This is a genomic window from Pseudomonas sp. S3E12, from assembly GCF_001702295.1.
Lineage (GTDB): Bacteria > Pseudomonadota > Gammaproteobacteria > Pseudomonadales > Pseudomonadaceae > Aquipseudomonas > Aquipseudomonas marginalis.
Map to the genome: position 1 here is coordinate 281,103 of NZ_MBDT01000005.1, position 57,671 is coordinate 338,773.

At 61.4% G+C, this 57,671-nt stretch carries 42 protein-coding genes and 1 other RNA gene (2 of these 43 cut by a window edge); 27 read left to right on the plus strand and 16 right to left on the minus strand.

The window, feature by feature from the left end; genetic code table 11:
- A protein-coding gene (locus BB029_RS06130; protein ID WP_065938555.1) for a penicillin-binding protein activator crosses the window boundary here: on the minus strand, positions 1-1,404 show its 5' portion. Its footprint begins 408 nt before the window's first position; 1,404 of the gene's 1,812 nt are visible here — the first part of the coding sequence; the start codon lies at positions 1,402-1,404; the stop codon falls past the left edge of the window.
- Between the two features lie 209 nt (positions 1,405-1,613).
- Here BB029_RS06130 and rsmI point away from each other — a divergent pair, with 209 nt between their 5' ends.
- The 18 genes from rsmI to lpxC all read left to right on the plus strand — a co-directional run bounded on the left by rsmI (position 1,614) and on the right by lpxC (position 21,113).
- Positions 1,614-2,486, plus strand: coding sequence for a 16S rRNA (cytidine(1402)-2'-O)-methyltransferase (gene rsmI / locus BB029_RS06135; RefSeq protein WP_065938556.1), 873 nt, complete (start codon positions 1,614-1,616; stop codon positions 2,484-2,486).
- 96 nt (positions 2,487-2,582) lie between these two features.
- Positions 2,583-2,936, plus strand: an RNA gene (rnpB, locus tag BB029_RS06140) — RNase P RNA component class A.
- 354 nt (positions 2,937-3,290) lie between these two features.
- Positions 3,291-3,746 carry a division/cell wall cluster transcriptional repressor MraZ gene (gene mraZ / locus BB029_RS06145; RefSeq protein ID WP_003171868.1) on the plus strand — a complete coding sequence of 152 codons (456 nt, stop codon included), beginning with the start codon at positions 3,291-3,293 and terminating at the stop codon, positions 3,744-3,746.
- Entirely contained in the window at positions 3,743-4,690 is a 948-nt protein-coding gene (gene rsmH, locus BB029_RS06150) for a 16S rRNA (cytosine(1402)-N(4))-methyltransferase RsmH (protein WP_010213048.1), read from the plus strand. Before mraZ ends, rsmH begins: the two co-directional genes overlap by 4 nt.
- Positions 4,687-4,980 (plus strand): cell division protein FtsL, encoded by a 294-nt coding sequence (ftsL, locus tag BB029_RS06155; RefSeq protein ID WP_003216203.1) that lies wholly within the window; start codon positions 4,687-4,689, stop codon positions 4,978-4,980. Before rsmH ends, ftsL begins: the two co-directional genes overlap by 4 nt.
- A complete protein-coding gene (locus BB029_RS06160) occupies positions 4,980-6,722 on the plus strand; it encodes a penicillin-binding protein 2 (RefSeq protein WP_162844256.1) in 1,743 nt (580 codons plus the stop codon). Before ftsL ends, BB029_RS06160 begins: the two co-directional genes overlap by 1 nt.
- The gene (locus tag BB029_RS06165) at positions 6,722-8,185 is read left to right on the plus strand and encodes a UDP-N-acetylmuramoyl-L-alanyl-D-glutamate--2,6-diaminopimelate ligase (protein WP_065938557.1); all 1,464 of its coding nucleotides are present in this window, start codon (positions 6,722-6,724) and stop codon (positions 8,183-8,185) included. Before BB029_RS06160 ends, BB029_RS06165 begins: the two co-directional genes overlap by 1 nt.
- Positions 8,178-9,548: a UDP-N-acetylmuramoyl-tripeptide--D-alanyl-D-alanine ligase gene (gene murF, locus BB029_RS06170; RefSeq protein ID WP_065938558.1), complete on the plus strand. Its 1,371-nt coding sequence runs from the start codon at positions 8,178-8,180 to the stop codon at positions 9,546-9,548. The genes BB029_RS06165 and murF overlap by 8 nt, the downstream gene beginning before the upstream one ends.
- Positions 9,548-10,630: a phospho-N-acetylmuramoyl-pentapeptide-transferase gene (mraY, locus tag BB029_RS06175; protein ID WP_003171875.1), complete on the plus strand. Its 1,083-nt coding sequence runs from the start codon at positions 9,548-9,550 to the stop codon at positions 10,628-10,630. Before murF ends, mraY begins: the two co-directional genes overlap by 1 nt.
- 6 nt (positions 10,631-10,636) lie before the next feature.
- A complete protein-coding gene (gene murD / locus BB029_RS06180) occupies positions 10,637-11,983 on the plus strand; it encodes a UDP-N-acetylmuramoyl-L-alanine--D-glutamate ligase (RefSeq protein ID WP_065938559.1) in 1,347 nt (448 codons plus the stop codon).
- On the plus strand, positions 11,980-13,203 hold the full coding sequence (gene ftsW / locus BB029_RS06185) for a putative lipid II flippase FtsW (RefSeq protein ID WP_065924256.1): 1,224 nt from the start codon (positions 11,980-11,982) through the stop codon (positions 13,201-13,203). The genes murD and ftsW overlap by 4 nt, the downstream gene beginning before the upstream one ends.
- Positions 13,193-14,263 carry an undecaprenyldiphospho-muramoylpentapeptide beta-N-acetylglucosaminyltransferase gene (murG, locus tag BB029_RS06190; protein WP_065938560.1) on the plus strand — a complete coding sequence of 357 codons (1,071 nt, stop codon included), beginning with the start codon at positions 13,193-13,195 and terminating at the stop codon, positions 14,261-14,263. The genes ftsW and murG overlap by 11 nt, the downstream gene beginning before the upstream one ends.
- Positions 14,256-15,704, plus strand: a complete 1,449-nt coding sequence (gene murC / locus BB029_RS06195; protein WP_027604760.1) for a UDP-N-acetylmuramate--L-alanine ligase — start codon at positions 14,256-14,258, stop codon at positions 15,702-15,704. Before murG ends, murC begins: the two co-directional genes overlap by 8 nt.
- Positions 15,701-16,657, plus strand: coding sequence for a D-alanine--D-alanine ligase (locus tag BB029_RS06200; protein WP_065938561.1), 957 nt, complete (start codon positions 15,701-15,703; stop codon positions 16,655-16,657). Before murC ends, BB029_RS06200 begins: the two co-directional genes overlap by 4 nt.
- A gap of 4 nt (positions 16,658-16,661) precedes the next feature.
- The gene (locus tag BB029_RS06205) at positions 16,662-17,531 is read left to right on the plus strand and encodes a cell division protein FtsQ/DivIB (protein WP_065938562.1); all 870 of its coding nucleotides are present in this window, start codon (positions 16,662-16,664) and stop codon (positions 17,529-17,531) included.
- A gap of 15 nt (positions 17,532-17,546) precedes the next feature.
- Positions 17,547-18,809 carry a cell division protein FtsA gene (gene ftsA / locus BB029_RS06210; protein ID WP_027604757.1) on the plus strand — a complete coding sequence of 421 codons (1,263 nt, stop codon included), beginning with the start codon at positions 17,547-17,549 and terminating at the stop codon, positions 18,807-18,809.
- A 74-nt stretch (positions 18,810-18,883) separates the two neighbouring features.
- Positions 18,884-20,089: a cell division protein FtsZ gene (ftsZ, locus tag BB029_RS06215; protein WP_017526184.1), complete on the plus strand. Its 1,206-nt coding sequence runs from the start codon at positions 18,884-18,886 to the stop codon at positions 20,087-20,089.
- 112 nt (positions 20,090-20,201) lie between these two features.
- Positions 20,202-21,113: a UDP-3-O-acyl-N-acetylglucosamine deacetylase gene (gene lpxC, locus BB029_RS06220; protein WP_003171886.1), complete on the plus strand. Its 912-nt coding sequence runs from the start codon at positions 20,202-20,204 to the stop codon at positions 21,111-21,113.
- Between the two features lie 106 nt (positions 21,114-21,219).
- On the opposite strand, the gene BB029_RS06225 is transcribed toward lpxC, so the two are convergent.
- The 6 genes from BB029_RS06225 to BB029_RS06250 form a co-directional block, all read right to left on the minus strand.
- Complete coding sequence (locus BB029_RS06225) at positions 21,220-22,713, minus strand: sensor domain-containing diguanylate cyclase (protein WP_065938563.1); 1,494 nt, start codon at positions 22,711-22,713, stop codon at positions 21,220-21,222.
- An 86-nt stretch (positions 22,714-22,799) separates the two neighbouring features.
- On the minus strand, positions 22,800-24,128 hold the full coding sequence (locus BB029_RS06230; RefSeq protein ID WP_065938564.1) for an OprD family porin: 1,329 nt from the start codon (positions 24,126-24,128) through the stop codon (positions 22,800-22,802).
- A gap of 288 nt (positions 24,129-24,416) precedes the next feature.
- Positions 24,417-25,781 carry a heavy metal sensor histidine kinase gene (locus BB029_RS06235; RefSeq protein ID WP_065938565.1) on the minus strand — a complete coding sequence of 455 codons (1,365 nt, stop codon included), beginning with the start codon at positions 25,779-25,781 and terminating at the stop codon, positions 24,417-24,419.
- Positions 25,771-26,448, minus strand: coding sequence for a heavy metal response regulator transcription factor (locus BB029_RS06240; protein WP_027604753.1), 678 nt, complete (start codon positions 26,446-26,448; stop codon positions 25,771-25,773). Before BB029_RS06240 ends, BB029_RS06235 begins: the two co-directional genes overlap by 11 nt.
- Positions 26,449-26,479: 31 nt before the next feature.
- Positions 26,480-29,575, minus strand: a complete 3,096-nt coding sequence (locus tag BB029_RS06245) for a multidrug efflux RND transporter permease subunit (RefSeq protein ID WP_065938566.1) — start codon at positions 29,573-29,575, stop codon at positions 26,480-26,482.
- The gene (locus BB029_RS06250) at positions 29,572-30,738 is read right to left on the minus strand and encodes an efflux RND transporter periplasmic adaptor subunit (protein WP_065938567.1); all 1,167 of its coding nucleotides are present in this window, start codon (positions 30,736-30,738) and stop codon (positions 29,572-29,574) included. The genes BB029_RS06245 and BB029_RS06250 overlap by 4 nt, the downstream gene beginning before the upstream one ends.
- A 213-nt stretch (positions 30,739-30,951) precedes the next feature.
- On the opposite strand from BB029_RS06250, the gene BB029_RS06255 reads away from it, so the two are divergent.
- Positions 30,952-31,185: a hypothetical protein gene (locus BB029_RS06255; protein WP_027604750.1), complete on the plus strand. Its 234-nt coding sequence runs from the start codon at positions 30,952-30,954 to the stop codon at positions 31,183-31,185.
- A 166-nt stretch (positions 31,186-31,351) separates the two neighbouring features.
- Positions 31,352-32,134: a transporter substrate-binding domain-containing protein gene (locus BB029_RS06260; RefSeq protein ID WP_065938568.1), complete on the plus strand. Its 783-nt coding sequence runs from the start codon at positions 31,352-31,354 to the stop codon at positions 32,132-32,134.
- A 17-nt stretch (positions 32,135-32,151) separates the two neighbouring features.
- Here BB029_RS06260 and BB029_RS06265 read toward each other — a convergent pair whose 3' ends face one another.
- The 6 genes from BB029_RS06265 to BB029_RS06290 form a co-directional block, all read right to left on the minus strand.
- On the minus strand, positions 32,152-32,895 hold the full coding sequence (locus BB029_RS06265) for a YkgJ family cysteine cluster protein (RefSeq protein ID WP_065938569.1): 744 nt from the start codon (positions 32,893-32,895) through the stop codon (positions 32,152-32,154).
- A 108-nt stretch (positions 32,896-33,003) separates the two neighbouring features.
- On the minus strand, positions 33,004-33,486 hold the full coding sequence (locus BB029_RS06270) for an N-acetyltransferase (protein ID WP_065938570.1): 483 nt from the start codon (positions 33,484-33,486) through the stop codon (positions 33,004-33,006).
- A gap of 3 nt (positions 33,487-33,489) precedes the next feature.
- On the minus strand, positions 33,490-34,392 hold the full coding sequence (locus tag BB029_RS06275) for a chemotaxis protein CheV (RefSeq protein WP_027604746.1): 903 nt from the start codon (positions 34,390-34,392) through the stop codon (positions 33,490-33,492).
- Between the two features lie 99 nt (positions 34,393-34,491).
- A complete protein-coding gene (locus BB029_RS06280; protein ID WP_065938571.1) occupies positions 34,492-35,466 on the minus strand; it encodes a D-glycerate dehydrogenase in 975 nt (324 codons plus the stop codon).
- A 213-nt stretch (positions 35,467-35,679) separates the two neighbouring features.
- Positions 35,680-36,648, minus strand: a complete 969-nt coding sequence (locus BB029_RS06285; protein ID WP_027604744.1) for a LysR family transcriptional regulator — start codon at positions 36,646-36,648, stop codon at positions 35,680-35,682.
- Between the two features lie 96 nt (positions 36,649-36,744).
- Entirely contained in the window at positions 36,745-39,081 is a 2,337-nt protein-coding gene (locus BB029_RS06290; RefSeq protein ID WP_141696509.1) for a hypothetical protein, read from the minus strand.
- 85 nt (positions 39,082-39,166) lie between these two features.
- Between BB029_RS06290 and BB029_RS06295 the strand changes: the two genes are divergently transcribed.
- Genes BB029_RS06295 through BB029_RS06310 form a run of 4 tightly spaced genes read left to right on the plus strand, consistent with a single transcriptional unit; the run spans position 39,167 to position 43,967 of the window.
- Complete coding sequence (locus tag BB029_RS06295) at positions 39,167-40,702, plus strand: efflux transporter outer membrane subunit (protein ID WP_065938573.1); 1,536 nt, start codon at positions 39,167-39,169, stop codon at positions 40,700-40,702.
- 26 nt (positions 40,703-40,728) lie between these two features.
- Entirely contained in the window at positions 40,729-42,906 is a 2,178-nt protein-coding gene (locus tag BB029_RS06300) for an FUSC family protein (protein WP_065938574.1), read from the plus strand.
- Complete coding sequence (locus BB029_RS06305; protein WP_053254492.1) at positions 42,896-43,096, plus strand: DUF1656 domain-containing protein; 201 nt, start codon at positions 42,896-42,898, stop codon at positions 43,094-43,096. The genes BB029_RS06300 and BB029_RS06305 overlap by 11 nt, the downstream gene beginning before the upstream one ends.
- 10 nt (positions 43,097-43,106) lie before the next feature.
- On the plus strand, positions 43,107-43,967 hold the full coding sequence (locus BB029_RS06310; protein WP_065938575.1) for an HlyD family secretion protein: 861 nt from the start codon (positions 43,107-43,109) through the stop codon (positions 43,965-43,967).
- A gap of 40 nt (positions 43,968-44,007) precedes the next feature.
- Here BB029_RS06310 and BB029_RS06315 read toward each other — a convergent pair whose 3' ends face one another.
- Genes BB029_RS06315 through BB029_RS06325 form a run of 3 tightly spaced genes read right to left on the minus strand, consistent with a single transcriptional unit; the run spans position 44,008 to position 45,701 of the window.
- Positions 44,008-44,409, minus strand: coding sequence for a DUF4440 domain-containing protein (locus BB029_RS06315; protein WP_065938576.1), 402 nt, complete (start codon positions 44,407-44,409; stop codon positions 44,008-44,010).
- Complete coding sequence (locus BB029_RS06320; protein ID WP_065938577.1) at positions 44,410-45,222, minus strand: SDR family oxidoreductase; 813 nt, start codon at positions 45,220-45,222, stop codon at positions 44,410-44,412.
- A 14-nt stretch (positions 45,223-45,236) separates the two neighbouring features.
- Positions 45,237-45,701 carry a multidrug transporter gene (locus BB029_RS06325; protein WP_065938578.1) on the minus strand — a complete coding sequence of 155 codons (465 nt, stop codon included), beginning with the start codon at positions 45,699-45,701 and terminating at the stop codon, positions 45,237-45,239.
- A 181-nt stretch (positions 45,702-45,882) separates the two neighbouring features.
- Between BB029_RS06325 and BB029_RS06330 the strand changes: the two genes are divergently transcribed.
- The 3 genes in view from BB029_RS06330 to BB029_RS06340 are tightly spaced (at most 26 nt apart) and all read left to right on the plus strand, a layout consistent with a single transcriptional unit that may run on beyond the window.
- Complete coding sequence (locus tag BB029_RS06330) at positions 45,883-49,824, plus strand: Tc toxin subunit A (protein ID WP_065938579.1); 3,942 nt, start codon at positions 45,883-45,885, stop codon at positions 49,822-49,824.
- Between the two features lie 26 nt (positions 49,825-49,850).
- Positions 49,851-54,659: a neuraminidase-like domain-containing protein gene (locus BB029_RS06335; protein ID WP_065938580.1), complete on the plus strand. Its 4,809-nt coding sequence runs from the start codon at positions 49,851-49,853 to the stop codon at positions 54,657-54,659.
- Positions 54,656-57,671 carry the 5' portion of a SpvB/TcaC N-terminal domain-containing protein gene (locus BB029_RS06340; protein WP_065938581.1) on the plus strand. 1,481 nt of this gene lie beyond the right edge of the window, so 3,016 of the gene's 4,497 nt are visible here — the first part of the coding sequence; the start codon lies at positions 54,656-54,658; the stop codon falls past the right edge of the window. Before BB029_RS06335 ends, BB029_RS06340 begins: the two co-directional genes overlap by 4 nt.

Genomic DNA, 57,671 nt, shown 5'->3' on the forward strand with positions numbered 1-57,671 from the left:
CAGTTGCGGGGTAACGGCCAGGAAGATGAACTCGATGTCCTGGCGACGTGACGGCTGTGCCGCTACGTCTGTGCCGACTGTGCTTTGCAGGCTCTTGGCGCGGCCTTCGCTTTTACGCAGTTGGAACAGGTCGGCAATTTGCTGGGCGAGGGCGACCGGCTGGTCGACATACTCGACACCGACAACCGTGCCACCGTTGGCTTCCCAATCCTGGCGGAAGGCCTTGTAGACACGCTCGCCCCACTCGCCACGGGGCACCATGGCAGCGGCGCGGTGCAGGCCATCGGCACGGGCGCGGCGCGACACTTCGCGGGCTTCGTCTTCAGCGGCCAGGCCGAACTGGAACAATTGCGCCGGGCCCTGATCGGTTTCGCTGTAGTTCAACGCCAGCGTGGTGATGGGGAGCTGAGGACGCGTGCTGAGCTGCTTGACCAATGGCTTCTCCAGCGGGCCAACCACCAGTTGCACGCCTGCAGCCTGGGCCTTGGCATAGAAGTCGTCGATGGAGGCCAGACGCGAGCTGTCATAGAACTCGATGACCGGTGGTTTCTGCCCGGCTTGTTCAGCCTGGTAGTGCGCCGCCATGAAACCTTCGCGCAGGGCCTTGCCGACGGAGGCCAGCGGGCCATCCTGGGGCAGCAGCAGGGCAATCTTGTTCAGGGGCTGGCTGGCCAGCTCCTTGAGCTTGGTCAGCGGGGTTGGCAGCTGCACGGCGGCCGGGTGGCCCGGGTTTTGTGCGCGCCAGGTGTCGATAGCGGCCTGCTGTTGCTCAAGCGTACCGGCGCCCTTGACGGCTTGGGCCAGGGTGATCCAGCCGTCCAGGGTCGGGTTGCCGCTGGCTTGCAGTTGTTCTGCAGGCAGTGCGGCAATCAAGGTCCAGATGGCTTCGTGATTGCTTTTGGCGGCATCGCCGCTGAGCAATGGCGCCATGGCAACGCGTTCGCGGGCAGCGGCCAGGGTCTGGCCATCGGCTTCATAAGCGCGGGCGTGCACGGTGCCAGTGCGGATCTGCTGTTCGGTCGGCAGCTCCTTCAGGCTTTGCAGGCTCGGATGGTTCAAGGCGGTCAGCGCGGCCTTGGGCTGGTTGCGCGTCATGGCCAATTCGGCAGCCAGGGTGCTGGCAAAGACTTGCGCGGCTGGCTTGAGGACATCCAGGGACACTTGCGCAAGAATCTGCGACGAGCGGCCAGGGTTGTTCTGGCGGTAGGCCATGTCTGCCGCACTCAGGCGCAGCAACGCGGCCTTTTCTGGCGTCTTGGCGGTGGTGGCCTGTTCGAGCAGTTGCTCGATACTGGCGTCCGGGGTCCGTGGAAGGTCGCCAAGGCTGGACGAGGGCGAGCTGGCGCAAGCGGCCAGTAAGGCAGCGAGGCAGAGGGCGGAGAGCAGCCGCAGGCAAGCGATCATGTAAGTGTTCCTGATACCGATCAAATTAGCGTGGAATTGTACCCAAGCACTGGCCCAGGCGCGATGTTACTGGCGTGAAACCGTCGATTTAGGTCGTGCAAATGTTGCGATCAGCCAGGGACGGCTGAAAAGCCATCGGCCGTGATGGCATATTTCCGAGGCGCCTACGCGCTACAATATGGCTTTTGCCAACCATCGAGGTGTGCGTTTTGACTGCTCCAGGTCCTTTGAATTCCACTGCAGGCTCGCTTTTTGTCGTGGCGACGCCCATTGGCAACCTGGACGACATCAGTGCCCGGGCGCTGAAAGTGTTGCGCGAGGTTAAATTGATTGCGGCGGAAGACACTCGACACTCCCAGCGTTTAATGCAGCATTTTGGTATCAGTACGCCATTGGCGGCTTGTCACGAGCATAACGAGCGCGAAGAAGGCAGCCGCTTTATCGTGCGTTTGTTGGCGGGTGACGATGTGGCCCTGATCTCGGATGCAGGTACGCCGCTGATCTCCGATCCTGGTTACCATCTGGTTCGCCAGGCACGTGCCGCAGGTATTAATGTAGTGCCTGTTCCAGGCGCGTGCGCGCTGATCGCTGCATTGTCGGCGGCAGGCCTGCCGTCGGACCGTTTTATTTTCGAAGGTTTCCTGCCGGCCAAGGCCGTGGGGCGTCGTGCGCGTCTACAGGCATTGAAAGAGGAACCGCGCACGCTGATCTTCTACGAAGCGCCTCATCGTATTCTTGAATGCCTGCAGGATATGGAACTGGTGTTCGGCGGCGAGCGCCTGGCACTGCTGGCCCGTGAGCTGACCAAAACCTTCGAAACCCTCAAGGGCCTGCCGCTGGAAGCGCTGCGCGCGTTCGTCGAGGGCGACAGTAATCAGCAGCGCGGCGAGTGTGTGGTGTTGGTGGCGGGCTGGACCGCGCCGGAACATGAAGAGGCCGTCGGCAGCGAGGCCATGCGTATCCTCGATCTGCTGCTCAAGGAGATGCCCCTCAAGCGCGCTGCGGCGTTGGCGGCGGAAATCACCGGGGTACGCAAGAATGTGTTGTATCAAGTTGCGCTGGATAAACAGAAAGCCGAATAGTTCCGGGGGGAAACCGGTATTCCGTCCGAACGTGATGGCAATGCTGCACTTTTAATACTTGTCCTGAGGCCGTCGTGCCGTTAACCTGCGCGGCGGAGAGTCGATTGGACAGTCGCTGCCCTCTATGAAAATTAGGGGGGGGAGGAAAGTCCGGGCTCCATAGGGCGAAGTGCCAGGTAATGCCTGGGAGGCGTGAGCCTACGGAAAGTGCCACAGAAAATAACCGCCTAAGCACTTCGGTGCCGGTAAGGGTGAAAAGGTGCGGTAAGAGCGCACCGCACGACTGGCAACAGTTCGTGGCTAGGTAAACCCCACTTGGAGCAAGACCAAATAGGGTCCCAAGGCGTGGCCCGCGCTGGGACCGGGTAGGTTGCTAAAGATGTCCAGTGATGGCCATCGTAGACGAATGACTGTTCAAGACAGAACCCGGCTTACAGATCGACTCTCCACCTTTTTCCTTCTGTCCGAATCTCGGGCAGAAAACCGGTAGTAACGCAAGAATCCCTCCCTGCCAAATCATTGGCAGATGCATCTTCGTAATACCAAAAAAATCTTACTCTTAATAAATCACTTTAACTTTGATCTGTAGCTCTTTGAGCTATTTGTGCTTGTCGAGCCAAAAACACTGCCGAACTCTGGTTTCTCCTCCTTTTACGCTCCTAAATCTCCGATCTGTAAGGCTTTTCCTTGAATCCGCGCCTTGACGGTGTGGTGGGCGCATTCCTATAGTGTGCGCAAGTGGCGGAAAGTGGCACAAAGTGGGTTTTTTGAACGTAAAACGCTAAAATTTGGAGAAACGCATCTGTGTTTCGCGGAGCTAACGCTATCAGTCTCGATGCAAAAGGCCGTCTCGCCATGCCGAGCCGGTATCGTGACGAGCTGATTTCGCGAAGTTCCGGACAGTTGATCATCACAATCGATGCCGTTGACCCTTGTTTATGTGTTTACCCCCTCGATGAGTGGGAGTTGATTGAGACCAAGTTGCGTGCCTTGCCTTCATTGCGTGAAGAAAACCGCCGTCTGCAGCGTTTGCTGATTGGTAATGCCGTCGACCTCGAGCTCGATGGCAGTGGCCGTTTTCTGGTGCCCCCGCGTTTGCGCGAGTACGCCAAGCTGGATAAGCGCGCAATGCTGGTCGGCCAACTGAACAAGTTCCAATTGTGGGACGAAGATGCCTGGGATGCTGTTTCTGCAGCTGACCTGGCTGCTATTCAACAACCGGGCGCCATGCCTGATGAACTGCGTGATTTGATCCTGTGACTATTGATAGCGGCTTTAACCACATCACCGTACTGCTTGACGAAGCCGTTGAGGCTCTCGCCGTACGCGCGGATGGCTGCTATCTGGACGGTACCTTTGGCAGGGGCGGGCATAGCCGGTTGATCCTCAGCCAGCTCGGGCCCGACGGCAAACTCCTCGGGTTCGACAAAGACCCCCAAGCGATTGCCACCGGGCAAGCGCTAGCGGCCGAAGACGGCCGCTTTGTCGTTGTGCAGCGCAGCTTTGCCGAACTCGGTGCCGAAGTCGCCGAGCGCGGCATGGCGGGCAAGGTGGCCGGGGTTTTGCTCGACCTGGGCGTGTCTTCGCCGCAGCTCGATGACCCGGAGCGCGGCTTCAGCTTCATGAACGACGGTCCCCTCGACATGCGCATGGACCCTACCCGTGGCGTCAGTGCCGCGCAGTTCATTGCCACTGCGCCGGTGGAAGAAATCGCCCGTGTTTTCAAGGAATACGGTGAAGAGCGCTTCGCCGGCCGCATGGCCCGTGCCGTGGTGGAGCGTCGCGAAATCCAGCCGTTCGAGCGCACCGCCGACCTGGCCGAAGTGCTGAAAGTCGCCAACCCCGCGTGGGAAAAGGGCAAGAACCCGGCGACCCGCGCGTTCCAGGGCCTGCGTATCCACGTCAACAACGAATTGGGCGACCTGGAGGCTGGCCTCGAGGCTGCCCTCGAGGCGCTGGAAGTGGGTGGTCGCCTGGTGGTGATCAGCTTCCATTCTCTGGAAGACCGCATCGTCAAGCTGTTCATGCGCCGCCTGGTCAAGGGCGAGTCCGACAACCTGCCGCGCAACCTGCCGGTACGTTTCGAAGCCTTTGTGCCGAAAATCAAAATCCATGGCAAAGCGCAGTTCGCTTCCGAAGCCGAACTCAAGGCCAACCCACGTTCCCGTAGCGCCGTCATGCGCGTCGCGGAGAAGCTGCGGTGAGCAAGCTTTTCGCCAAGCCCCTCCCGGGCGGCAGCTTCTTTATGTTGCTGCTGTTTGTCGGCGTGCTGGTGTCCGCAATTGCGGTGTCCTACAGCGCCCATTACAACCGCCAACTGCTCAATACCCTCTATGGGGAATTGAGCGTGCGTGACAAGGCGCAGGCGGAGTGGGGCCGTTTGATCCTCGAGCAAAGCACCTGGACGGCCCATAGCCGTATCGAAGTGCTGGCCACCGAACAGCTGAAAATGCACATCCCGGGTGCGGCCGAAGTGCGCATGGTGGCGCCATGATGAAACTCGAAGGCGCACTCTACCCATGGCGCTTCCGCCTGATGCTCGGCTTGCTGGCATTGATGGTGGGGGCGATTGCCTGGCGGATCATCGACCTGCAAGTGGTCGACCGTGACTTCCTGATCGGCCAGGGCGATGCCCGTAGCCTGCGTCACATCCAGATCCCTGCGCACCGTGGCCTGATCACCGACCGTAACGGCGAGCCGTTGGCGGTGAGTACGCCGGTGACCACCCTGTGGGCCAACGCCAAGGAATTGCAGGTTGCCAAGGACAAGTGGCCGCAGCTGGCTGCCGCCCTGGGCCAGGATCCGAAAGCCTTGGCTGAGCGCCTCGAGGCCCAGGCAAATAAAGAATTTATCTACCTCGTTCGCGGCCTTACCCCCGAACAAGGCCAGCAGGTGCTCGACCTTAAAGTCCCCGGTGTCTACGGCATCGAGGAGTTCCGTCGTTTCTACCCGGCCGGTGAAACCACTGCCCATATGGTCGGCTTTACCGACATTGACGATCATGGTCGTGAAGGTGTGGAACTCGCCTACGATGAATGGTTGGCCGGGGTACCGGGAAAACGACAGGTCATCAAGGATCGGCGCGGCAGGTTGATCAAGGATGTCCAAGTCACTAAAAACGCCAAGGCCGGAAAGCCCTTGGCGTTGTCGATTGACCTGCGCCTGCAATACCTGGCCAACCGTGAGCTGCGTAACGCGATCATCGAGAACGGCGCCAAGGCCGGCAGCCTGGTGATCATGGACGTGAAGACCGGCGAGATCCTCGCCATGGTCAACCAGCCGACCTACAACCCGAACAACCGTCGCAACCTGCAACCGGCGATGATGCGTAACCGCGCGATGATCGACGTGTTCGAGCCGGGCTCGACCATGAAGGCCATCTCCATGAGTGCCGCCCTGGAAACCGGACGCTGGAAGCCCAGCGACAAGGTCGAGGTGTATCCGGGTACCTTGCAGCTGGGTAAATACACCATTCGCGACGTGTCCCGTACTGAAGGTCCGGTGCTGGATTTGACAGGTATCCTGATCAACTCCAGTAACGTGGGCATGAGTAAGGTCGCCTTCGATATCGGTGGTGAAACCATCTACCACCTGGCGCAGAAGATTGGCCTGGGGCAACCCACCGGCCTGGACTTCCCGGGTGAGCGCGTCGGCAACCTGCCCAACTACCGCGACTGGAAAAAAGCCGAGACCGCCACGCTTTCCTACGGCTACGGCCTGTCGGTGACCGCCATCCAGCTGGCCCATGCCTTCTCGGTGCTGGCCAATAACGGGCGCATGGTGCCGCTGAGCCTGATTCACGTCGATGAAGCGCCGAAAGCCACCCAGGTGATCCCGGAAAACGTCGCCAAGACCATGCAGGGCATGCTGCAACAAGTGATCGAAGCACCGCGCGGCGTATTCCGTGCCCAGGTGCCGGCGTATCACGTGGCGGGCAAGTCCGGTACCGCGCGTAAGACGTCGGTGGGCACCAAGGGCTATGCCGAAAACTCCTACCGCTCGCTGTTCGCCGGCTTCGGCCCGATGAGCGATCCACGCTACGCCATCGTCGTTGTGATCGATGAGCCGAGCAAAGCCGGTTACTTCGGTGGCCTGGTATCGGCGCCGGTGTTCAGCAAAGTGATGTCCGGCACCCTGCGCCTGATGAACATCACCCCGGATAACCTGCCGCCGACCCAACAAGCGAATGCCGGACCACCGGCCGCTGCAGTAAAAGCCAATGGAGGGCGCGGCTGATGTCTCTTAGCCTGAACAAGATTTTTGCCCACGCCGGCCGCGATCTGCTGATTCGCGAGTTGACCCTGGACAGCCGTAACGTGCGCGCTGGCGACCTGTTCCTGGCAGTGCCGGGCGGCAAGTTCGATGGCCGTGCGCACATCGCCGACGCGTTGCAGCGCGGCGCGGCTGCCGTGGCCTATGAAGTCGAAGGCGCCACGGTGCTGCCGATCACCGACGTGCCGCTGATCCCGGTCAAGGGGCTGGCCAAGCAACTGTCCGATATTGCCGGGCGTTTTTACGGCGACCCGAGCCGCCACCTCAATCTGGTGGGCGTGACGGGCACCAACGGCAAGACCAGCGTGACCCAATTGGTCGCCCAGGCCCTTGACCTGCTGGGCCAGCACTGCGGCATCGTCGGCACCCTGGGTACCGGTTTTTATGGCGCGCTGCAAAGCGGCCTGCACACCACGCCGAACCCCATCGCCGTGCAAGCGACCCTGGCCGACCTGAAAAAGGCCGGTGCCAAGGCGATTGCCATGGAAGTGTCGTCCCACGGTCTGGACCAGGGCCGCGTCACCGCCCTGGCCTTTGATGTGGCAGTGATGACCAACCTGTCCCGCGATCACCTGGATTATCACGGCACCATGGAGGCGTACGCCGCCGCCAAGGCCAAGCTGTTTGCCTGGAATGACCTCAAGTGCCGGGTGATCAACTTGGACGACGCTTTTGGTCGCCAACTGGCGGCCCAAGACAGCGAAGCGCGCCTGATCACCTACAGCCTGGAAGACGCCGGCGCGTACCTGTATTGCCGCGAAGCCCAATTCAATGACGAAGGCGTGCGCGCCACACTGGTCACGCCTCAGGGCGAGCACCACTTGCGCAGCAGCCTGCTCGGGCGTTTCAACCTGAGCAATGTGCTTGCCGCCATCGGCGCGCTGCTCGGCCTGGATTACGCACTGGACGAGATTCTCAAGGTGCTGCCGAAGCTGGAAGGCCCGGCCGGTCGCATGCAACGCCTGGGTGGCGGTACGCAGCCGCTGGTGGTGGTTGACTACGCCCATACCCCGGATGCGCTGGAAAAAGTCCTCGAAGCCCTGCGCCCTCACGCCAAGGGCAAGTTGCTCTGCCTGTTCGGCTGTGGCGGTGATCGTGATCGCGGCAAGCGGCCGTTGATGGCCGAGATCGTCGAACGCCTGGCCGATGGTGTGCTCGTCACCGACGACAATCCGCGCAGCGAAGACCCAAGCCGGATTTTCGATGATATTCGCACCGGCTTCAAAGACGCATCAAAGGCCACCTTCGTCGCCGGTCGCGGCGCGGCAATCGCCCAGTTGATCGCCAGCGCCAGTGCTGACGACGTGGTTGTGCTGGCCGGTAAGGGGCACGAGGATTACCAGGAAATCAACGGCGAGCGTCATGCCTTCTCCGATCTGGTCGAGGCCGATCATGCCTTGACCGCCTGGGAGGTTGCCCATGCTTAAGGCGATGACGTTCAGCGAACTGACCCAGGCCCTGTCGGCCCGCGTACTGTCGAGCGATTGCAGCTTCAGCGGCGTGAGCATCGACAGCCGCGCGATCCAACCGGGGCAACTGTTTGTCGCCCTGGCCGGTCCGCGTTTCGACGGTCACGACTACCTGAACGAAGTCGCCGCCAAAGGCGCCGCAGGTGCCTTGGTGCAGCGCGAAGTGGCTGATTCAACCTTGCCGCAACTGCTGGTCGCCGATACCCGCCTGGCCCTCGGTCAATTGGGTGCGCTGAACCGCGCCGCGTTCGACAAGCCCGTTGCCGCCATCACCGGCTCCAGCGGCAAGACCACGGTCAAGGAACTGCTTGCCGGTATCCTGCGTACGCGCGGCCCCGTGCTGGCCACCCGTGGCAACCTGAACAATGATTTCGGCGCTCCGCTGACCCTGCTCGAACTCGCCCCGGAACACACGGCGGCGGTAATCGAACTGGGTGCCTCGCGCATCGGCGAAATCGCCTACACCGTGGCGCTGACCAAGCCCCACGTCGCCATTATCAATAACGCCGGTACGGCCCACGTCGGCGAGTTCGGTGGCCCGGAAAAAATCGTCGAGGCCAAGGGTGAAATCCTCGAGGGCCTTGATGCATCGGGCACTGCAGTCTTGAACCTGGACGACAAGGCCTTCGAGACCTGGCGTGTACGCGCCGCCGGTCGCAAGGTCCTGACGTTTGCCGTGCGTAACGCCGCGGCTGATTTCCATGCCTCCGACATCACCGTCGATGCCCGTGGCTGCCCGTCCTTCACGTTGCACACACCGCAAGGTAGCGAGCACGTGCAACTGAATTTGCTCGGCAACCATAACGTCGCCAATGCCCTGGCGGCTGCGGCTGCGGCTGGCGCCTTGGGCGTGTCGCTGTTCGGTATCGCCACGGGCCTGGGCGCAGTGCAGCCGGTCAAGGGCCGCACTGTTGCGCAACTGGCGAGCAACGGCATGCGTGTGATCGATGACACCTATAACGCCAATCCATCGTCCGTCAACGCCGCTGTCGACCTGCTCAAAGGTTTCGATGGGCGCAAGGTGCTGGTGTTGGGCGATATCGGCGAGTTGGGCGACTGGGCTGAACAAGGTCATCGCGAAGTCGGCGCGTATGCCGCAGGCAAAGTCGACGCCCTCTACGCCGTCGGCCCGAACATGGCCCATGCCGTGGCTGCCTTCGGCCCCGGTGCGCGCCATTTCGCCACCCAGGCCGAGTTGATCCAGGCGCTGGGCGTGGCAGAACAAGACAAACACACAACCATTTTGATCAAGGGATCGCGCAGCGCGGTGATGGAAAACGTCGTCGCGGCCTTGTGTGGCTCAAGTACGGAGAAACATTAATGCTGCTGCTGCTGGCTGAGTATCTGCAACAGTTCCACAAAGGCTTCGCGGTCTTTCAGTACCTGACCCTGCGCGGGATCCTGGGTGTGCTGACCGCGCTGTCTTTGTCGCTGTTTTTAGGGCCGTGGATGATCCGCACCCTGCAGAACCTGCAAATTGGTCAATCGGTTCGTAATGACGGCCCGCAGTCGCACCTGTCCAAGTCCGGCACCCCGACCATGGGCGGTGCGCTGATCCTGTCGTCCATCGGTATCAGCACCTTGCTGTGGGCCGACCTGCACAACCGCTACGTTTGGGTGGTGCTGCTGGTGACCCTCCTGTTCGGCGCCATCGGCTGGGTCGATGACTACCGCAAAGTGATCGAGAAAAACTCCAAGGGGCTGCCAAGCCGCTGGAAGTATTTCTGGCAGTCGGTGTTCGGCCTTGCCGCCGCGATCTTCCTCTACACCACGGCGCCAAGCGCAGTGGAAACCACCTTGATCATCCCGATGCTCAAGGACGCCAGCATCCCTTTGGGCATCGGCTTCGTGGTGCTGACCTACTTCGTGATCGTCGGCTCCAGCAACGCGGTGAACCTGACCGACGGCCTCGACGGCCTGGCGATCATGCCGACGGTGATGGTAGGCGGCGCCCTGGGTATCTTCTGCTACCTGTCGGGTAACGTGAAATTCGCTGAATACCTGCTGATCCCCTACGTACCGGGCGCGGGTGAGCTGATCGTGTTCTGCGGTGCCTTGATCGGTGCCGGCCTGGGGTTCCTGTGGTTCAACACCTACCCCGCACAAGTCTTCATGGGCGATGTCGGCGCACTGGCGCTGGGCGCGGCCCTGGGTACCATCGCGGTGATCGTTCGCCAGGAAATCGTGTTGTTCATCATGGGCGGTGTGTTCGTGATGGAAACCCTGTCGGTGGTCATCCAGGTGGCGTCCTTCAAGTTGACCGGGCGCCGCGTGTTCCGCATGGCGCCGATTCACCACCACTTTGAACTCAAGGGCTGGCCTGAGCCGCGTGTGATTGTCCGTTTCTGGATCATCACCGTGATTCTGGTCCTGGTCGGCCTTGCCACCCTGAAACTGAGGTAGAAACGAGTGTCCCTGATCGCTTCAGACCACTTCCGCATCGTTGTCGGCCTCGGCAAGAGCGGCATGTCCCTGGTTCGCTTCCTGGCGAACCGGGGCACGTCGTTTGCCGTGGCCGATACGCGGGAAAATCCACCGGAGCTGGTCACGCTGCGCCGTGACTACCCGCACGTGGAAGTGCGTTGTGGCGAGCTGGATGTCGAGTTTCTGTGCCGCGCCGATGAGCTCTACGTGAGCCCCGGCCTGGCCCTGGCGACACCGGCCCTGCAAGCCGCAGCGGCCCGTGGCGTGAAGCTGTCCGGCGATATCGACCTGTTTGCACGCAATGCGAAGGCGCCGATCGTGGCCATCAGCGGTTCCAACGCGAAAAGCACCGTGACCACCCTGGTCGGCGAGATGGCCATGGCGGCCGGCAAGCGCGTGGCTGTGGGCGGCAACCTCGGTACGCCGGCGCTGGACCTGCTCAGCGACGATATCGAGCTGTACGTGATGGAACTGTCGAGCTTCCAGCTGGAAACCACCCACGACCTGGGTGCTGAAGTGGCCACCGTGTTGAACGTCAGCGAAGACCACATGGACCGCTACAGCGGCCTGCCGACGTACCACCTGGCCAAGCATCGGATCTTCCGCGGTGCCAGGCAATTTGTGGTCAATCGCCAGGATGCGCTGAGCCGTCCGCTGATGGGCGAGGGCATGCCGTGCTGGACCTTCGGCCTGGGCAAACCCGACTTCAAGGCCTTCGGCATTCGTGAAGAGAATGGCGAGAAATACCTGGCCTTCGAATTCCAGAACCTGATGCCGGTGCGCGAGCTGAAAATCCGTGGCGCCCATAACCAGTCCAACGCGTTGGCCGCGTTGGCGTTGGGACACGCCGTGGGTTTGCCGTTCGACGCCATGCTGTCGAGCCTGCGCACCTTCGGCGGCCTTGAACATCGCTGCCAGTGGGTCCGTGACCTTAATGGTGTCAGTTACTACAACGACTCCAAGGCCACCAACGTGGGGGCCGCATTGGCCGCCATCGAAGGCCTGGGTGCCGATATCGAAGGCAAGCTGGTGCTGATCGCCGGTGGCGACGGCAAGGGTGCCGATTTCAAGGACCTCAAGGCACCGGTGGCTGCCCATTGCCGCGCCGTGGTGTTGATGGGCCGCGACGCCGATTTGATCGCCGCCGCGCTGGGCGATGCCGTGCCACAGGTGCGCGCCACCTCTCTGGACGACGCCATTGCCCAATGCCAAGCCCTGGCCCAGCCAGGCGATGCGGTGCTGCTGTCGCCGGCGTGCGCCAGTTTCGACATGTTCAAGAACTACGAAGAGCGCGGCCAGTTGTTCGCCCGCGCCGTGGAGGGCTTGGCATGAGCATTGATTTCAGAAACATCATCAAGCCGTACCCGTCGCCGATCATTACCGGACGCGGCATCGACCTTGATTTTCCGATGCTCGCCGGTTGCCTCGCGCTGCTGGGCCTGGGCCTGGTGATGATCACCTCGGCTTCTTCCGAAGTGGCCGCCGTGCAGTCGGGCAATACCCTGTACATGATGATCCGTCACCTGGTGTACCTGATCATCGGCCTGGGCGCGTGCATCGTTACCATGATGATCCCCATCGCCACCTGGCAGCGCCTGGGCTGGCTGATGCTGATCGGCGCGTTCGGCTTGCTGATCATGGTGATCCTGCCCGGCATCGGCCGCGAGGTGAACGGCTCGATGCGCTGGATCGGCTTCGGTGCGTTCAACGTGCAGCCGTCGGAAATCGCCAAGGTGTTCGTGGTGATCTACCTGGCCGGCTACCTGGTGCGTCGCCAGAAGGAAGTGCGCGAAAGCTGGATGGGCTTCTTCAAGCCATTCATCGTGCTGTTGCCCATGGCCGGCCTGTTGCTGATGGAACCTGACTTCGGCGCCACCGTGGTGATGATGGGCGCGGCGGCGGCGATGCTGTTCCTCGGCGGCGTGGGCTTGTTCCGCTTCAGCTTGATGGTGGTGCTGGCGGTGGCGGCGGTGACCATCCTGGTACAGGCACAACCGTACCGGATGGCGCGTCTGATCACCTTTACCGACCCCTGGTCCGACCAGTTCGGTTCCGGCTACCAATTGACCCAGGCCTTGATCGCCTTCGGTCGCGGCGAATGGCTGGGCGTGGGGCTGGGCAACAGCGTGCAGAAGCAGTTCTACCTGCCGGAAGCGCACACCGACTTCGTGTTCTCCGTACTCGCCGAAGAACTCGGCGTGGTCGGCTCGCTGTGCACCGTCGCCCTGTTCGTGTTCGTGTGTGTACGCGGCATGTACATCGGCCTGTGGGCCGAGAAGGCCAAACAGTATTTCGCCGCCTATGTGGCCTACGGCTTGTCGTTCCTGTGGATCGGCCAGTTCCTGATCAACATCGGGGTGAACGTCGGCCTGCTGCCGACCAAGGGCCTGACTTTGCCGTTCCTCAGCTATGGCGGCAGTTCGTTGGTGATCTGCTGCGCCTGTCTTGGCTTGTTGCTGCGCATCGAGTGGGAGAGTCGAACCCACCTGGGCAGCGAAGAGATGGAGTTCAGCGAAAGCGACTTCGCCGAGGAGCCGACCCATGGGCGCTAACGTGCTGATCATGGCCGGCGGCACCGGGGGCCATGTGTTCCCGGCCCTGGCGTGCGCGCGGGAATTCCAGAACCGTGGCTACACCGTGCACTGGCTGGGTACACCGCGCGGCATCGAAAACGAGTTGGTGCCGAATGCCGGCTTGCCGTTGCATCTGATCAACGTCACGGGCCTGCGCGGCAAGGGCAAGTTGTCCCTGCTCAAGGCTCCGTTCGTGTTGCTCAAGGCGGTGTGGCAGGCGCGCAAGGTCATCCGTGAATTGCAGCCGGTGTGTGTGCTCGGCTTCGGTGGTTATGTGACCGGCCCCGGTGGCGTCGCCGCCAGACTTGCCGGCGTGCCGGTGATCGTGCACGAGCAGAACGCCGTGGCCGGTACCGCCAACCGTTTGCTGGTGCCGTTGGCTGCGCGGGTGTGCGAGGCGTTTCCCAACACCTTCAGTGTGTCGGATAAGCGCCGTACCACCGGCAACCCGGTGCGCACCGAGCTGTTTATGGACATTGCCCGCGAAGCACTGGCGGGGCGCAAGGCGCACCTGCTGATCCTGGGCGGAAGCCTGGGTGCCGAGCCGCTGAATAAATTGCTGCCGGAAGCCGTGGCGCAACTTCCTGTGGAATTGCGCCCGGAGATCTTCCACCAGGCCGGCAAGAACCACGATGAAGTCACCGCCGCGCGTTATCGCGACGCCGGTGTGGCGGCCAATGTGCAGCCCTTCATCAAAGACATGGCCCATGCCTATGGCTGGGCCGACCTGGTGGTCTGTCGCGCGGGTGCGCTGACCGTCAGTGAACTGGCTGCTGCCGGTCTGCCGTCCTTGCTGGTGCCCTTGCCCCACGCCATCGACGATCACCAGACCCGCAACGCCGAATATTTGGCCGGGGAGGGCGCTGCCTTCCTGCTGCCGCAAAGAACGACTGGCGCCGCCGATTTGGCCGCACGCCTGACCGAGGTTTTGATGCAACCGGAACGACTCAACAACATGGCGAGCACCGCAAGCCGCCTGGCCAAACCTGACGCAACCCGCACCGTGGTCGATATCTGCCTGGAGGTGGCCCATGGTTGAGAATCAGAAAGCCATGCCACAACCGGAAATGCGCCGCATCCGTCGCATCCACTTCGTCGGTATCGGCGGCGTAGGCATGTGCGGCATCGCCGAAGTGTTGCTGAACCTGGGCTACCAGGTGTCCGGCTCGGACCTGAAAGAGTCGCCGGTCACCGAGCGCCTGAAGTCCTTTGGTGCGCAGATCTTTATCGGTCACCGCGCCGAGAACGCCGCCGAGGCCGACGTGCTGGTGGTGTCCAGCGCCGTGAACACCTCCAACCCGGAAGTGGCCACTGCCCTTGAGCGCCGCATTCCCGTGGTACCTCGCGCCGAGATGCTCGCCGAGTTGATGCGCTATCGCCACGGCATCGCCGTCGCCGGTACCCATGGCAAGACCACCACCACCAGCCTGATCGCCTCGGTGTTCGCCGCCGGTGGCCTGGACCCGACCTTCGTCATCGGTGGCCGCCTGAATGCAGCCGGTACCAATGCCCAGCTCGGTACCAGCCGCTACCTGATCGCCGAAGCCGATGAAAGCGACGCCAGTTTCCTGCACCTGCAACCGCTGGTCGCTGTGGTCACCAACATCGACGAAGATCACATGGCCACCTACGACGGTGACTTCAACAAGTTGAAGAAAACCTTCGTCGAGTTCCTGCACAACCTGCCGTTCTACGGTCTGGCCGTGCTCTGCCTGGACGACCCGGTGGTGCGTGAAATCCTGCCCCAGGTCAAGCGTCCGACCGTGACCTACGGCTTCAGCGAAGACGCCGACGTGCGCGCCATCAATGTGCGCCAGGAAGGCATGCAGACCTACTTCACCGTGCTGCGTCCCGACCGCGAGCCGCTGGATGTGTCGGTGAACATGCCGGGCAACCACAACGTATTGAATTCCCTGGCGACCATCTGCATCGCCTCCGACGAGGGTGTCAGCGATGAAGCCATCGTCGAGGGCCTGTCGCGCTTTGCCGGTGTCGGCCGGCGCTTCCAGGTCTACGGCCAACTGCCGGTGGAAGGCGGTGACGTGATGCTGGTGGACGACTATGGTCACCACCCGACCGAAGTCGCCGCGGTGATCAAGGCCGTGCGCGGTGGCTGGCCGGAGCGTCGCCTGGTGATGGTCTACCAGCCGCACCGCTACAGCCGCACCCGCGATTTGTACGACGATTTCGTCAATGTATTGGCCGATGCCAACGTGCTGCTGCTGATGGAAGTCTACCCGGCCGGTGAAGAACCGATCCCCGGCGCCGACAGCCGCAAGCTGTGCAACAGCATCCGCCAACGCGGCCAGTTGGACCCGATCTACATCGAGCGCGGTGTGGACCTGGCGCCGATCGTCAAGCCGCTGCTGCGCGCCGGCGACATCCTGCTGTGCCAGGGTGCCGGTGATATCGGCGGCCTTGCGCCTAAGTTGCTGGCGAGCCCGCTGTTTGCGGCCGCCAAGAAGGGGGCGTCGAAATGACTGCTGACTACGGCTCCCTGTTTTCGACAATCGCGCCAGCCGACTTCGGCCGCGTGGCCGTGCTGTTCGGCGGCAAGAGCGCCGAGCGCGAAGTGTCGCTCAAGTCCGGCAACGCCGTGCTCGAAGCGCTGCAAAGTGCCGGCGTGAATGCGTTCGGGATCGACGTGGGCGATGACTTCCTCGCCCGCCTGCAGGCCGAGAAGATCGACCGTGCCTTCATCATCCTGCACGGCCGTGGCGGTGAAGACGGCAGCATGCAGGGCCTGTTGGAGTGTGCCGGTATTCCTTACACCGGCAGCGGCATCCTCGCTTCGGCACTGGCCATGGACAAGTTGCGCACCAAGCAGGTGTGGCACAGCCTGGGTATTCCGACCCCGCGTCACAGTGTTCTGTGCAGCGAAGACGATTGTATTTCTGCAGCCAAGGAACTGGGCCTGCCTTTGATCGTCAAACCTGCCCATGAAGGCTCCAGTATCGGCATGGCTAAAGTGAACTCGGCCGCCGAATTGATCGACGCATGGAAAGCGGCAAGTACCTACGATTCGCAAGTGTTGGTGGAACAGTGGATCCAGGGTCCCGAGTACACCATCGCCACCCTGCGTGGCCAGGTATTGCCGCCCATCGCATTGGGCACGCCCCACACCTTTTACGACTACGACGCCAAGTACCTGGCCTCCGATACCCAGTACCGGATCCCGTGTGGCCTTGATGCAACCAAAGAACAGGAATTGATGGACCTCACGGCGAAAGCCTGTGAGGCGTTGGGTATTGCCGGTTGGGCACGGGCAGACGTGATGCAGGATGACCAAGGGAATTTCTGGTTCCTGGAAGTCAACACCGCACCGGGCATGACCGACCACAGCCTGGTACCGATGGCCGCTCGCGCAGCCGGCCTGGATTTCCAGCAGTTGGTGCTGGCGATTCTGGCCGCCAGCATCGAGCCAAGAGGCTAAGGACATGAAAGGCGCATCGCTTCGTCATCAGCCCCCACAAGCACCGAGCCGTAAGCCGGTGCCACGGGGTGCCAGTCGAATGGTGGCTAAAGAGCCGATGTCGGCGCGCCTGCCGAAAGCCAACTTTGGTTTCCTCAAGGCGCTGTTCTGGCCGGTGATGCTGGTGGTGCTGGGCTTCGGCACTTACGAGGGCGCGCAGCGTCTATTGCCGTATGCCGACCGGCCGATCACCAAGATCAGCGTGCAGGGCGATCTGAGCTACATCAGCCAGCAAGCAGTGCAGCAGCGTATCGGCCCGTTCCTGGCGGCGAGCTTCTTCACCATTGACCTGGCCGGTATGCGTCGGGAGCTGGAGCAGATGCCGTGGATCGCCCACGCCGAAGTCCGCCGCGTCTGGCCGGACCAGGTGACGATCCGCCTGGAAGAACAGCTGCCCGTGGCCCGTTGGGGCGATGAGGCGCTGTTGAACAACCAGGGTCAGGCGTTCACCCCGCGTGAGCTGGCCAACTACGAGCACCTGCCGCAGTTGTTCGGGCCGCAGCGGGCGCAGCAGCAAGTGATGCAGCAGTACCAGGCCCTGAGCCAGATGCTGCGGCCACTGGGCTTCTCCATTGCACGCCTGGAACTGCGTGAACGGGGCAGCTGGTTTTTGACGACCGGGGCAGGCAGTTCCGGCCCGGGCATCCAGTTGTTGCTGGGACGCGACCGCTTGGTGGAAAAGATGCGCCGTTTCATCGCCATCTATGACAAGACCTTGAAAGAACAGATTACGAACATTGCGAGCGTCGACCTGCGTTACGCCAACGGCCTTGCCGTCGGCTGGCGTGAACCGGCTGCGCCCACGGCAGCGCAACCCGCTGTCGCGAAGAATTAAGAAGAGGCAGGACCCATGGCAAACGTGCAAAGCGGCAAAATGATCGTCGGTCTCGATATCGGCACCTCCAAGGTGGTGGCGCTGGTGGGCGAGGTCGGGGAAGACGGCACGATCGAAATCGTCGGTATTGGCACGCATCCGTCCCGTGGCCTGAAGAAGGGCGTGGTGGTCAACATCGAGTCCACCGTGCAATCGATCCAGCGCGCCATCGAAGAAGCGCAGCTGATGGCCGGTTGCCGGATTCACTCGGCGTTCGTCGGCGTGGCGGGCAACCATATCCGCAGCCTGAACTCCCACGGCATCGTGGCGATTCGCGACCGCGAAGTCAGCGCCGCCGACCTTGAGCGCGTCCTCGACGCTGCCCAGGCCGTGGCGATCCCGGCTGACCAGCGCGTGCTGCACACCCTGCCGCAGGACTACGTGATCGATAACCAGGAAGGCGTCCGCGAGCCCCTGGGCATGTCGGGCGTGCGCCTGGAAGCCAAGGTTCACGTGGTGACCTGTGCCGTCAACGCCGCACAGAACATTGAAAAATGCGTGCGCCGCTGCGGCCTGGAAATCGACGACATCATTCTCGAGCAGCTTGCTTCCGCGTATTCGGTACTGACCGACGACGAAAAAGAGCTTGGCGTATGCCTGGTGGACATCGGCGGCGGCACCACCGACATCGCGATCTTCACCGAGGGTGCGATCCGTCACACCGCCGTGATTCCGATTGCCGGCGACCAGGTGACCAACGACATCGCCATGGCGCTGCGTACACCGACCCAGTACGCCGAAGAAATCAAGATCCGCTATGCCTGCGCCCTGGCCAAGCTGGCCGGTGCCGGTGAAACCATCAAGGTGCCAAGCGTGGGCGACCGTCCACCGCGCGAACTGTCGCGCCAGGCCCTGGCCGAGGTGGTCGAGCCGCGCTACGACGAGCTGTTCACCCTGATCCAGGCTGAACTGCGCCGCAGCGGCTACGAAGATTTGATCCCGGCCGGCATCGTGCTGACCGGTGGCACCTCGAAGATGGAAGGCGCGGTCGAACTGGCCGAGGAAATCTTCCACATGCCGGTCCGCCTGGGTGTTCCCCATGGTGTCAAAGGCCTGGGCGACGTGGTGCGCAACCCGATTTATTCCACCGGTGTGGGCTTGCTGTTGTACGGGCTGCAAAAGCAGACCGACGGCATTTCCCTGTCGGGCCCGAGCAACCGTGACAGCTACCGCAGCGACGACGAGGCCAAGGCGCCGTTGTTCGAGCGGCTGCAGGCGTGGGTCAAAGGCAATTTCTAAAGATTTACCGCAACACCGCAGCACCGAAACAAGTAGTAGGCGAAAAAACTAGAGAAAACGAAAGGAGAGGGAACATGTTCGAACTCGTAGACAACATCCCCGCCAGCCCGGTCATCAAAGTGATCGGTGTCGGCGGTGGCGGCGGCAACGCTGTCAACCATATGGTCAAGAGCAACATTGAAGGCGTTGAATTCATCTGCGCCAACACTGACGCCCAGGCGCTGAAAAGCATCGGCGCGCGGACCATCCTGCAATTGGGCACAGCCGTGACCAAGGGCCTCGGCGCCGGCGCCAATCCGGAAGTCGGCCGTCAAGCCGCCCTGGAAGATCGCGAGCGTATTGCCGAAGTGCTGCAGGGCACCAACATGGTGTTCATCACCACGGGCATGGGCGGCGGTACCGGTACCGGTGCAGCGCCGATCATTGCCGAAGTGGCCAAGGAAATGGGGATTCTGACGGTTGCGGTCGTGACCCGTCCGTTCCCGTTCGAAGGCCGCAAGCGCATGCAGATCGCCGACGAAGGTATCCGTCTGCTGTCTGAAAGCGTCGACTCGTTGATCACTATTCCCAACGAGAAGCTGCTGACCATCCTGGGCAAGGACGCGAGCCTGCTGTCCGCGTTCGCCAAGGCTGACGATGTACTGGCCGGTGCCGTTCGCGGTATCTCCGACATCATCAAGCGCCCTGGCATGATCAACGTCGACTTTGCCGACGTCCGTACTGTCATGAGCGAAATGGGCATGGCGATGATGGGCACTGGCTGCGCCAGCGGTCCGAACCGTGCACGCGAAGCCACCGAAGCGGCCATTCGCAACCCGTTGCTGGAAGACGTGAACCTGCAAGGCGCACGCGGCATCCTGGTGAATATCACCGCCGGTCCTGACCTGTCCCTGGGTGAGTACTCCGACGTGGGTAGCATCATCGAAGCCTTCGCTTCCGAGCACGCCATGGTCAAGGTCGGTACCGTTATCGACCCGGACATGCGCGACGAGCTGCACGTGACCGTGGTTGCCACCGGCCTGGGCGCGAAAATCGAGAAGCCTGTGAAGGTCATCGACAATACCCTGCATAACAGCCAGGCCAGCCACGCGAGCCAAGCGGCTGCCGCTCCTGCGCCTTCGCGCCAGGAACTGCCGTCGGTGAACTACCGTGACCTGGATCGTCCGACCGTGATGCGCAACCAGGCTCAGGCCGGTGCTGCGGCGTCCCGTAGCCCGAATCCGCAAGATGACCTGGACTACCTGGACATCCCGGCATTCCTGCGTCGTCAGGCCGATTAATGGAATGTATCAGGGCTATGAAGGTGATTGGTGTTCAGCAAAGGTCTGGTCTGCTATTATCGCCAGCCTTTGTTGATACCAGTTCGCAATTTGCGCTGAAGCGGTCCAAGCCATGATTAAACAACGCACCCTGAAGAATATTATTCGTGCCACAGGTGTAGGTCTGCACTCCGGGGAGAAGGTATACCTGACCCTCAAGCCTGCACCTGTCGACACCGGCATCGTGTTTGTGCGTGCCGACCTGGACCCTGTGGTGCAGATTCCTGCTCGCGCGGAAAATGTTGGCGAAACCACGATGTCGACCACGTTGGTCAACGGTGACGTCAAAGTGGACACGGTGGAGCACTTGCTCTCGGCCATGGCCGGTTTGGGCATCGATAACGCCTACGTCGAGCTCTCCGCGTCCGAAGTCCCGATCATGGATGGCAGCGCTGGACCCTTCGTATTCTTGATTCAATCTGCCGGCCTGGAAGAACAGGACGCAGCCAAGAAGTTCATACGCATTCTGCGGGAAGTGACAGTAGAAGACGGCGACAAGCGCGCCACCTTCGTCCCGTTCGAAGGCTTTAAAGTGAGCTTTGAGATCGATTTCGATCACCCGGTATTCCGTGACCGCACCCAGAGTGCAAGCGTGGATTTTTCCAGCACTTCGTTCGTAAAAGAAGTCAGCCGCGCCCGTACCTTTGGTTTCATGAGTGACATCGAGTACCTGCGCAAGCACAACCTCGCACTCGGCGGCAGCGTTGAAAACGCCATTGTGGTCGACGCGGATGGTGTACTGAACGAAGACGGCCTTCGCTATGAAGACGAATTCGTGAAGCACAAGATCCTCGATGCAATCGGTGACCTCTACCTGCTGGGCAATAGCCTGATAGGCGAGTTCAAAGGCTTCAAGTCGGGCCACGCCCTTAACAACCAGCTGCTGCGCAAGTTGATTGAGCAGACAGACGCTTGGGAAGTCGTGACCTTCGAAGATGCCAGCACCGCACCGATCTCTTACATGCGTCCCGTTGCGGCGGTGTAAGTAACAACTCTCTTTCTTTAGTTTTTAAAGGCTGCCTTCGGGTGGCCTTTTTTTATGTGCCTGTTATGCGCCTCCCTCGTTCCCATGCGCAGCGTGGGGGCGATCATCACCCCTCACTGGCATCCACAATCCGATTGCGCCCCGTGTGCTTGGCCTCATACAACGCCCGGTCCGCACTGAGCAGCAAAGCCTCCAGGGACATCCTGCTGCGCTTGTCCCGGGTGCTCATGCCGATGCTCGCCGTGATCGGCTGCTCATCCCCCGCCACCCGTGGTAAATGTTCGATGCTGCTGCGGATATGCTCGGCGATGACCCACGCGCCCTTGGCGTCCGTATTGGGCAGTACAACCGCGAACTCCTCGCCGCCGTAACGAGCCGCGAGGTCGGCAGGGCGGCGGATATTGCTGTTGATCACCTGGGCCACCGTGCGCAGTGCTGCATCGCCACCATGATGGCCGTGGCGGTCGTTGAAGGCCTTGAAGTGGTCCACGTCGATCATCAGCACAGTCAGTGGTTCGAGCGAACGTTGCGCCCGGTCCCATTCAAGGCGCAGGCGTTCGTCGAGGATGCGGCGGTTGGCCAGGCCGGTCAGGGCGTCGGTGGCTGCCAGTTCTGACAGGACGCGCTCTGCGCGATAACGGCGGCGCAGTTCCCGGCGCAGCATCCAGGTCAGCCATAACAAGCCGATACACAGGATGCCTGTGGCGCCACTGGTCAGCAGTGCGGCGCGCTTCCAGGGGGCGAACACATCTTCACTGGACAGGGCCACCACCACAATCAGCGGCAGGTCCCCGACATTGGTGAAGGTGTACAGGCGCTCCTTGCCGCTGATGGCGGAGATGGCCTGGAAGGTGCCACTGCCTTCACGCAGTATTCTCTTGAAATTCGGTCGCCCGCTCAGGTCCTTGTCGATCATGTCGCTTTCGAGCAGCGGCTGTTGGGCCAATAAAAAGCCTTTGTTATTAAGCAGGTTGACGCTGCTGCCGTTGCCGATGGTCACGGTGTTGAACAACTGGTCGAAATACGCCAGGCGCATGGTCGCGACCGCAACGCCAGCAAACTCACCATTGGGCCCCGACACTCGCCGACTGAATGCCATGCGCCAGACCTGGTCGCAGTTGCAATGAATCTTGAACGGCCGGCTGATAAACAAGCCGGCCTGGGCGTCCTTGGCATGCACTTGGAAGTAATCGCGGTTGGCAAAATTGCGCGGGGTCGGCTGCAGGGTCGAAGAGTCGGCGATCACCGCGCCATTGGCATCCAACAACAGTACTTCACCTTTGAAAGGCGCGGCGGTGGAGAGGTCAAACTGCACCAGGTGCTGGATATTCGCGGAAACCTGGGACAGGTCATCGCGTTGTCTGGCAGCAATCAACCCCTTGAGGGCCAGGTCGTAGAGTTCGACGTTGCGCAGCACGTCGGCATTGATCAACTGCGCAATATTGGTGGTTGAGCGCGTAGCGGCCTGCAGGGTGCTGGCGTGTTCGCGGATCAGCAACGCGGCGACAATGACCACGATCAAGACAACAGTGATAGCGCTGCCCAGAACCATTAACAGTTCTGGGCGTGCGGCCAGGGTACGGACACGGCGTTGACTCATCGGGCAGACTTCAGCGATGTGGATGCTGGCAGTTTAGTTCTACCCGATGAAAATTAAATACTCGGTTAAAAAGAAAGATCTGCGCGTTAGAACACGTTGATCGGGTAGTCGACGATCACTCGGTACTCATCCACGTCCCGGTCTACCGCCGAGTAGCCATGACTGCCACGATTGGTTGCCCATTGCAGGCGTACCGCCAGATCCTTGGCCTTGCCGCCCTGCACCACATACTTCACATCGATATCCCGCTCCCAGTGCTTGGCGTCCTTGCCGTCAGCGCTGTACCAGGCACTGTAGCCACGGCTTTGCGGGTCGACTTTGGTCAGATCGGTCTTGCCGCTGATGTAGGACACCGCCGAGGTCAGGCCGGGCATGCCGAGGCCGGCGAAGTCGTAGGCGTACTTGAGCTTCCATGAGCGCTCATTAGGGCCGTTGAAGTCCGAGTATTGCTGGGAGTTGTCCAGGTACACGCTGTCGCCCTGGCTGATGTAGTCGAACGGCGTGTTGCCGTTGACCCGCTGGTAGGCGGCGGTGACGCTGTGGTGGCCCACGCCGACGGTGAAGTGCAGGCTGTAGGTGTTGTTGTCGATATCCCCGAGCAGCGACTGGCCGGTGTCCTGGGTGTGGTAGTAGTGCAGGCCCGGGTTGAGGCTGACCAGGTCGTTCAGCGCGTAGGTGTAGTCCAGGTCGTAGTAGTACTGGTGCCACACGTCCTTGAGTTCGGAGGCGTACAGGTTGCTGGTCACTCCCGGGATGTCGCTGAACGACACGCCCGCCCAATTCATGTGCTGGCTGTCAGCGTTGCTGGGCAATGCGCCATAGCTGGTGCCGATGCGTCGGTGGCCACTCTGGTTGTAGAGCTTGGTGAAGCTGGCCTGGCCGCCTTCGAGCATCCAGCCGTCGAAACTGTGGTTGCTCAGGCTCACGCCACGGAAAGTCTGCGGCAGCATGCGCGTCATGCCGCCGGCGATCACCGGGTTGTTGAGGAACAAGTCACCGGCCTTCAGCTCGGTGTCGAAGGCGCGCATCTTCAAGGTGCCCCCTGCGGTGGAGAACGCACCGGGCGCTTTGCCGCTGCCGTCAGCACTGCCGTAGGGAAGGATGCTGGAACCGTCGGTGCCGCCACCGCCGTCGAGCTTGAGGCCGAGCATGGCGTGGGCGTCCAGGCCGAAGCCGACGGTGCCCTCGGTGTAGCCGGATTCGAAGGTGCCAATAAAACCTTGGCCCCATTCCTTGCTGTCATCGGTGTGGAGGTCGCGCCGGTCGCGGTTCATGTAGTAGTTGCGGGTGTTGATGTCGAGGTGCGAGCCTTCGACGAATCCGTCGGCGGGGGTGGTGTCTGCCGCGTGGGCAAGGGGAACGATCGTTGCTGCAATCGCGAGGAATAACGGGGTGAACGTCAGCGAGTTCTTCACCGGTGGAGCTCCTTTGGTCAATCGAAAACGGCCAGTGTCGTGGGGGTGTGCCTGGCCTTTTTTTACCGCAAAAAAAAGCCGCTGAAGTCAGCGGCTTTAAGACAGATTCCCAGTGTAGAGCCCTGGAAATAAGTCGAGGGAAATTCGGGTAAGCGGGTCAGCTGCCTTTGCCGTCGCGCTCATCGATGCGTCAAATTAACGCAGGCGAGCGCTGCGATACAGAGTGTAACAAGATAATGACTGTTGCCAAAACAGCAACAGTGATGCCGGGGGCCATGGGGGAGATGTCTAGACCGGCAGGGTAATGCCAAATGTATTGCCACTCACATCGCTGCGCACGAACACATCACCGCCGTGCATCAAGGCTATCGCCTTGACGATGGCCAGCCCCAAACCGTGATTCGCCCCGCTGTTGCTGCGCGACGCATCCACCCGATAGAAGCGTTCGAACAGCCGGGGCAGGTGTTCGCCGGCAATCACGTCGCCAGGGTTGGTCACGCCGATGGCTACCTGATGCTCCAGCACGTCGATGTTCACGTCGATCACCTGCCCGGGCGCGGTGTGCTGCACCGCATTGCTCAGCAGGTTGATCAGGGCGCGGCGCAGGTGGGCTTTTTCGATCTGCACCCGGGCGTCGCCATGCACGCGTACCTGAACCTGGGCGTCTTCAAGGATGAAGTCCAGGTAGTCGAGAGTAGTCGCCACTTCATCGGCCAGGGAGCTTTCGCTCAGCTTGGTGGCCTTGCTGCCCTGGTCGGCGCTGGCGAGGAACAGCATGTCGTTGATGATCGAACGCAGGCGTTCCAATTCCTCGAGGTTGGATTGCAGCACCTCAAAATAATGCTCGGCCGAACGCCCGCGTGTCAGGGCAACCTGGGTCTGGCCGATCAGGTTGGTCAGCGGCGAGCGCAGTTCGTGGGCGACGTCGGCGTTGAACGACTCCAGGCGCGAGTAGGCCTGTTCCACGCGGTCCAGGGTGGAGTTGAACGAGTTGACGAACTGACTCAGCTCCGGCGGCAGCGGCGACAGTCGCAGGCGCCCGGAGAGCTTCGGTGGCGCCAGCTTCTGTGCTTCATCCGAGAGTTTGCCCAGCGGCTTGAGGCCAATGCGCGACACCCAGAACCCCAGCAGCGCCGCCAGCACTACGCCGACCAGCGCCAGGCTGACCAGCGCCACCAGCAGGTGGTGCTGGGTGGCGCGGAAGTTTTCGGTGTCGATGGCGATCATGAAGCGCAGCGGCGGGCGTTGGTCCTTGGCCGGGAACTGGCTCACCAGCACTTTGAACGGGTATTCGCGCCCCGGCAGGCGCAGATCCCGCTTGCCTGTCGGGCCCTCGGCGAAGGCGCGGATCTGCGCATCGGGGTTGCCGTACTCGTAGGTCGGATCGCTGCTGACGACCCAGAAGCGGATGCGCTTGTCTTCCTCGCCGAGTAATTTGAGCTTGGCTTGAATCTTCACCCAATGGTCCGGCGTGCCGAAGCGGTTCACAGAGGATTCCAACACGCTGTAGCGCGCATCCAGCTCCGCCCCTGGCAGCAAGCCCAGGCTGCGGTCCACCTGCTGATACAGCGCGCCGCCGATCAACAGGAATATCAGCGCCGCCACGAGGGTGAACATGCTGCTGAGGCGCAGGGCAATGGAGTTAGCCGACACTGCGATTCTCCAGCACATAACCCATGCCGCGAATGGTGTGCAGCAGCTTGTGTTCGAACGGCCCGTCAAGCTTGGCGCGCAGGCGCTTGATCGCCACCTCGACCACGTTGGCGTCGCTGTCGAAATTGATGTCCCAGACCATTTCCGCAATCGAGGTCTTGGAGAGGATTTCGCCCTGGCGCCGCGCCAATACGCTGAGCAGCGAGAACTCCTTGGCGGTCAGGTCCAGGCGCACGCCATTGCGGCTGGCCTTGCGGCTGATCAGGTCGATCCACAGGTCGGCGACGGTCACTTGCACCGGCTCGTGGCCGCCGCTGCGGCGGGTCAAGGCTTGCAGGCGCGCCACCAGTTCGAGGAAGGAAAACGGTTTGCCGAGATAATCGTCGGCGCCTTCGCGCAGGCCGCGGATACGGTCTTCCACGCGCTCGCGGGCGGTGAGCATGATCACCGGCGTCTGCTTGCGCGCACGTAACGCCCGCAGCACGCCAAAGCCATCGAGACCGGGCAGCATCACGTCGAGCACGATCACCGCGTAATCGTTTTCCAGCGCCAGGTGCAGGCCCTCGACACCCTCGCGCGCCACATCGACGGCGTAGCCTTGCTCCGTCAGGCCGCGGTGCAGGTAGTCGGCGGTTTTTTCTTCATCTTCAACAATCAGTACGCGCATGAGCCTTTTGCTCCAGGGCGGTGCCTTGGCCTCAATGTGTGGTTGCCAGCTCAGCCGCTGGTTTGGGCCGGTGGAAAAATTTCTCAAGGTACAAGTATATGACCGGTGTGGTGAACAGCGTCAGCGCCTGGCTCACCAGCAAGCCGCCGACTACCGCGATGCCCAGGGGTTGACGCATTTCCGCACCCGGGCCTGCGCCGAGCATCAACGGTACCGCGCCGAGCAGGGCGGCGAGGGTGGTCATGATGATCGGGCGGAACCGCGTGATGCAGGCTTCATAGATCGCCTCCTCCGGCGATAGCCCGCGCACCCGCTGGGCGTCCAGGGCGAAGTCGATCATCAGGATGCCGTTCTTCTTCACGATCCCGATCAACAGCACCAGGCCGATCAGCGCCATGATCGAGAAGTCCTGGCCCATCAGCGACAGCATGATCAGCGCGCCCAACCCCGCCGAGGGCAAGGTGGAGATAATCGTCAGCGGGTGCACGAAGCTCTCATACAACACACCCAGAATGATGTAGACCGCCACCAGCGCCGCGAGGATCAGCCAGGGCTGGCTGGCCAGCGAACTCTGGAACGCCTGGGCCGCGCCCTGGAAGTTGCCGATGATGGTGGTCGGCATGCCGATTTCATTCTTGGCCTGGTTGAGCATGATCACCGCGTCGCCCAGCGCCACACCGGGTGCCAGGTTGAACGACAGGTTGGCGGCGGGGAACATGCCGTCATGGCTGATGGACAAGGGGCCCACGGTCGGCGGGTCGACCTTGGCCACTGCCGACAACGGCACCATCTCATTGGTCAGCTTTGATCGCAGGTAGAAGTAGTTCAGGCTTTCGGCCTTGCCGCGCTGTTGGCTGTCCAGCTCCAGCACCACCTGGTATTGGTTGATCTCGGTCTGGAACTCGTTGATCTGGCGCTGGCCGAAGGCGTCATACAGCGCCTGGTCGACATCGGTGGCGGTCAGCCCAAAGCGCGCGGCGGCCTGGCGGTCGATGCTGATATGGGTGATGCTGCCGCCCAGTTGCAGGTCGTTGGACAGGTCGCGAAACGCCGGGTTGGCGCGCAGTTTTTCGGTCAGGCGCTGGGTCCAGGTGTTGAGTGTCGGGCCGTCGTTGCTCTTGAGTACGTACTGGTACTGGGCACGGCTGGGGCCGGAGCTGAGGTTGATGTCCTGGCCGGCGCGCAGGTACAGCACGATGCCCGGCACTTTCGCGAGCTTGGGCCGGATGCGGTCGATGAACTGGCTGGCGGACACGTCGCGATCACCGCGGTCTTTCAAGGCGATCCAGAAGCGCCCGTTGGCGATGGTCTGGTTGCTGCCGGTCACCCCCACCGAGTGGGAAAACGCCTGCACCGCCGGGTCATCCTTGACGATCTCGGCCAGGGCCTTGTGCTTGGCGACCATGTCCGGGTACGACACATCCGCCGCCGCCTCACTGGTGCCGAGCACAAAACCGGTGTCCTGTACCGGAAAGAAGCCCTTGGGGATAAACACGTAGCCGACCACCGCCAGAGCCAGGGTCACCACGAATAGCGCGGCCATACTGCGCTGATGGGCCAGCGCGCGACGCAGGTTGCGCGCGTAGCCGGCCAGCAGGCGTTCGCTGAAGCCGGGTTTGTCGTGGGCGGGATGGGTCGGGGCGCGCATGAACAGCGCGGCCAATGTCGGTGCCAGGGTCAATGAGACCACCACCGAAATCAGGATGGTCGAGGTGGCCGTCAGTGCGAATTCCTTGAACAGCCGTCCGACCACACCGCCCATGAACAGCAGCGGAATAAACGCCGCCACCAGCGAGAAGCTGATGGACACCACGGTAAAGCCAATCTCGCCGGCGCCCTTGATCGCCGCTTCGCGCTTGTCGAGCCCCGCCTCGAGGTGGCGGTGAATGTTCTCCACCACCACGATGGCATCGTCGACCACAAAGCCCACGGCGATCACGATCGCCACCAGGGTCAGGTTGTTCAGGCTGAAGCCCATCAAGTACATCAGCGCAAAACTGGCGACCAGCGACACGCCGAGCACGCTGGACACAATCAGCGTCGCCGACAACTGGCGCAGGAACAGCGCCATCACCGCCACCACCAGCAGGATGGCGATCAGCAGGGTCACCTCCACTTCATGCAGGGACGCGCGGATGGTCTTGGTGCGGTCGGTCAACACGCTGACCTGCACCGAAGCCGGCAGCATGCCTTGCAGGCGCGGCAGTTCGGCCTGGATGCGGTCCACCGTCTCGACAATGTTGGCGCCGGGCTGGCGCGAGATCACCAGGTTGACCCCCGGTGTATCGCCGGACCAGGCCTGCACGTAGGCGTTCTCCGAACCGTTGATGACTTTGGCGATATCGCGCAGTTGAACGGGGGCGCCATCCTTGTAGGACACGATCAGTTGGGCGTAGTCCTCGGGGTGAAACAGCTGGTCGTTGGTCGATAGTGTCGACACGCTGTTCTCGCCGTAGATCGCACCCTTGGCCAGGTTAAGGCTCGATTGCTGGATGGCCAGGCGAATATCGGCCAGGGTCAGGCCGATGGCCGCGAGTTTGTCGGGGGACGCCTGCACGCGGATCGCCGGGCGCTGCTGGCCGGTAATGTTGATCTGGCCGACGCCGTCGATCTGGCTGATCTGCCGCGCCAGCAGGGTTTCCACATAGTCGCTCAACTCGGTGCTGGGCATGCTGTCGGAGCTGACACTGAGGATCAGTACCGGGCTGTCCGCCGGGTTGACCTTCTTCCAGGTGGGCAGGCTCGGCATGTCGCTGGGCAGCTTGCCGGATGCGGTGTTGATCGCTGCCTGCACTTCCTGCGCGGCGGTGTCGATGCTCTTGTCGAGGGTGAATTGCAGGGTCAACAGGCTTGAGCCCAAGGCACTGCTGGAGGTCATCTGGGTCATGCCGGGGATGGCGCTGAACTGCACTTCCAGTGGCGTCGCCACCGAGGACGCCATGGTGTCCGGGCTGGCGCCGGGCAATTGTGCGGTGACCTGGATCGTCGGAAATTCCGCCTCCGGCAGTGGCGCGATGGCCAGGCGCGGGAAGGCAATGATCCCGAGCAGCACCAGGGCGAAGGTCAACAACAGGGTGGCGACCGGGTGGTCGACGCACCAGGCCGAGGGCGAACGGCTGCCGTTCATGGCTGCACCTTGGCGTCGACGGTCTGGACCACCTGCGGTGGCTCCTTGAGCACCTCCACCTGGGCACCGGCCTTGAGCCGCGACTGGCCGTCACTGACCAGCACATCGCCGGCCTGTACGCCCTTGATGATGTTGACGTCGCTGTCCTGGTACGTCACCTGCACCGGCACCACCTCCACTTTGTCGCCACTGACCCGGTACACGAAGTGCGAATCCAGGCCGCGTTGCACCACGGTCGGCGGCACCACCAAGGCATTTTTGTCGAGGGCGGTCTGGATCTTGATGGTCACCAGTTGCCCCGGCCACAGGCGTTGCGAGGCGTTGTTGAACTCGGCCTTGGCGCGCACGGTGCCGGTGGTGGAGCTGATCTGGTTGTCGATCAGGCTCAAGTGGCCTTCGCCGAGCAAGTCGCCGGTCTGGCCGTCGGTGTCGGCACCCAGGTAGGCGTCGACGCTGGCCTTGGCAGGCGCGGCGATCAGGCCTTGCAGGGTCGGCAGCATCTGTTGCGGCAAAGAGAACTCAACGGCAATCGGGTCGATCTGGGTCACGGAGAGCAGGCCCTGGGTATCGCTGGTGCGCAGGAAGTTGCCTTCATCCACATTGCGAATACCGACGCGGCCACTGACCGGTGAGCGAATCTGGGTGTAGGACAGCTGGACCTGGGCTGCATCGATGGCGGCCTGGTTACCTTGGACAGTGGCCTTGAGCTGGTTGACCAGGGCTTGTTGCTGGTCGTACGTCTGCTTGGACACGCCGTCGTCGACGCTCAATTCCTTGTAGCGCTTGAGGTTGACCAGCGCCACTTGCAACTGCGCCTGGCTCTCGCCCAGTTGCGCCCTGGCCTGGTCGAGACTGGCGCGGATCGAGCGATCATCGATTCGGGCCAGTAAGTCGCCGGCCTTGACCCACTGGCCTTCCTTGACCGGCAATTGGGTGAGAATGCCGTCGACCTGCGGGCGAATGACTACGCTGTGCAGGGACAACACCGTACCGATGCCGCTGACAAAGCGTGGAATGTCCTGCTGCGCTACGCTCACCACCCGCACCGGGATCGCGGTGGGTGCCGCCAGTCTGGCCTTGGCTGGGCGGGTCAGCGCCCAGGCTGCAACCGCCACGACCACGAGGACACCCACGATCAGGGCAGTTTTTCGTTGAATGTGCATGGGTGAGGCGCCGGGGCAAAGGATGGGGAGAGTGAGCGGCCTTTATAGCCCTTCAACCCGGTCAGCACGGTGACGGCTAACTGACAGCGCTGTCAGCAAACTCCGACCATTCGTACCGGTGGTGGTTAAAGATCTGAAGCTCGCAGGTATACTGCGCGCCAGTGTGGCCCGCAAGCCGGCCCCGCATCATTTTTTGCACGCCCCGGAGCTTTCATGACTTCCCCGACACAACCCCCTGTTGAAGCGACCGACATCGTCGATCCGGCCAGCGCCGAAGGCGTTGAAAAAGCTGAGATCCCGGCGTTCAAGTTTCCGTTCAAGCCGGGTGAGCTGGCTGGGGCCAGGAATGCGGCCCAACCGTGGTACAAAAACGGTGCCAAGAACGGCCATACCAAGTCGCCAGGCATGGCTCCGCCGGGTACTCGTCGTTCGATGGGTAAACGCTGAGATTAACAAGTCGCAGATCGTGTCGATTATTGCCTACAGCCTCTGCTGAAATTTCTGATTGTAGGCCTACGACCGTTTCTTGAAAGCTTGCACAGCCTTTGCTCTGCCCCTGTGATTTCAGGGGGGAGCGGGGCGACGCTGGTCTTTCCGGAAAAGGACGTCTCCCTTGGCTCTGATACACATCTGTGTAGTGTTTGCCCTGTTGCTTGCAGCGGATGCCTCCGCGGCCGATGATCCACCGCGGCGTGAAATCCGTTTCGCCGTTGCTGCACAATTTCCCCCCTTCCAGAGCCGCGACCCGCAAGGGCAGTTGGTCGGCTTGAATATCGAGCTGGGCAACGCCCTGTGCGTGCAGTTGAATGCACGCTGCATCTGGGTCGACCAGGTGCTTGCCGAAGATTTCATCTCCCTTGAAGCCAGGAAATTCGACGCGATCATGGGGATGGCGCCGACGTCGCAACGGCAACGTTGGGTGGGCTTCACCGATAACCTCTACCCCTTCACCACGCGCCTGGTGGCGCGTCGCATGTCCAACTTGCAGCCGCGGGTAAAGTCGCTCAAGGGCAAGCGTGTCGGCGTGTTGCTGGGAAGTAATCGTGAGGCTTTTGCCCGCTCGATGTGGGCGCCGAATGGCGTCATCGTCAAGAGTTTCTGGCTCAACAATGAATTAGTCAGCAGCCTTAAAGCCGGCGAGATTGATGCGACCCTGCAAGGCACGGTAGAAATTCGTGAAGCCTTGCTCGACACCGAAGACGGCCACGATTTCGACTTCGTCGGCCCTGCCATTTCGTCCGAGCTTTTGGGCGATGGTGTGGCCATCGCGGTGCGCAAACCTGACACCGCATTGCGCAACGAACTCAACTGCGCCCTTGAACAACTGAAGCAGAGCGGCGAGTACCAGCGGATCATCCAGCCCTACCGCCTTGACGCCGTTCCTGCCGAGCACTGATCGGCGGCCTTCAAGGTCTACGCTGCCCGCAGCGAGATAAACGCATAGTTGGCCGGCACCTCGGTGGCAATCTGCGCGCCGGCATCCAGCAACTGTTCGGCGATATCCATCCCCGATACATGAAACACCCACTCACTGGCCACGGCCGGCCGGTCCACCGCCAGCTCAATCGCCTGGGCAAACGCGCCCATGTCCGGCAGGTACGCGGTAAACCCATCGCCCTTGAGCGCCGTGGTGCGGATGCCCAGCAAGGCGCACACCGCCTCCTTGGTCTGCACGTCGTCTCGGTCGGCCTGGCGCGAGCGTTGGATCAGTTCCACCAGCTCCGGGTCCATCAATTCACCCCCGACGATCAACGCCGGGCCCTGTTCCCAGGATTCCGGCGGGCAATCCTTGGCGGCGGGGTTGAGCGGGATATGGGGGTTGATCTCCATCGGGTAGATGCGGCACACCAACGGGCGGCGTTCGTAGATGCGGCATAGGTTGTCGGCGTCAAGATTCCGGCAGCGCCCGGCGTTGTAGGCGGCAAAGGTGATTGCCACAAACGCCTCGGTGCTGCCGCTGGTAACCACCACCGAACGCCGCTCGGCATGTTCGCGCTGCAGTTGAGGCAGGCCCAGGCCATTGCTCAGGAAACCCTCCACCAGAACGATGACGTTACCGCCGTCAGCCGCCCATTGGCGGGCTTCCTGGAGGGTCAGGGGGACGTGATGATCGCTGCAGCACTTGCCGCAGCCGACGCAGGAAAAATGGGTGTTCATGGCGGATCTGTCACCAGGCTAGGTCAGAGGGCACGCAATTACGGTGACGGGTTTTTACCTCTATCCACCGTTGTGCTGCTCTGGAAGCAAGTTATGCGCCAGCGCCTGTCAGTCGTCGGCGACCACATCCCGCAGCACAAAGACCATGCCCGCGCTTTCGTACAGTTGTCGGGCGCGCCGGTTGCTCTCCAGCACCTTGAGGTCGACATAGGGTTCGCCACGCTGCTTGAACACCTGGAAGCAGTGCAGCAGCAACGCGCGGCCCAGGCCTTGGCCTTGAGCGCAAGGATGCACGGACAGGTTCTTGATAAACGCGCTGGTCCAGCACTGCGCCACCCCGAGAATGCCATCGCCGTTGCTGGCCACCAGGCACAGCGTGGGATCGAATTCGGCGTCGCTGACAAACAGATGCTGCCAGGCGTGCAGATGAGGAACGCGGCCACCTCCTTGCTCCTGGGTCATGCGCAGCACCGCATGGATCGCCGGGGCCAGCTCGTCGCGGTAATGATCCAACTGCGTATGGGCCGGCCATTGCGGCGCAGGCAGGCTGCCGGTGAGGTCGCGGCGCAGCAGTTGGAAATACTCCGCCACCGGTTACAGCCCCTGTTGCGCCACGGTCTGGGCGGCGACCACCAGGCACTTGGTCAGTTCGGGCGAAGAGAACTTGGTCAGCACCGCGTTGGCACCGGCCAGGCGCGCCTTTTCGCTGTTCATCGCGCTGTCCAGGGAGGTATGCAGCAGTACGTAGAGATCCTGGAAGTCCGGGGTTTCACGCAGGGTGCGGGTCAGGGCATAACCGTCCATTTCGGACATCTCGATGTCCGACACCACCACATTGATCTGCGCGGCGGTGCCTTGCAGCTCCAGCAGCACATCGATGGCTTCCTTGGCGCTGCGCGCGGTGTGGCAGGTCAGGCCGAGGTTGCGCAGGGTGTGCACCGACTGCTGCAAGGCGACCTGGCTGTCATCCACCACCAGGATCCGCGCATTGCCGAGCACTTCCGCCTCTTCCATGGTCAGGTCGGTAGGCGCCGCTTCAATCGGCGCCGGGGCGATGCCATGGATGACTTTTTCGATGTCCAGCACCTGCACCAGGCCGCCTTCCACCTGGGTCACCCCGGTGATGAACGCACGGTTGCCGCCGGAGCCGTAGGGCGGTGGGCGAATATCGGTGGTCAGGCAGTGCACGATCTTGCTCACGGCCTGCACATGCAGGCCCTGCTTGGAACGGCTCACGTCGGTGACGATCAGGCAGCCGCCGTTCGGGTCTTCCAGGGGCATTTCCCCCAGGGCGCGGCTCAGGTCGATCACCGCCAATGAATTGCCACGCAGGGTGGCGATGCCTTTGACGTGGGGATGGGACTCCGGCAGCTTGGTCAGCGGCGGGCAAGGGATGATCTCGCTGACTTTCAGCAGGTTGATGGCCATCAGCTTACCGCTGCGCAAGGTAAAGAGCAGAAGCGAGAGTGAGTCTGCGCGGGCTTTGGTGGTGGACATAAAAACCTTCTGTGGATCAGGGATGACGAACTTCTATTGAGGGTTATCGACTCGGGAGAGCCAGGCTTTAACCCGATTTTGTGTCGGGCTGGGCCCGTGTCAGCCCTTCCACACCTGCGGGTTCACCAGGTCCTGCGGGCGTTGGCCGAGCAGGGCGCTGCGCAGGTTGTCCAACGCGCGGTTGGCCATGGCTTCGCGGGTTTCATGGGTCGCCGAGCCGATGTGCGGCAGGGTCACCGCATTGCTCAACTGGAACAGTGGCGATTCGGCCAACGGCTCCTGCTCATACACATCCAGCCCGGCGCCGCGAATGGTGTGGTTTTGCAGGGCCTGGATCAGCGCCGGTTCGTCCACCACCGGGCCACGGGAGATATTGATCAGAATCGCGCTGGACTTCATCAGCCCCAATTCGCGGGTGCTGATCAGGTGGCGGGTCTTGTCGCTCAACGGCACCACCAGGCAGACGAAATCCGCCTCGGCCAGCAGTTGGTCCAGGCTGCGGAATTGCGCGCCCAGTTCCTGTTCCAGCGCGGTCTTGCGGCTGTTGCCGCTGTACAGGATCGGCATATTGAAGCCCAGGCGCCCACGACGGGCCACGGCCGCGCCGATATTGCCCATGCCAACGATACCGAGGGTCTTGCCATGCACGTCACAGCCAAACAGCGGCGCGCCGACGCTGGCTTTCCACTGGCCGGCCTTGGTCCAGGCGTCCAGCTCGGCCACCCGGCGCGCGCTGCTCATCAGCAGGGCGAAGGCCAGGTCGGCGGTGCTTTCGGTCAGTACGTCCGGGGTGTTGGTGAGCATGATCCCGCGCTCGTTGAAGTACGGCACATCGTAGTTGTCGTAGCCCACCGACACGCTGGACACCACCTCCAGCTTGCCCGCGCCTTCGAGCTGCGCGCGGCCCAGCTTGCGACCCACGCCGATCAAACCGTGGGCGTGGGGCAGGGCTTCATTGAATTGAGCGTTGATATCGCCCAGCTTGGGGTTGGGCGCAATCACGTCGAAATCCTGTTGCAGGCGTTCGATCATTTGCGGGGTGACACGGCTGAAGGCGAGGACGGTCTTTTTCATTGCAGGCGGGCTCATCGACTACGGAAGAATGCCAAGCACGCTAACATTCCTTGCCACTGTTGTCAGGACACTGCAGACCTAAAGTGGGCAGGGAAAAATGTGGGAGGGGGCTTGCTCCCGATAGCGGTGCGTCAGTCGCCAGATGTATTGACCGATCCACTGCCATCGGGGGCAAGCCCCCTCCCACATTTGACCTGTATCGCCTGGTAGAAATCAGTTCGCCAGCCGTGCACCGCTGAGGCTGCCGCTCAACTCATACGCCACCAGCTCCGCCTGGTGCGCCGCCAGGATCTCCGGCAACGAGCCGCGCAGGTATTCCACCCATGTCTTGATCTTCGCATCCAGGTACTGGCGCGAGGGGTAGATGGCGTACAGGTTCAGCTCCTGGGAGCGATAGGTGGGCATGACCCGCACCAATGTGCCGTTGCGCAGGCCTTCGATGGCTGCATACACCGGCAGCAGGCCGACGCCCATGCCGCTGGTGATCGCGGTTTTCATCGCGTCGGCGGAGTTGACCAGGAACGGCGACGTATTGATCGCCACGCTTTCCTGGCCTTCGGGGCCGTTGAAGGTCCACTTGTCCAGCTGGATCACCGGGCTGACCAGGCGCAGGCAGGCGTGGTTGAGCAAGTCCTGGGGCCGTTGCGCGCAGCCCTTGGCCTTGACGTAGTCCGGCGAGGCGCAGGCGATGCTGTAGGTGATGCCCAGGCGTTGGGAGACGAAGCCCGAGTCCGGCAGCTCGCTGGCGAGCACGATGGACACGTCGTAGCCCTCGTCCAGCAGGTCCGGCACGCGGTTGGCCAGGGTCAGGTCGAAGGTCACGTCCGGGTGGGTGCGGCGGTAGCGGGCAATTGCGTCGATGACGAAGTGCTGGCCGATGCCGGTCATGGTGTGCACTTTCAGCTGTCCGGCGGGGCGGGCGTGGGCGTCGCTGGCTTCGGCTTCGGCTTCTTCGACGTAGGCCAGGATCTGCTCGCAGCGCAGCAGGTAGCGTTTACCTGCCTCGGTGAGGGCAATGCGGCGGGTGGTGCGGTTGAGCAAGCGGGTTTGCAGATGGGCCTCTAGGTTGGAGACCGCGCGCGAGACGTTGGCGGTGGTGGTGTCCAGTTGCGCGGCGGCGGCGGTGAAGCTGCCAGCTTCGGCCACGCAACTGAAGGCGCGCATGTTTTGCAAAGTGTCCATGGAGAGTTCTCAGGGGAGATGCCAAATTGTGACATGAAGTTGCGCGCAGGTGTGTATCCGCTGGACGCGCTCCGCCTGGACATTGATGACGTAGGCTCAGGACAAGGTCCAAGCCTGGCTGACTTTGGCCTGGTAGTGCGGCAGGTATTCCCGCAGCAGGTGATTGAATGCCTCCCGTGCGCTGGCGCGGTGTTCGGCGGTCGGCGCTTCAAGGGCGGTGTTGGCCTGCCGGGTCAGGTCCTCAGCCGCCCGTTCGAGTGCCGGGCTGATGCGTTTGATCGCGTCGAGATCGGCCGCCAGTGTCGTACCGTGTGTCTGCCGGCCGAGGGCGTCGAGTAGTGCATGAATGTCATCGACGTGGTGCTGTATGTAGTTGTCCCAACCCGACTGCTCACCAGGGCTTTCCAGGTAGCGGCGAGCGATTGGCAAAAGATGGTCCAGCGAATCGGTGCCCAATCGTTCTGTGCGCAAGGTTTGCCGTGTGCGCAAAGACTGCACATCAATGCCGCTGAACTGTTCAACGGGCTTGGGCAGCCCCAGCTTGCGCGCTTTGTTCACCGTATGGCGCGTGAGTAATACCACGGGTTCGCCGTGCTTGATCTTTACCAGCACCTGGGTAGACGAAGGTCTGGCCGGGTCGAGCAGCGATTCACTGATCGAACGGACCAGCTTTTCCCAGTCGAACGCCTGGTCTCCGATGGATGACAATGCGTGCCGCAGCGTTTTTTGTACCACCGCCACGGACTTGAGCGCTGCGATGTCGATCGTCAGGTAATCGCCACTCAGGTGCGGGTCATCACTCTTGCGATGGCTGAATTCGATGGACACCCCTTTACCGCCTGCCTCGGCCCGTGACGAAGCCGTGACCCCGGCTGAGCCTGACAGTGTTTGCGCCTGGGCTGACAACGTGTAGGTCCTTAGCGCTTCGGGGCGAAGCAGCGCAGGGTTGCGCTGGATCAGCGCGCGTATTTCGCTGTCCAGGTGCGTCTCCAGGGGGGAGTCGGTCTTGAGCAGTACATACCGCTCCAGCAGTGACCTGGCCTGTCGGTTGCTGGTGTGCAGGGCGGCGTTCAACTCGGACGCCGGCACGGGCTTGCTGACGCTCCGGGTGAATTGCCGGCTGCTGGAAATGACATGGTTTTTCATGTCATTCAACAGTGCCGTGGGGCTGTCATCGGGATGCTTGAGCGAGACCAGTTGCTGCTTCGCCAGCGCCGGGGACATTTCGTGCAAGCCGAGAATATCCAGGGCTTTATGTTGCCGGGTGCGCTGCAAAGTAAGTTCGATCGTGGTGTGCACATTCAGGAAACTGAAGAAGTCGACCGCCACCTTGCCTCGCATGGTCAGTGCGATGCCCCTTTCGGTCATGATGGGTTGGGAGGGACTATGCAGGCAGGGCAGTTCAACGTCGACCAGGCCTGCGCGGGCAAGGGTGTCCCTGACATAGGGTTGGCTCTGTGTTGAGTAAGCGCGGTGCCTGTGCAGGTTGCAGCTGTCACTCACCAGGTTGCGCAAGTTATTGGCGGTGCGCCCGATGCTCTCGCTCAGCGACGTGCGTACAGAATGGCTGCGGGCATTGGCGTAGTGCTCCAGGCTCGAGTACTCGCGAGACGATACATAGCCGAGGCCAAGTTGGGCGCGAGACCGGGACTCGCTCGGTTGTGACAGCGTTGATTTGAATTTGCCCTGCAGGGCAATGATGCGCGTGCTCTTGATCCGCTGATCTGCCGTGGTTGCCAAGTGAGAGTCGGCAGCCAGATGCGGCCCGGCACTGATCTGTCGTGTCGATTCCAGGGCAATGTCGTAGCCGATATGACGATGGTTGATCCGTTCGCCGCCATCGCGGATATAGCTCAGCGACTGCAGCAGATTGTGCGTCAAGCGCTGGTGGTTTCCCTCGCTGACGGCTGCGCGAAACTGCCATTTGAGCGCACGACACAGTGTGTAATCGGCCTCGATGTCCGGGTTTTGAGGTGATCGATGGCGGCTGAGCATGTGTTCGGCTTTTTTGAAAAACGCGTACAAGTCAGGTAACGCCTCAACCGACACTTCCAGGCTTGGTGGGCTGTTGGACAGTCTGTGGTGGAGTGCCTCTATTGCCAACTGGTCGCGAGGGTCGCCTGCAAGAGGGCTCAGCTTTTCCAGAACCCTGTCGGCGATCCAGAGCACATCCCTTTGTAGAGGCCGCATCCCAGGACGCAAAGCCACAGGGTCGAGGTGCAGCTGCCTGCGCAGAGCATCGACGCTCTCTGGTGTCGGCAACCGCGTATTGAGGGCTGAAAGCATGAGGCGCTCTCCGGGGGCAGTCGGCTGACTACTCTGGTGCCCGGTTACGCGGATCGATGTAGGGCAAGGATGCAGATGCCGGGATAAATATCCGAACCACACGCCCGTTGAACCGGGATTGTCGCTGGAACGGTAATAAAGATTCACAGGAACACCTGCTTATCGCGCTCCGTGCCGCCGCCTAGAATTGCGCCACCTCTCCCCGCAATACCACCTCAGGAATTCGTTCGCCGTGCCGCGTCGCATCAGCAGAGAGCTGAAGACTCTCATTAACCGAGCGCTGAAGGCTCTCAGTGTTTGCGCTTTATCGTTAGCAATCAGCGGCTGCATCGGAACCGGAGGAATCGCCCCCCAAGGCCAGGCCCTCAACGCCACTACCCTGGCCACCGACGAAGCGATCCGCAGCGCCGCCCAGGACGCCCACTGGCCCACCGCACAATGGTGGCAGGCCTATGGCGACCCCCAGCTCAACCGCTGGGTCGAACTCGCCACCCAAAGCAGCCCGAGCATGGCCATGGCGGCCGCGCGGGTGCGGGAAGCGCGGGCCATGGCCGGGGTTGCCGAGTCGGCAGAGTCGCTGCAGATCAACGCTGATACCACCCTCAAACGCCACAACTGGCCCAAGGATCAGTTCTACGGCCCTGGTGAATTGAGCGGTGCCAACACCTGGGACAACAATGCGTCCCTGGGTCTGAGCTACGCCCTCGACCTGTGGGGCCGCGAAAGCAACGCCACCGAACGCGCCGTCGACCTGGCCCACATGAGCGCCGCCGAAGCACGCCAGGCCCAACTCGAACTGCAGAACAACGTGGTGCGCGCCTATATCCAGCTGTCGTTGCATTACGCCAACCGCGATATCGTCGCAGCGACCCTGGCCCAGCAACAGCAGATCCTCGACCTGGCCAACAAACGCCTGGACGCCGGGATCGGCACCCATTTCGACGTGAGCCAGGCCGAAACGCCGCTGCCGGAAACCCATCGCCAGTTGGACGCCCTGGACGAAGAAATCGCCCTGAGCCGTAACCAGCTGGCGGCGCTTGCCGGTAAAGGTCCGGGGGAGGGGGCCACCTTGCAGCGTCCGACGCTGTCCCTTGCCGCACCACTGAAACTGCCCTCAAGCCTGCCCGCGCAATTGCTCGGCCAGCGCCCGGATGTGGTTGCCAGCCGTTGGCAGGTCGCGGCGCAAGCCCGTGGCATCGATGTCGCCCACGCCGGTTTCTACCCCAACGTCGACCTGGTCGGCAGCCTCGGCTACATGGCCACCGGCGGCGGCATGCTGGCGTTTCTCGCCGGCAAGAAATTCAACTACAACGTCGGCCCGGCCATCACCTTGCCGATCTTCGACGGCGGCCGCCTGCGTGCAGAGCTGGGTGAAGCCAGCGCCGGCTATGACATCGCCGTGGCGCGCTACAACCAGACCCTGGTCAATGCGCTCAAGGGCATCAGCGACCAGTTGATCCGCCGCGAGTCCATGGACAAGCAAGCTTCGTTTGCCGCGCAGTCGGTGGCCTCGGCGAAGAAGACCTACGACATCGCCATGATCGCTTACCAGCGCGGCCTGACCGATTACCTCAATGTGCTCAACGCGCAGACCCTGCTGTTTCGCCAACAACAGGTCGAGCAGCAGGTCCAGGCCGCGCGGCTTGGCGCCCATGCCGAACTGGTGACCGCACTGGGTGGCGGTCTCTACGCCGGCAAAGACCTACCGCAGGACGCCAAGACCCTCCCGAGCAAGACCCCGGCGGCGCTTGCCATGTTTGATCACTGAATAGTTTGGTCACTGAGTAGGATTTAATGACTCCAATGCCTGCACCGCTGCGCTGGCTGCATTCCCTTGAGTGGCGCCGTGGTTTTTTCGACTGGGCACGCAGCGACGGCGTGACCTGGGTGTACATCTTCAAGGTGCTGATCGCCGCGTTCCTCACGCTGTGGCTGGCCATGCGCCTGGAACTGCCGCAACCACGCACCGCGATGATCACCGTGTTTATCGTGATGCAACCCCAGAGCGGCCAGGTGTTCGCCAAGAGCTTCTATCGTTTCCTCGGCACCCTGGCGGGGTCGGCGGTGATGGTGTTGTTGATCGCCTTGTTTGCGCAGAACACTGAGTTGTTCCTCGGCGCGCTGGCGATCTGGGTCGGCATTTGCACCGCTGGCGCGACACGCAATCGTAACTTTCGCGCCTACGGGTTCGTGCTCGCGGGGTATACGGCAGCGATGGTCGGCCTGCCGGCCCTGGCCCATCCGGACGGCGCCTTTATGGCAGCGGTGTGGCGGGTGCTGGAAATCTCCCTGGGGATCCTGTGTTCCACGCTGGTCAGCGCGGCAATCCTGCCGCAGACCTCCAGCGCCGCCATGCGCAATGCGCTCTATCAGCGCTTTGGCGTGTTTGCGCTGTTTGTCACCGACGGTCTGCGCGGGCGCAGCCAACGTGAAGGGTTCGAGGCCAGCAACGTGCGCTTTATCGCCGAGGCCGTGGGCCTGGAAGGGCTGCGCAGCCTCACGGTGTTCGAAGACCCGCATATGCGCCGGCGCAACGGTCGGCTCAGCCGCCTCAACAGCGAGTTCATGGGCATCACCACGCGCTTCAATGCCTTGCACCAGTTGCTCGAACGCCTGCGCACGGACGCCGCGGATCACGTGGTAGCGGCGATCAAACCGGGCCTGCAGGACCTCGCCGAAGTCCTCGACGGCTTCTCCGACCGCGCCCTCACCAGCCCCGACGCCGCGCGCCTGGTCAACCAGCTCAGCGCCTACAAGGACAGCCTGCCCGCCAAGGTCCGCAGCCTGCGCGCGACCTTCCAGGAGGGTAACCCGAGCGAGGCCGAACAGCTGGATTTTCACACCGCTTATGAGCTGCTCTACCGCTTCGTCGATGACCTGCACAACTACGCGCAAACCCATGCATCCCTGGCCGATCACAGCCATGCACGGGAGCAATGGGACGAAACCTTCAGCCCCAAGACCAACTGGCTGGCCTGCGCCGCCTCGGGGATTCGCGCGTCGTTCATCCTGATTGTGCTGGGCAGTTACTGGGTGGCCACCGCCTGGCCCAGCGGCGCCACCATGACCCTGATCGCCGCTGCCACCGTCGGCCTGTCCGCCGCCACGCCCAACCCCAAGCGCATGGCGTTCCAGATGGCCTGCGGCACCTTGATCGGCGCGTTGGTGGGCTTTGTGGAAATGTTCTTCGTGTTCCCGTGGATCGACGGCTTCCCGCTGCTGTGCGTGATGCTCGCCCCGGTGATCATCCTCGGTGCGTTCCTCGCCTCACGCCCGCAATACGCCGGTGTGGGCGTGGGCCTGCTGATTTTCTTCAGCACCGGTTCGGTGCCGGACAACCTCACGGTCTACAACCCCTACACCTTTATCAACGACTACATCGCCATGATCCTCGGCATGCTCGTGTGCGCGGCGGCGGGGGCGATCATCCTGCCGCCCAACAGCCGCTGGCTGTGGCGGCGCCTGGAGCAGGACCTGCGCGAGCAGGTGGTGTATGCCATCAGCGGCAAGCTCAAGGGGTTGGCGTCGAGCTTCGAAAGCCGCACCCGTGACCTGCTGCACCAGGCCTATGGCCTCGCTGTCGGCCAGCCGCAAGTGCAACGCGACCTGCTGCGCTGGATGTTCGTGGTGCTGGAGGTCGGCCACGCGATCATCGAGTTGCGCAAGGAACAGGCGATCCTGCCGGTGCACCCGGCCTATGCCGAATCCCAGCCGTGGCGCCAGGCGATCCGGGTCATGGGCCGCTCGTTGGTGCGCCTGTTCCTGCAACCCAGCGCCAGTAACCTGGAGCGTGGCCTGATCGCCGTCGACCACGCGATCAGCCGCGTGCAGGCCACCGACGAACCCTTCGCCCCGCACTTCGACACCTCGGCCCTGCGCCGCGTGAAAAGCTACCTGCACTTTATCCGCACCTCGCTGCTGGACCCGCAATCGCCACTGGCGGCCCTCAAAGGAGCCCCGCATGCCTCGTGAAATCGCCTTCCACGGCCTCTATATGCCGACCATGACCCTGATGTTCCTGATCGCGGCCGCGTTGGCCTGGGCCCTGGACCGCTTCCTGGCCGGCTTCGACCTGTACCGTTTTTTCTGGCACCCGGCGTTGCTGCGCCTGAGCCTGTTCGTTTGCCTGTTCGGCGCCCTGGCGCTGACCGTCTACCGTTGAGAATGCCCCGATGAAAAAGTTTTTCAGCCTGCTCGCGACCTTGCTGGTACTGGCTTTGGCGATCTGGATTGGCCGCACGTTGTGGGTGCACTACATGGAAACCCCGTGGACCCGCGACGGCCGGGTGCGCGCCGACATCATCAACGTGGCCGCCGACGTCACCGGCGAAGTGGTCGACGTGCCGGTGCGCGATAACCAGTTGGTGAAAAAGGGCGACCTGCTGATGCAGATCGACCCCGAACACTACCGCATCGCGGTCAAGCAGGCGCAGTCCCTGGTCGCCTCGCGCAAGGCCACCTGGGAAATGCGCAAGGTCAACGCCCACCGCCGCGCCGACCTCGACGCCCTGGTGATCTCCAGGGAAAACCGCGACGACGCCAGCAACATCGCCGACTCGGCCCTGGCGGATTACCAGCACGCGCTGGCGCAACTCGAAGCGGCCGAACTCAACTTGAAACGCACCCAGGTCGTGGCGGCGGTGGACGGCTACGTCACCAACCTCAACGTGCATCGCGGCGACTACGCACGCATCGGCGAAGCCAAGATGGCCGTGGTGGATATGAACTCGTTCTGGGTCTACGGCTTCTTCGAAGAAACCAAGTTGCCCCATGTGAAGGTTGGTGACAAAGCCGACATGCAGCTGATGAGCGGCGAGACGTTGAAGGGGCACGTAGAAAGCATCTCCCGTGGCATCTACGACCGCGACAACCCCGAGAGCCGCGAATTGATCGCCGATGTGAACCCGACCTTCAACTGGGTGCGCCTGGCCCAGCGGGTGCCGGTGCGGATTCATATTGATGAAGTGCCGGAGGGGGTGTTGTTGGCGGCGGGGATTACCTGCACCGTGATCGTTAACCAAACGCCGAACTGAAATGTGGGAGGGGGCAAGCCCCCTCCCACATTTGACCGAGTCAGGCCTTGATAAATGTTTCATGCAGATGACGCCACAGCAGTGCACCACTGGCCTGTTTTTCAAACACCACCGTGGCACGGCGATCCGTCTGCGTGCCGCTGGCATCGATCTGATGTTCGCGATAAGTCACCGTTGCGCCGCGCGCATGCCGGTCAATCCCAGCCATTTCACTCAAGGTGATCTTCAACCCTGGGCGCATACCACCCAGGCGAGTGAACAGCGCGTTGACCCCGGCCGCATTGACGCGTGTGCCGGTGGCGGGGGCGATCATGCTGAACTCGGGCGAGAAGCGCGCAAGCAGGCTTTGCAGGGTGCCTTCCGGCGCAACCCCGGCAAACCATTGCTCGATCTCGACGTGGGTCTGGATCACTTCTTCAAAAAAATCGCTGTAGTCGATCATTTACAAACTCCCATTCAAACCAAAGCGTTTTTTCAACACGGCTTCCAATAACCCCTTGGGCAACAACGCGGCCATCAACGGCAACGCCCGACTGCCATTGCCCGAACGCAACAGGCGCGGCGGTTGTGGTTGTTGCACCGCCTTGAGCACATCCGCTGCAAACACGCTGGCCGGGGTGGGCTTGTCCTGAGAGGCCTGGCTGCGTGCGCGAATGCCCTCGCGCAACGGCCACCACGGCGATTTTTCGTTGATTAACAGTTCGGCCTGGGCGCCGGCGTTTTTTGCGAAGCTTGTATTGATGGCACCGGGCTGGACCTCCATCACCCGCACCCCAAACGGCGCCAGCTCCATGCGCAGTGCATCACTCAACGCATGCACCGCCGCCTTGGACGCGCAGTAGGCGCCGGCAAACGGTGTGACCAGCACGCCGGAAACGCTGCCGATATTCACCACCAGCCCTTTGCGCTTGCGCAGGGCAGGGAACAGCGCCTGGGTCACGCCGACGATGGAAAATACGTTGGTCTCGAACTGGCGCTGCATCGCCTCGGTACCGCCATCGAGCAGCGGGCCCATGGCGCCGTAGCCGGCGTTGTTGATCAGTACATCCAGCTCGCCCAGCTGTTCGGCCAGGCGCTGTAAAGCGGCACTGTCGTTGACGTCGAGTTCGACGGCATTGAAACCCGCAGCGGCGAGGGCGGTGACGTCTTGCGGGCGGCGGGCGCTGGCCCACACGTTGAAACCGGCGGATTTGAAGGCCTCGGCCAGGGCGCGGCCAATACCGCTGGAGCAACCGGTGATGAGTACGTTGGGCATGGATCAGTCCTTTGTCAGTCCGAGAAGCTGCCTTGCAGGTGCTCGGCGCGAAATTCCAGGGTTTGCGCGCGGTAGCCGGAGCGCAGGGGCGGGGTGGGCAGGCAGTCGTCCCAAGTGGCGCCGGCCTGCAACTCGCCGGGGCCACGATAGCGCGGGGCGGCGTAGACGTTGTCGGCCAGGTTGACCGTATCGCCCGGCGCATAGGCGGCGACGCGCCAGCGCAGTTCGGTGAGGGGGACGTCGTTGCCGTTGTTCAGGGTCAGCTTGAGCGGGCGGTCGGCCGGGCATTCCTGCGGGGCGTAGGTGATGCGCAGTTCCAGGCGCGCCAGTTGTGAGGCTTCGCGGTTGTCCAGCCAGACCACCCACACCGCGACAAGACCCAGGCCGACGGCAGCGGCCAGCGACACTGGCAATGCCTTGGCCGGGTAGCGCAGCAGGAGGATCAGCCAGGTGATGATCAGTAGAACGCCGAAGAACATGGGGCAACCTCCTAGAGAGAGCAGACATCCTACTCAAGCCCGCGTGGTATTGACCATCTTCGCTTTGACGTAGCGCTTTTGGTCGGATGAGACCTTGTACCTGTCAGGTTTCACAGGTTCACGATCCTTGGGTTGGCGCTAATGTGGTGCGTACAGACTCCGATGCTGGGTGATGACACACATGGAACCCAAGAGTAATCGACTGCTGCTTAACCTGGTTGATGATCCCGCCGAAAAACAGACCGCACGAGGCAAGGTCAACTTCATTACGGCCATGCAGCAGTTGGGCATAGCGTCGGTCTTCGACATCATTGGCCATTCAAAACCTGAGTTCATCGAGCGCCTGGGTGATATCTGCGACGCCGACGGTGCAGCCGCTTACGACAACGCGATGTGTTACGCCGTGCAGATCGGTCGCCTCTTTCGCGAGCAGCAAGTGTCCAGCGGCAGGTATCAAGACCTGACCCAACGCACGGGTGTACGTGCACTGACTGAAATCGGCCCCAGTTACCCCAACCTGTTCAAGGAAAACTGGGATGAGTTCTGCAAGGTCGGTGCCTTGGCGGCCGTTGATTCGCCCGTGGCTTACTTGCGGTCGTTGTACTACTTTGCCACGAGAATATTAGAGACTTCGGGTCAAGGCACCCACCCCAAGATATTGTTGAACACGCGCCGACCTGATCTTGCAAGGTTGCTGATTGATCAGCAAAGCACCTATACCGCCAGGCCGATGCTGGAGCAGGTCAATGAGGTGCTCAAGGACGATATCAAGCGTTACTCACCAAGTATTCCCGGAACAGACCAAGCGATTTACGAATTATTGGCTGATCGCCGACACCCCTTCATTTTTCCCTACAACTTTCCACACCATCAATGCAGGTTGGGGCTGGCAGAAAAGAACTGGCAACTGGGCGAATTGAACTACCGCATCAGCCGGGAGCTACCGGCTACCCTGGGTGGACGCAATACGTATGGGGCGGTGCAGAATGCAAGGCTAGAAGCGCAACGTATGCTGTCCGGGCTGAGTCCTCAGCAGCAGGCGTTGCTGATTGAACCGTCGTTATTTACGACGTTTTATCTGTCCAGAGCCGAGCTGGCTGGAAAAACCATATGGGCAGGCCCCGGAACGTCTCACCTCAGCCCACACAAAGCGCTGGGTGTGGGTTTTCTGCTGCATCTCGGGCAAACGGCAATTAAAGAGGTCGAGCCCATTGCGCATCTATTGAGTGGCTACACCTCTCCGCTCAACTATGTCAGGGTCGAATTCTGCAAGCCGGGGGAAAGTGCCAGGCGTGAGGAAAGGTTTGTGTTCAGCTCAGGCAGTGTGGCCAGTACTTCTCGAGTGAAACTCAATCATTTGATTTCCTCCACACGATCAGACTCGCGCGTGCCATGCATCCGATCGGCAGAAAGCGCGCCTTCCCCGGAAGGTCCTGGTTATAGCGCTTTATTTATCATCACCACGACCACGAGGTTTTCATCAATCCCCGTCAGCCTGGCTGCGCTGAGTGTGACGCTGACGCAGGATGGGAAAATCACGAGGCCTGCCGAGCAGCAAGCGTTCTTCCGGCGTAGTTATGGTCTGGAAAGCCAGACGGATCGGGGCGATGAGGTACTGATCGAACTCAAGGTTTTCATGCAGCAGACCGAGTTGAGCGCCGAGCAGGTGGAGGCGCTTTTATCGCAACGCAAGCACTTCCCGCGCCTGTCGCCCAATTGCCCAAGCACCAACCTGGAGAAGGAGGGTGGGGGCGTGGGGGCGCGGTACCCGCATGCCAATCACTATGGCGCGTGTTACGTCAATGGTCATGGCTCCAGTCGTTACGACAGCGTATTGCCTGCCACCACCGCTTCTATCCGACGCGATCAGGTCGATAACTCGATGGGGTTCAGAGAGGTTCAGGGCGGTGGCCGCACTGTCTGGTACCTGACCAAGACCTCCGCCCAGCGTTTTGATCGTCTGCAACGTATGATTCGCCTGCAACGCTGGCTCGATATTCCGTTTGCCGAACTGGACACCTTGATCATCAGTGCCATTCGCAGCGAAGGTGAAGATAACCTGGGCATGGACTTGAACCTCAATACCCTGCGAGCCTTGGGGGTCTATCGCTATCTCAGCGGGCGCTATCGGATCAAGCCGCAAGAGTTCGCCGCGTTCATGCATGACCTCACGCCCTATACCAGCGGCGAGGGTATGGCGTTGTTTGACCAGGTGTTCAACCCTGTCGCGTTGTTCGATACACCGCTGGTGCTCGATCAGAAACCGTTCAGTGTTCCAGGCCTGGATGCCGCCTCGACGAAAACCGTGGCGCAACTGTGCGCTGGCCTTGGCTTACAGCCTACCGAGTCGTCGCTGTTTCGCCTGTGCGCACAAACAGCGCTGTATGTCGGCCCGTTGCAACGTGACCTGGAAACCGTGTCGTCGTTGTACCGCCAAGCTCGTATGGCGCAGATGTTCGGGCTCTCGTCGCAAGACGGTTGGGCATTGCTGGATGTGTTGGGCGGGGCGGATTACCAGCGTTTGGTGTGTACCGGGCGGTTGGCAGCACCGATAGCGCAATCACTCAAACCGGTGGTGGTCAAGGCGGTTGATAGCGTCAACGGTGTGAGTATCCGCTTGACGCTGGTCGTGGTCCCTGAAGAACCCGGTGAGCTTTTGCGTTTATTGCCGGGGTCAGAGTTGGTGGTCGAAGCGGGGACTGATTTCGAGGCGCCCGGCACTGCACGCGTGTTTACCCTGACCCGGTTACCGGCGGCCCCCGATGTGCCACAATTCTTGAAAAACACCGATGGAAATGTGCTCACGCTCGGTGTGCTGCACGCCGGGCAATCTATTTCGTTGAGTCACAAGCAAATCATGCGGCAGGCTTGGGAAGCCATCACTCAGTTGCCAGGCCAGATCAGCTATCTACGGGTGAAATGCGGCGCTCTCGGCAACCGCGACCTGACAATAACGGACATTGCCCATGGCGATCGTGCCACACAGGCGCCTGACATTCTCGATGTGTTGATGCAAATGGATTGGGCGGTGACCTGGCTCAAGGACAGCCGGCAAAGCGTTACCCAGGTGCGCCAGATTCTTGGGCTCACCCCTGGCGACTATCTGCCGCCCGAGGGATTGACGGATCGCCTGGCGAAGTTGGCCGAGGAGACCCGGGCGGTGCTTGTCACCGACCAGCAGATCCTGGCGCTGAACTTGCCCACCCATGAAAAGACCACCAAGGCCCGTGGCCCCGGCGATGTCATCCAGTGGCGTACGGTACTGTTGCCATTGCTTGATCCAGAGGGCCTTGTAAAGGCCCTGCCGCTGGAGATGGTCGATAACACCCAGGCGCAGTTGCAGGCGGCGTTGGTGGAGGCACTCAAGCCCCTGAACTTGGACAGCGAAGTCAGGGCTGCCAGCCTGGAAAAACTCGGCACGTTGTTTTTGAACGGGCATGGCCGGCAACTGCGACTGATCGAAGGCCTGGCCCAGGAAATGATCAATCTGCCCATGGACCGTACCGCAGTGGTGGTGCATTGGGCGCAGACCACGGTGTATCAACTGCTGTCGAGGGTGCTGCAACTGGGCACGCACGCCGATGCCGCCCCTTCCCTGATCGAACAACTGCGCGCGGTGCTGCGTCATGCCCAGGCGGTTCTGCATCTGGGCCTGAGTACCAGCGCATTACGGCTGTTCCTGGCTCGGCCGCACTGGCTGATCGGCACCGACAGCCGCGAGCTGTCCTGGGCCAGCCTGTATTTACTCGGCCGGTATACCCAATGGCTCAAGCGCCAGAGCCAGGCCGAAGAGGCGTTGTTGGGCTACTTCATCAGTGCCAACCCCCCCACGGCAGCGCTCAAGAACAAAGCGTTGCGCAGCGCTGTCAATGAGCAAAGTGCCGAGGTGCTGGCCAATTTGCTGGGCTGGTACGCGCAAGACATTCGCCGGTTGTTCCAGGAGCTGCCAATGGGCCGTGCTACGTCGATGGCCGACGTGGACTGGGTACTGCGCTGCCAGAACGACTGTGCCGCCAGCGGGTTTTCCGCGAGCGATCTGCTGGCGTTCACGGCACTGCACATCGACAGCGCGAGTACCGCTTGGCAGGCGGCCGGTGAAGCGGCCGTGGCCGCCAGTCGTTGACGTCATCACCTTTAGGAGGCGCGATCATGTCCAAGTCCATCGACTGCCAGCTCAACGAAACCCTGCGCGATGTGCTGGTGGCTTACTACCTCAACGTGGTGGTGCCCAACACTCAGGAGTTTATCGGCGCCCAGTTGTCTGACAAGCTCAAGACGGCCAATGACCTTTACGAATACAAACTGTTGGACGTGCTGGTCAGCCAGGACGTGACCACCAGCCCGGTCGCGTCGGCGATTGCCAGCTTGCAGCAATACATCAATGGCGCGCTGATGGGCATGGAGCCAGGTTATGAAACCAGGGTCATGGAAGAACACCTGATTACCCAATGGCGCGAGATCAACAGCCAGTACCCGATCTGGGCCGCCAACCAGCAGTTGCAGTACTACCCCGAGGTGTACATCGACCCGTCGCTGCGCCTGAGCAAGTCGACGTACTTCCAGCAACTGGAAAACGACATCAACCAGAACAAGATTCATATCGACACCACCCAAGAGGCAGTGCTCAGCTACCTGGCCAGCTTCGAGGAAGTGGCCAACCTGACGATCATCAACGGCTATATCAACACCGATGATTTCAAGAACGGCCTGTACTACTTCATCGGCAAGTCCAGGGCCGAAAATGCCTATTACTGGCGCTCGGTGGACATGTCCCAGCGCACGTACAAGGACCTTTCGGGTAGCAACCCCAATCGGCCGAAATTCGATTACCCGCAACCCGGTGCCTGGTCGGATTGGCATAAGGCTGCCCTGCCGATTTCGGCGAGCGCCATTGAGCGCACGATTCGGCCGGTGGTGTTCAATAATCGGTTGTTTGTGTTTTGGGTGGAGTGTGTAGGTAGCAACTCCGCTGCGGTCACGGTTGAGCAGGGGTTTCTCCCGGGTACGCCCAAACCTCCTGATCCAGGTTCACCACAAACCCAAGCCGGCAGCAATCCGATGTTGCGCCTGAACCTGGTCTACAAAAAGTACGATGACAGTTGGAGTGTGCCGCAAACCGTCATTGAGGCCTGGAGTGAGGCGCCGCTGTTCAAATCACGAGATTTACCGGCGCTGGTGGAAAGCATCGCAGTAGCAGATAGCTCGGCTTCGCCGGAGTCCATGCTGGTCGCGATGTATGCGGGTTATGAGAGCGGCGCATCGGTAGACGGTACGCAGGATAAGTATGCTTTTCTGAGGACGGCATGGATCGATAAGAACTTTAATGTGACGCCGCTGTTTCCTGAACGCGGAGTTGTTCTTCATGTAGGCGTGGGGGATGGAGGGATAAAGAAACCGTATGTGCTTAAAGCGGCAAGAATATTTGTTCTTGATAATTACGGGCGCTTTCAGTTCAAATTGCCGGCTTTTATGGTTGCGGTGAAAAGTGTCGAAACGAGTTCGCCTCATACGAGTTCGGATAATTGGAACTATATGAATTGGCAGAATAGGATTTTTACTCCAAGAAAAGGGACTGAAGTAAGATATAACGTGTTGGCACAGGCTTTGGAGTTTGAGTCAAAGTTGGTGAGTTCGGTGGCGTCCCAAGAAATCGTTACCCGAGTCAGCGCGGGGTTGGTGAGTCATAAGTTTACCTTGGTGTTGGTTACCTCGCCTTCGATGGGGGGAGGAGAAAACGTAACTCTCTTGAAAGGATCCACGATGACTGTCGAGGGAGGTGGGTTTTCCGCAGTCAATAATAACGTATGTTCTTTTAGTTTGCAGACATCTCAGATTGGTGCTCTCGACTATTATCTTCGGGACAGTGATGTTCTTTCGACTTGTTCGCTTCCAGCTTTACCATCGGGTGCTTCTGTCTCATTGGAAGGTAAACGAATATTTAAGGCAGCACTTTCGTTGCTTTCCCCTGATAACGCACAATTTGTCACGTATTTTTATATTGGTTTTGCTGGAGGCAGTTTATATTCTTATCATGCGGATATTATTCAGCAAGTCCATAGACCTCTCTTCCAGAGTCTTATATTAAGACCCGTTGACGTGAAGACCCCTACACCTGCGTTTCCGGGAGAACGGTGGCTTTTTTACTCAACGACTGTTTCTTCAAGACTCCCCCCCGATACCCAGACAGTATCAATCCCCATTAACCCTGAAACCCTGTTACCGGACTGGAATGTCGACTGGCCTGTCGGTTCAAAAAAAATTCCACTGATTCACGGCCTAAAAGCCTTTGATAACAACTTGGCAGTGGGACATACCCTCAAACTGTCCCTCGTTGAACTGGAACTCGTCCCTGCTATTCGAACCCCCCTGATCGCGCCGCGAATCAGCACCCGCGCCAGCCCCACCCTGGGCATCGCCGAATTCATCGACTTCACCGGCTCCGGCATCCACCTGAGCGACGACGCCAGTGCTCCCCGCCAGCCCATCCGTATGAATACCCTATTCGCCCGCGAACTGATCCAACGCGCCAACATCGCCCTGGAAAACCTCCTGACCTGGGAAACCCAGGGCCTGGAAGAGCCGCCGTTACAGCCGCCGGCTGCGGTCAATCGCATGGATTTCCATGGTGCCAACGGCAAGTACTTCTGGGAGTTGTTCCTGCACCTGCCCTTCCTGGTCAGCCAGCGCTTGAACCTGGAGCTGCAGTTCGACGAGGCCGAACGGTGGCTAGGCTTTATCTTCGACCCGTCGCGTAAACAAGACAGCAAGGGGCGCCCCGATTACTGGAACGTGCGCCCCTTGATGGACGGCCTGTTGCAGATGGACCACGCCACCCGCAAGCCCGCCGACCCGGACGGCATCGCCAGCAGTCACCCGGTGCGCTACCGCAAGGCGATCTACCTGCACTACCTGAAAAACCTGCTGGACCGGGGCGATGCTGCCTATCGGCAACTGACCCCCGACAGCCTCGGCGAAGCCAAGTTGTGGTACGTGCGCGTGCTGGACCTGCTGGGCCCGCGGCCGGACATCAAGCTGGTGGACTCCTGGACGCCTGTGACCCTGCAAGTCTTGAGCAATTCCACCAATACGCAACTGCGTACCTTTGAGCAGCGCCTGATTGAGCAGGACCACTTGCGCGCCGATAGCGCCCAGGCCAATGAGGGCCACTCGCTGTATCAGTTTGCCGAACCCCCCCTGTATCTGCGCACCTTCTCGCACGACCCGACGCTGGCTGACCTGGACAGTGATTACTTGCGCCTGCCGATCAATGCTCATCTGGTGAAAACCTGGGATATCGCTGAGTCGCGCCTGGATAACCTGCGCAACAGCCGCACCCTGGATGGCAAGCCGCTGTCGTTGCCGTTATTCGCGGCGCCGTTGAACCCACGGGATCTGCTGGCGGCGTTCGGCCAGGGCGCGGCGGCGGGGGGCAGTGCGCGGTTGTTGGCCCAGGACGTGCCGCATTACCGCTTCAGCGTGATGCATGAGCGTGCGCTCAACGCGGTACAGACATTGACCCAGTTTGGCGGCACCTTGTTGTCGTTGATCGAGCGCAAGGAGCAGGCGCAGTTCGAAGCGCTGCAATATCGCCAGGCCTGGGATTTCGCGCAATTTTCCATCGACCTGCAACAGCAGGCGCAGGTTATCGATAAAGAAAGCCAAAAGGCCCTGGAGGCGAGTCGGGCGATTGTGCAGCAGCGCTTGAGCTTTTACGCGCAACTGGCCGATGAGGTAGTGAACAGTGGCGAGAGAGCCGCTGCGGGCTTGCACCTGGCCGGACGCGTCGCTGAAGGCGTTGGGGCGATATCCGATGCGGTAGCCGGCGGGCTGGTCATCCCGCCCAATGCGGCTGGGGGCGGGGGCGGGGCAATCGTGGGTTTTGCCAATGGTGTAATGGCGGGAGCCATGGTCGGCGGCTGGCGGCTGGAAGGGGTGCCGCAAATGGTGTCTGCGGCGGCTTTCGGGCTCGCGGCACTCAGTCATAATGTTGCGGACGCACTGGACCGAACCGAACAGTTCCGTCGCCGTCATCAGGAATGGACGTTTGCGCGCGACCAGGCCGCCCTGGAAATCGAACAGATCGATGCGCAACTCAATGTGCTCCGTGCCCAGTCCCGCGCCACCGCATTGCAACTGCAGCAGGCCGAGGTGGCGCAGGCACATGCACTGGCCACGTATGCTTTCCTGGGCAGTCGATTCAGCAATGTCCAGCTTTACCAGTGGCTCAATGGGCAGTTCGCAACCTTCTACTACCAGACTTATGACGCGGCCCTGGCGTTGTGCCTGGCGGCCGAAGCCTGTTGGCAGTTCGAGACCGCCGATTACGCCAGCCGCTTTATCCAGACGGGAGCCTGGAATGACAGCTATCGTGGCCTCGGCGCCGGTGAGTCATTAGGCTTGCAGTTATTGAAAATGGAGGCAGCCTACCTGAGCCGAAATGACCGACATCTGGAAATCACCAAGACGGTTTCCCTGCGTCAATTGCCGGACCGGGACCCGTCATCCGCGCTCAATCAGGATTGGGCGACGACCAAGTTGCGTCTGGTCAAGGACGGCCGCGTCGAGTTCGAACTGACCCAGGGGCTGCTCGACAGCGATTACCCTGGGCATATCCTGCGGCGGATCCAGCGTGTGAGTGTTTCCCTGCCGGTGACAGTGGGGCCTTACGAAGATATTCGTGCCACCCTGACCCAGACCTACAGTGCCGTGCGGATGGCTGACGGCAGTCTCAAGGAGAACCTGCGGGCCAGTCAGCAGGTGGCGCTGTCCGCAGGTATTGACGATGACGGTCTGTTCACCTTTGATTTCAACGATGTGCGTTACCTGCCTTTCGAGGGCACCGGTGCCGTGTCTCGCTGGCTGTTGCACTTCCCGAATCACGACCGGCAACGGTCCATGCTGGAAAGCCTGACCGATATCATTGTGCACCTGCGCTACACGGCCAGGGCGGCACCATGAACGCTGACAAGGCGTTGGACATCAATCCACCGTCGTTGCCTAAGGGCGGCGGTGCCATTCGCAGCCTCGGCGACGGTATGGGCGCGGTGGGCACCACGGGAAGGGCATCATTCGAACTGCCGCTGCCGATTTCGCTCGGACGCGGGTTTGCACCGGCATTGGCGCTTACCTACAGCAGCAGCGTGGGCAATGGCCTATTTGGTATCGGCTGGAGCAACCCCGCCAAAGCGGTTACCCGGCGTACCTCCAATGGCGTACCGGCGTACACCGACGAGGACCTGTTCGTTGGTCCGGAAGGTGACCTATGGATGCCCGAGCGAGACCCAAAGACCGGCGCCTTGATCGGCCAGCGGGTGACTGACTACAACGGGCTGCCGGTGGGCGACTACACCGTGGTGCGTTATTGGCCCCGGGTAGAAAGCAGTTTTGCGCGGATCGAACACTGGGCCGATGACGACGACGCGGCCGGTTTCTGGCTGGTTCACGGCGCCGACGGCAGCCTGCATCTGTATGGCAAAACCGCCAAATCGCGCCGGGCCGATCCCGACCGGCCGCAAAGGGTCGGTGCGTGGTTGCTGGACGAGAGCCTCAATACTTGTGGAGAACACATCGTCTATGAGTACGCGTGTGACGGCCAGGGGCCTGATGCAAGCCAACCACGCGATTACCGGTCACAGCGTTACTTGAGCCGGGTGTGCTACGGCAACGTCGAGGCCGGCGATCAGCTGTATGGCTGGCGTGCCGAGGGCTGGCAGGATGTGCAATGGCTGTTTCACCTGGTGTTCGACTATGTTGAGCAGCGCAGCGATCCGTTCTCCAGCTTCGAATACGGCTTTGAATTGACGACGCGGTGGTTGTGTTGGCGCGTACGGATGCTTCACCAATTCCCTGACCTGGGGCCCGAGCCGTTGCCGGTCAAGGGGCTGTTGCTGGAATACCGGGAAACGCCGCTGGGCTACAACCATCTTTCTGCGGCTCACAGCCAGGCGTATGACGAGGCGGGTGAGGTGCAGGCGCGTCCGCCGCTGGAGTTCTTCTACAACCCTTTCGCTCCCCCTCTGGGGGCCGGGCACTATCAACCCTTCGATCCTATGCCCGGTCTTGACGACGGCCATCGTTACCAACTGGTCGACCTTTATGGCGAAGGCTTGCCGGGCATCCTGCGCCGTACCGACAAGGCCTGGTATTACCGCGAGCCATTGCGCGCCCAGCCGGCAGCTCATCTTGATGAGGTGGCTTATGGCGAGTGGCACACGCTGGCGCAAATGCCCGTGATCGATACCTCTGCGCCAGTACGTCAGTTTCTCAGTGATATGACTGGTGATGGCTCGCTGGACTGGGTGGTGGCGCAGCCCGGCCTGGCGGGTTTTTTCACCTGCCGGCCGGATCGCACATGGTCGAACTTCGCGACATTGGCGGCTTTCCCTCAAGAGTTCTTTCATCCCCAAGGGCAACTTGCCGACCTGCTGGGCAACGGGTTGACGGACCTGGCCATGATCGGCCCACGGAGCGTGCGGTTGTATGCCAGTCGTCGCGAGCAAGGGTTTGCTCCAGGGCAAGAGGTGGCTCGGGAAGCGGATGAAGACGCTTTGCCGCTGTTGAGTGACAGCCCCTCTGAGCTGGTGGCTTTCAGTGATGTGCTGGGCAGCGGCAGCCAGCATCTGATCCGCATTCGTCATGACGAACTCACATGCTGGCCCAATCTGGGACGTGGGCGTTTCGGCAAAGGGTTTGTGTTCAGCGCCCTGGAATTTGACTACGCCACGTTCGATGCATCCAACGTGCTGCTGGCGGACCTCGACGGTTCAGGCGCTGTCGATTTGATCTATGTGCAGCCTGAGGGCGCGTTGATTTTCATGAACCAAGGCGGCAATGGTTTTTCCGACCGGCCCCTTGTCCTGCCATGGCCTGAAGGCGTGCGCCACGACCGTTTCTGCCAAGTGAGCGTCGCCGATCTACAAGGGTTGGGCTGCTCCAGCCTGGTACTGACAGTTCCTCATATGACACCCCGGCATTGGCGCTACGACTTTGTCAGTGCCAAACCCTATTTGCTCTGTGCCACCAATAACAACATGGGAGCGGCGGTGACACTGGGCTACCGTAGCTCGGCGCAGGAGTGGCTGGATGAAAAGCAGCTCAGGCTGGCCGCCTCCCTGACACCTGAGTGTCGATTGCCGTTTCCCGTCCCGCTGGTCAGCCAACTGACTGAACACGACGAAATCACGGGCAACCAGTTGATCCGTCGTTTCAGCTATCGAGAAGGTTATTACGATGCCCGGCAGCGTGAGTTCCGTGGGTTTGGCCTGCTGCTGTCAACCGACTGCGAGGCCTTCGCCGATGGTCCGGGCGATGACGGTTTCAGTGCGCCGCTTCTGAGCAAAACCTGGTTTCATGTGGGCCGTACTGTCCATCAGGCCAGCGATGAGTATTTCAGTGGCGACCTGGCGGCCCATCCTCTCGGAAGCCACCTGTTCAGTTGCTATCACGCTCTGGATGGTACTGATCAACGGGTCGAACCGAAGGACATCGATCTTCCGGACATTTGTGCCGCGCTGGCGGGCCGGGTATTGCGTGTAGAGCGGTTCGCGCTGGGCAGTCCCCGTGAGGTTCCCTATACCGTCGAACAAAATCGGTACCTGGTGCGCAAGTACGACCGGCCCACGGGCGGGGACTTCGCACCCTATGCCACGGTGCTTGCCTTGGGGCTCGAGTCGATTGTCTACCGCTACGAACAGCAGGCGGATGACCCGGTTTGCCAACATACCCTGAACTTGCAGTGGGATGCGTTTGGCCTGCTGACCCAGGGCTTGACGATCAGCTATGCGCGAAGGCTGTGCGTCACCGATGACCCTGTCTGCAAGATGGCGGTAGAGCAGAGTCCCCCTGAAAAACGCTGGTGGTGCGATGCCCACTGTCCTGAGCAGCAGGTGTATTACTTCAATGAATCCCTGGCGAACTTCATTCACCTGATCGACCCGCAAGGCTGGCACTTGGGCCTGGCCTACCAAACCC

What these genes read in the sequence shown, in the direction of transcription:
- BB029_RS06165 (WP_065938557.1), top strand. Translation starts at nt 6,722, where the DNA reads ATGTCTCTTAGCCTGAACAAGATTTTTGCCCACGCCGGCCGCGATCTG.
- BB029_RS06265 (WP_065938569.1), bottom strand. Translation starts at nt 32,895, where the DNA reads ATGAACACCCATTTTTCCTGCGTCGGCTGCGGCAAGTGCTGCAGCGAT.
- BB029_RS06285 (WP_027604744.1), bottom strand. Translation starts at nt 36,648, where the DNA reads ATGGACACTTTGCAAAACATGCGCGCCTTCAGTTGCGTGGCCGAAGCT.
- BB029_RS06205 (WP_065938562.1), top strand. Translation starts at nt 16,662, where the DNA reads ATGAAAGGCGCATCGCTTCGTCATCAGCCCCCACAAGCACCGAGCCGT.
- BB029_RS06310 (WP_065938575.1), top strand. Translation starts at nt 43,107, where the DNA reads ATGAAAAAGTTTTTCAGCCTGCTCGCGACCTTGCTGGTACTGGCTTTG.
- BB029_RS06280 (WP_065938571.1), bottom strand. Translation starts at nt 35,466, where the DNA reads ATGAAAAAGACCGTCCTCGCCTTCAGCCGTGTCACCCCGCAAATGATC.
- BB029_RS06305 (WP_053254492.1), top strand. Translation starts at nt 42,896, where the DNA reads ATGCCTCGTGAAATCGCCTTCCACGGCCTCTATATGCCGACCATGACC.
- BB029_RS06315 (WP_065938576.1), bottom strand. Translation starts at nt 44,409, where the DNA reads ATGATCGACTACAGCGATTTTTTTGAAGAAGTGATCCAGACCCACGTC.
- lpxC (WP_003171886.1), top strand. Translation starts at nt 20,202, where the DNA reads ATGATTAAACAACGCACCCTGAAGAATATTATTCGTGCCACAGGTGTA.
- murG (WP_065938560.1), top strand. Translation starts at nt 13,193, where the DNA reads ATGGGCGCTAACGTGCTGATCATGGCCGGCGGCACCGGGGGCCATGTG.
- BB029_RS06335 (WP_065938580.1), top strand. Translation starts at nt 49,851, where the DNA reads ATGTCCAAGTCCATCGACTGCCAGCTCAACGAAACCCTGCGCGATGTG.
- ftsZ (WP_017526184.1), top strand. Translation starts at nt 18,884, where the DNA reads ATGTTCGAACTCGTAGACAACATCCCCGCCAGCCCGGTCATCAAAGTG.
- BB029_RS06320 (WP_065938577.1), bottom strand. Translation starts at nt 45,222, where the DNA reads ATGCCCAACGTACTCATCACCGGTTGCTCCAGCGGTATTGGCCGCGCC.
- ftsW (WP_065924256.1), top strand. Translation starts at nt 11,980, where the DNA reads ATGAGCATTGATTTCAGAAACATCATCAAGCCGTACCCGTCGCCGATC.
- BB029_RS06255 (WP_027604750.1), top strand. Translation starts at nt 30,952, where the DNA reads ATGACTTCCCCGACACAACCCCCTGTTGAAGCGACCGACATCGTCGAT.
- murF (WP_065938558.1), top strand. Translation starts at nt 8,178, where the DNA reads ATGCTTAAGGCGATGACGTTCAGCGAACTGACCCAGGCCCTGTCGGCC.
- BB029_RS06325 (WP_065938578.1), bottom strand. Translation starts at nt 45,701, where the DNA reads ATGTTCTTCGGCGTTCTACTGATCATCACCTGGCTGATCCTCCTGCTG.
- BB029_RS06275 (WP_027604746.1), bottom strand. Translation starts at nt 34,392, where the DNA reads ATGTCCACCACCAAAGCCCGCGCAGACTCACTCTCGCTTCTGCTCTTT.
- BB029_RS06160 (WP_162844256.1), top strand. Translation starts at nt 4,980, where the DNA reads ATGAAACTCGAAGGCGCACTCTACCCATGGCGCTTCCGCCTGATGCTC.
- BB029_RS06250 (WP_065938567.1), bottom strand. Translation starts at nt 30,738, where the DNA reads ATGCACATTCAACGAAAAACTGCCCTGATCGTGGGTGTCCTCGTGGTC.
- ftsA (WP_027604757.1), top strand. Translation starts at nt 17,547, where the DNA reads ATGGCAAACGTGCAAAGCGGCAAAATGATCGTCGGTCTCGATATCGGC.
- mraY (WP_003171875.1), top strand. Translation starts at nt 9,548, where the DNA reads ATGCTGCTGCTGCTGGCTGAGTATCTGCAACAGTTCCACAAAGGCTTC.
- BB029_RS06245 (WP_065938566.1), bottom strand. Translation starts at nt 29,575, where the DNA reads ATGAACGGCAGCCGTTCGCCCTCGGCCTGGTGCGTCGACCACCCGGTC.
- BB029_RS06300 (WP_065938574.1), top strand. Translation starts at nt 40,729, where the DNA reads ATGACTCCAATGCCTGCACCGCTGCGCTGGCTGCATTCCCTTGAGTGG.
- murC (WP_027604760.1), top strand. Translation starts at nt 14,256, where the DNA reads ATGGTTGAGAATCAGAAAGCCATGCCACAACCGGAAATGCGCCGCATC.
- BB029_RS06225 (WP_065938563.1), bottom strand. Translation starts at nt 22,713, where the DNA reads ATGAGTCAACGCCGTGTCCGTACCCTGGCCGCACGCCCAGAACTGTTA.
- BB029_RS06200 (WP_065938561.1), top strand. Translation starts at nt 15,701, where the DNA reads ATGACTGCTGACTACGGCTCCCTGTTTTCGACAATCGCGCCAGCCGAC.
- BB029_RS06330 (WP_065938579.1), top strand. Translation starts at nt 45,883, where the DNA reads ATGGAACCCAAGAGTAATCGACTGCTGCTTAACCTGGTTGATGATCCC.
- BB029_RS06240 (WP_027604753.1), bottom strand. Translation starts at nt 26,448, where the DNA reads ATGCGCGTACTGATTGTTGAAGATGAAGAAAAAACCGCCGACTACCTG.